Genomic DNA, 56797 nt, shown 5'->3' with positions numbered 1-56797 from the left:
CGGCCCCACCCGCCGCGACGTGCTGTGCACCGAGCAGATCATGACGCTGATCCGCACCCGCGTCGGCAATATCGCGCCGTCGGCGGTCAAACACCTCTGGCTCATCGAGCGCGCGCAGCGCGCGGGGTGGATTGCCTCCAACGCCAATCCCCGGTCCCTGTGCGCGGCGCGGCGTTTCTACGCGGCGCAGTACGGCAACCGGGTGTCGTTGCGTCCCGTGAACACCATCGGCACCGCGATCGCGACGTATCTGGCGGACTACCAGGCAGAGCACGGCCGCCCGCCGCGCTGGTCGGTGGTCGCGCAAGAACTGCGCGACGACCGGGGCCGCCGGATCTTCCACAACACGGCCGATGCCCGCGCGCAGCAACTGTGGCTGACCACCGCGGAATGGGTGGAAATGTGCGACGACCTTCCCGTGCCCGGCCGAAGGGGCTTGCGGGCCATCCGTAAGTCCCGCGGTTGACCTCGGGCGCGTCGTGCGAGTTCGACAGCATAGGTTAACGGCGTTACTCTAACGCCGTTAACCTAGCGAGCGGAGCCGCGATGCTGACCCGGATGGCCCGATTCATCACTCGATCTCCGCGTACCGTGCTGGCCGCGGCGCTCGCGGTCGCCGTGCTGTGCGGCGTGTTCGGCGCCACCGCGCCTGCGCATTTGAAATCAGGCGGGTTCACCTCCGACAATGCCGAATCCGCTCGCGTCGCCCAGCTGATCGCGGACAACTTCGCCGGGGCGGCGCCCAATTTCGTCCTGCTGGTCAGCTCGGGCGGGGGCGCGGACGATCCGGCCACCAAGGCGGCGGGCACAGTGCTGGCCGACTCGCTCAAATCCCGCACGGATGTCCAGGGCGTCCAGTCCTACTGGACCACGCCGCAGCCGCTCGGGAACGCCTTACGCAGCACCGACGGCAAGAGCGCCTTGGTGGTCGCCTACATCGAAGGCGACGAGACCCAGGTGCAGCAGACCGCGAGCGACCTGGAACGGCAGTTCGCGGGGGTCTCCAACGGCATCACGGTGCGCCAAGGCGGCATCGCCGCGATCTATCACGACGTCACCGAGCAGACCACCCGCGACCTCGCGCTGGCCGAGGGCGTCGCGGTGCCGCTGTCGATGATCGTGCTCGTCCTGGTGTTCGGCAGCCTCGTCGCCGCGTCCCTCCCGTTGGCCATCGGGGTGTTCGCCATTCTGGCGACGCTGGCACTGCTGCGCATGTTCACGCTGTTCACCGATGTCTCCATCTACGCGCTGAACATGACGACGGCGATGGGGCTGGCGCTGGCCATCGACTCCAGCCTGTTCATCGTCAGCCGTTTCCGGGAAGAACTCGCCAACGGCTTGGATCCAGCCGCGGCCACCATCCGGTCCGTGCAGACCGCGGGGCGCACCGTGCTGTTCTCCGCACTCACCGTCGCACTCTCGATGGCCGTCCTGAGCGTGTTCGACCTGTACTTCCTGAAAAGCTTCGCGTACGCGGGCGTCGCGGTGGTCGCCGCCGCGGCGATCGCGTCGATCGTGGTGTTGCCCGCGGCGCTGGTGCTGCTCGGCCATCGGGTGAACTCCCTCGACCTGCGGGCTCCGCTGCGCCGCCTGTTCGGTCGCGGCGCGCCCGCACCCGGCCCGCAGGCGCCGGAGGACACCGCCTGGTACCGGCTGGCCGGCGTGGTGATGCGGCACGCCGCGCCGGTCGCGGTCGCGATCATCGCGCTGCTGCTCGCGCTCGGCGCGCCGTTCCTGTCGGTCAAGTTCGGTTATCCCGACGACCGGGTGCTGCCGGACTCCGCCGCCAGCCGTCAGGTCGGCGACGCCCTGCGCACCGAATTCCCCCAGGCCGATCCGGTCGCCGGCACCACGATCGTGCTGGACGGCTATCGCGGCGACAACGCGGCGCTCGGCGGATACGCCGCGCAACTGTCCAAGGTGGACGGCGTACCGGCGGTGCTGTCGGCCGCGGGCATCTACGTGACCGGCGCGCGAGTCGCGCCGCCGCCGCCCGGAATGATCAACGACACCGGAACCTACTTGAGCGTCGCGACCAAACTCGACCCCTTCTCGCCCGCCGGTGACCGTCAGCTGAAAGCGATCCGGGCCGTCCCCGCACCGGGTGACGCGCTCTACGGCGGCGCCGCGGCGGCCAACGCCGACTCGCTGCAGGCATTGGCCGCCCGGCTCCCGCTCGCCGCCGCCCTGATCGCGCTGACCACGTTCGTCGTGTTGTTCCTGTTCACCGGCAGCGTCGTGCTGCCGATCAAAGCGCTCGTGCTGAACACTTTGTCGCTGGCGGCCGCGTTCGGCGCGATGGTGTGGGTGTTCCAGGAAGGCCACCTGTCGGGCCTGCTCGGTTTCACCGCGGTCGGATACTTGGTGCCGACCATGCCGATCCTGATGTTCTGCCTGGCCTTCGGCCTGTCCATGGATTACGAGGTGTTCCTGCTGTCGCGGGTGCGCGAGGAATGGCTGGCCACGCACGACAACACCCGAGCGGTCGCGATCGGCCTGGCGCGCACGGGCCGGATCTTCACCGCCGCCGCCGTGCTGATGGCCATCGTGCTCGGTGCCCTGGTGACCGCGAAGGTGTCGTTCATGCAGTTGCTCGGGCTCGGCCTCACGCTGACCGTGCTCGCCGACGCCACGCTCATCCGCGGCTTGCTCGCGCCCGCGCTCATGCGCCTGCTCGGTCCGGCCAACTGGTGGGCGCCCGCACCCCTGGCCCGCCTGCACGCCAAGATCGGGCTGACCGAGGGCGAGGAGGACACCGCCGCACGCCCGCTGGAAACCGCGGGACGCGCATGATCGGTGGGAGGCGTCCGCGGTCGCCGCGCGGTTCCGGAGCCCAGTTGCGCGAGGAGATCCTGCGGGCCACGGCAGAGCTGCTCACCAGCACCGGGCACGCCGACGCCGTCTCGATCCGGGCGGTGAGCAAGCTGGTCGGGGTAAGCGCGCCGTCGATCTACCGGCACTTCGCCGACAAGGACGAGCTCCTCGAGGCGGTCGTCGCCAAGGTCTTCGAAGACCTCGCCGACGCGATCCGGGCCGCCACCGACCCCGCGACCTCTCCGTTGACCCAGCTGCACGACCAAGGCATGGCCTACGTCCGTTTCGCCCTCGAGCATCCCGAGCAGTACCGGCTGGCGACCGCGCCCACCGAGATCGGAGGCGCGGTGGATCAGGTCCTCACCAGCGGGGCCTTCCAGCATTTCGCGGCCACCGTGCGCAAGTGCATGGACGAGGGGACGATCGCGCCGCGTGACCCGCTGCCGATCGTGCTGGAGCTGTGGTCGGTGGGTCATGGCATCGCTTCCCTCCTGCTCGCCAAACCCTTCCTGCCCTGGGGTGACGCGGAAGCGACCGCCTCGCGCGTGATGGGCGCGGCATGCATCGGCTACACCGTGCTCGACCTGGTCGGCGCGGACCCGCCCACGCCGGACGCGGTCGCCGCGTGGCTGCGCGGTGTCCGGAAGGATCAGCCCTCCGCCTGACTCGGGAGCCACATTTTCCGGTCTGTTGTCGGCCCGCGAGCGACCATTCGGTAACTTCCTCGCAGCGCATTCGCGCGGAAGGAGTAACCCGTGTCCCCGACCATCGACCCCGCGGCCACCGCTTGGCTGCTGATCAGCACGGCCCTGGTCTTGCTGATGACCCCCGGCCTGGCCATTTTCTACGGCGGGATGGTGCGCTCGACCGGCGTGCTCAACATGCTGATGATGAACTTCATCGCGATCCCACTGGTGACCGTGGCCTGGCTACTTTTCGGCTACAGTCTGGCGTTCGGCGCGGACGCGGGCGGCGGCCTGATCGGCGGCCTCGATCACCTGGGCATGGCGGGCATCGATCCGGGTTCGGTGCACGGCTCGGTGCCGGAGTTGTTGTTCGTCACGTTCCAGCTCGCCTTCGCCGTCCTGACCGCAGCGCTGATCAGCGGCGCCATCGCCGACCGCGCCAAATTCTCCGCGTGGATGATCTTCGTGCCGGTGTGGGCGCTGGCGGTGTACGCGCCGATCGCCCACTGGGTGTGGGGCCCGGACGGCTGGCTCGCGCGGTTCGGCGCGCTGGACTACGCGGGCGGACTGGTGGTGGAGATCGCCTCCGGCGCGTCGGCCTTGGCCCTCGCGCTGGTGCTCGGCCCCCGCATCGGATTCCGGACCGACGCGATGCGCCCGCACAATCTGCCCTTCGTGCTGCTCGGCGTCGGCCTGCTGTGGTTCGGCTGGTTCGGCTTCAACGCCGGTTCGGCGCTGGGAGCCAACGGCCTCGCCGCGGCCGTCTTCCTGAACACGCTGGTGGCGGGCTGCCTCGGCATGCTCGGCTGGCTGGCGGTCGAACAGATCCGCGACGGCAGGCCGACCACCTTCGGCGCCGCCTCCGGCGTGGTGGCGGGCCTGGTCGCCATCACGCCCTCGTGCGGGTCGGTCAACACCCTGGGCGCGGTGCTGGTCGGGCTGGCCGCGGGCGTGGTGTGCTCGTTCGCGGTGGGCTGGAAGTTCAAGGCCGGTTACGACGATTCGCTCGACGTGGTCGGCGTGCACTTCGCCGGTGGAGTCGTCGGCACCGTGCTGATCGGCTTGTTCGCCACCGCGGTGATGACCGGCGGCGCCGATGGGCTGTTCTTCGGCGGTGGACTCGCCCAGCTCGGCAAGCAGCTGGTGGCGGTGCTGGTCGTCGCGGCCTACGCCTTCGGCGTCTCCTTCGCGCTCGGCAAGGGCATCGACCGGCTCGTCGGCTTCCGCGTCAGCAAGGAGGACGAGACCGCCGGGATCGACTTCGCCCTGCACGCCGAAACGGCATATGCGGAAGGGGTGCATGGACACGCGCCCCGCCGCCTCGGCGAGGGGCATTTCGGACGTCCGCATCCCGATCGCACGCTCGACGACGATCCGAAGCTCTGATCGATGCCACTCCCCCTAATCGGCACCGGGCTCGGGGCGGTATCGCGGACTACCTCACCGGAGAGCGCCGCCGCCCTTCGCCCGGCCTGAGCCGGACCGGATGACCACCGCGGGGCCCGTGCCCGCTCGGCGCGTCAGCTGACCGAGCCCGCCGACGCGGTGAACGTATTGCACTGGGCCGCACGGTTCTTGTTCAGCCCGGTCTCGAACCACTCACCGCCGTTCTCGGCGGACCCGTGGTCGCGCATGTCCCCGGCTTGGTCGCCGCGCCCATAGGCGTCCTTGCGGGCCACGGTTATCTGCGGATCGGTGAGCGAGCCGCCCTTCGACGACGAGGAGAGGTACATGCCGTCGAAACAATTGGCCTGCAATTCGACTCGCCGGGACAGTTCCAAACCCTTGGCGGTGCGCGGCCCGGCGTCGGCCCGATCGCTGTTGGCCTTGCGCAGGATGCCGGACATCGCCTGCACATGGTGTCCGTACTCGTGCGCGAAGACCGAGAGGTAGACCACCCAGTTGTCCTTGAAGTAGTCCGTCTGCAACTGGCTGATCGGCATGTAGATGGTCTTGTTCGCCGGGCAGTAGAACGCCGCGAAATTGCTGGTCGAGCCGGTGCACGGCGTCGTTATGCCCGACGTGGTCGCGCTGACGTTCAGCGACGGCGGCTGGAACGGCAGATTCGCCTCGCGCAATACGGGTTTCCACGCCGACTCCAGGCACGACGCGGCGCTTTCGAAGAACTTGCGGGCGGCGTCGACCTGGGTGCCCCACGGCGAGTAGTCGCATCGCGCCGGAACGAGTGTGGTGCTCGGATCGGTCAGCAACGGGTTGGTTCCGGTTTCCGACGGTCCGGTCGACCCGTCCGGCTGGGCGTCGAACGTGAAACTCGGTCGCGGGCCGGACGCGTCGTTGTCGCCGCGTCCCACCGAGATCGCGTTGCGCACCAGCCCCGCCGCGACCAGGAACACGATGACGATCAGCAGCACCACCCATCCACCGCCACCGCGTTTGCGCCGCGGCGGGTAAGGAGGCCGCCCAGGCGGACCGTAGGGCATCGGCGGAGGGACCGGAGAGCCGTATCCCGGCGGCGGTCCGTAACCGGGCTGGGCATACCCCGGCGGCTGGCCGTAGCCGGGTGGCGGGCCGTATCCAGGTGGCGGACCGTAACCGGGGCGTGGTCCATAGGGCGCACCGTAGCCGGGCGGCGGAGGAACCGGACGCCCCCTGTGCGGGACCGGTCCGTGTCCGTACGGTGGTTGGGTCACGCCCCCGTACCCCCTCGTCTCAGTGATCGCCGACAGCCGCTGACGCAGAATAGCAAGCTGTCTAAAGTAGGCAGCCATGCTGACTTTTCGGGGGGCCGCCCTAGGCGCGCTGCTTCTCGCCATCGCGGCAATGTTCGCGGCGGCCCCGGTCGCCCAAGCCCAGCCCGCACCCGACGGCGTGACCATCACCGCCGATCTGAAGCTGAATCGCGAGGGCGTCCTCGAAGTCGTCGAACAGATCGCGGTGCCGACGGACGGATCGTTCCGGATGTCGCTTCCACTGCGGCTGAAGGTGAACGACGACGCCGAGCGCGTCTTCCGAGTCACCGATGTGAACACCGAAGGCCCTGGCACCGCGACGGTCGCGAACGACCAGTTCACCATCGAGGCGCGGCCGGGCAAGTCCACCTTCCAGTACTCCGTGCAGAACACCGTCAGTGACGCGCCGGGCACCCAGGTGTTCCATTGGCTCGGCGTGATGGGCGCCGACATCGCGTCCATCAGCGCCTCGCTGATCAGCCCGAGCTTCGAAATGGGCATCGTGGACTGCAAACTCGGCCCGCCCGGCAACACCCGCCCGTGCGCCGACGTCAAGATCGAGTCCGACGGCGTCCTCTTTCTCGAGCAAACCGACCTGCACAAGGGCGACGCGATCGACCTGACGCTGCAATTGCCGCCCGGCACCGTGCCGAGCAACGCCGACGTGCGCGGCGGCGGCGACGCGGGCCCCTTCGCGATCACCGCCCCGGTGCTCGTGGCGTTCGGCGTCCTGCTGCTCGCGCTGGCGATCCTGGCCGTCTTCGTGCTGCGCGCCCGCCGCCAGGACGCGACGGTGGGCGGCGGCACGGAGACGATCGACCCGCTGCTGCGCGAAGGCGATCGAGTGCAGTTCAGCTCACCCGAGGGCGCGCTGCCCGGCGAGGCCGGCCTGCTGCTTGACGGGTATGTCGATCCGGTCGACATCGCCGCCACGGTGGTGGATCTCGCGGTGCGCCGCTACATCCGGATCACGCCGCTCAGCGACAGCGACTGGCGGATCACCCGGGTCAATACGCCCGACGATCAACTGCGCGACTACGAGAAGGCCGTCTACCAGGCATTGCTGCCCGGTGGCGCCGACGCCGTGACACTGGGTGAGCTGCGCGCGCCGGGGCGGATGACCTCCGGCCCGGTTCGCGCCGCACTGATCGCCGACGCCGTCGCCCGCGGCAACTTCCTCGATCGCCGCCGTCCCGGCATCGCGGTGTGGTTCGGTGGGGCGCTGGTGGTCGCGGGTGTCGCGGTGACCGTAGCGCTCGCGCTCACCTCGGGGCACGCCTTGGTCGGTGTCGCCATCGCGCTCGGCGGTGTCGCGACCCTGCTCTTCCCGAAGTACCTGCCGGTGCGGACGAGCCGGGGCCTGGAACTCGCCCGGCAGATCCGCGCGCTCCAGCGCGGCCTGGAGACCACCCGGCGCGAACATATCCCGCCGATCGACCAGGAGACCGTGTTCTCTCGCGCCCTTCCGTTCACGGTGATCGGTGCGCGTGCCGACAATTGGATCCGCGCCTTCCGCGACCTCGATCCGTCGGCCGACGCGCAACCCGGCCTCTACTGGTTCGGCGGCTTCGAACGCGACCGCAACTTGCAACGCTTCGCAAGCCACTTCCCGTTCTTCATCACAGCGTTGGAAGGCTTGTTCGCGACCGCGGGCGACCCGCATCGGTAAACTTCCCGCACGCACGAAAAGGGCGACCGGACAGCGTGTCCGGTCGCCCTTTGGTCGTATTGCTCAGTCGGTCAACGCGGTTCGCCGGACGGCGGCCAGCGGATCGGCGTAGAGGACGCTCAGCGAGGTCACCACGGCGGCGTATTCCTGTACCTTGCCGCCGAATCCGCTGATGCGGATATCGGTGGGCGGCAGCGTCGAACCCTGGTTGAACGCCCGCGCCACATGCGCTACCGCCGGGCGATAGCCGGTGAAGGCCTGGCCGCCGAGGATCACCCGATCAGGGTTGAGCATGTCGCGCACCATCGCCACGGTGTGGCCGAGGATGGTGGCCCGCTCGGCGAGCAGCTCGCGCGCGGATTCCGAACCCGCCTCCGCCGCGCGATACAGATCCGCGATGGTCGAGCCCGCGGTTCCGTTGTGCGCCGGGATGATGCCGCGGCCGACGGCCCTGGAGTGCAGCGACCGATCACCGACGGTCACCTCCAAGCAGCCACGCCGTCCGCAGGTGCATTCGACGTCCGAACCGGTGGGCAGGTGCGCGATCGATCCTGGACCGTTGCTCGGCGTGTGCACGCGACCGTCCAAAGTCACCGCGATACCGGCGGTTTCACGCACGTAGAAATACAGGCTACTGCCCCGCTCGACGCGGGCCTGATCTTTGGGCTCACCGGTGGGCAGCAACAGCTCCGAGCCTGCCATCGCCTCGACGTGCGGCGCGACCGAGACGGGCAACTCCAGCACCTCGCCGAGCACCGAACCTACCTGCGCGCCACGCCATTCCAGCTTCGGGTGGTCGACGACACCGGTCAGCGGGTCGACTCGGCCACCGATCGCGACACCGGCCCACAGCGCTTTGCGCCGGTGCCAGCGCTGCAGGAACGCCTTGGCGCTGCGGGCGACGGTGGTGGTGGCGAACTCCTGGCCGGTCTGCGGCGTGGCGATGGCCAAGCCGCCGAGGATGCGGCCGCGCAGATCGGCGGCGACGATCTTGGTGACCGCGGCGCCGATGTGGATACCGATCGTCAGGTAGGCGTCGTGATCGATTTCGAAGGGGACGCGGGGGCGTCCGACCGCACCCGACGCCGTCAGATCGGGACGTTCCCGCAGCAGGCCGGCCGCGAGTAGTGCGGAGACCTGGCGGTTGACCGTGGCGATGCTCAAACCCGTTGTGCGCGCGGCATTGTCGCGGGAGACGGGACCGCCGGTCGCGGAGCGCAGCACCGCGGCCGCCGGATTGTCGCCGATGCGGAGTTCAGGGGCGACAACCGGGCGCTGGACGCGGGCACGGCTGCCCGCAACCCTGGAGACGGATCGTTCGAGGGTGGGAAGGGACATTGTGCAGATCCTTGCTGAAGTCCCGTAATCGAACGGGACATGCCTACATGGGCGGCGAGGCAGCAAACGAGCAGGAAAAACAGCTCAGCTGCAGCAAGAGAGGCGACACAGTTCGCGTGTCAACGGCAGCCGCAGACCCAACGCGGCGGTCACGTAAGTGACGCGCAGGAGGTTCCATCGGCCGGCAGACATGTCATTAAAATTAACACCGATTTGCGCGACGCACCAACCCTCGACGCGCCGCTGTGTGCACACGCACATTGTTTCCCCAGGTCGCGAGCACGCGAAAAAGACCCCGCTCGCCCGGAAGCCGGGCACAGCGGAGTCTTTTCACGCGGAAGGATTACTTCGGGGCGACGAACGGCTGATTGATCGTCGTGAAGTACTGGATCGCGGCAGCGACCGCCACCGGACCGGTGATCAGGATCTGACCCACGAGCGTGCCGAGCGCGCCGACGGCGATGATGCCGCCGAGGCAGCCGATGGCGGCGGCCGGGATGAACGCGCCGAACAGGCCGACGATCGCGGCGGAGGCGACGGTCGCGCCGGCGATGCCGCCGAGCACGCAACCGATGGCGCCGCCCGCCAGTCCGCCGACGAGCGTGCCGATGGTGGCACCGGCGGAGATAGTGCTGGTCAGACGGGTCCAAGCGGCGACCTCACGGTCGTACTCGGTCTTCCACGGCGCCTTGTCCTCGTACGGCAGAGCGACCGGCTTGTAGACCGCGTGTTCCCGGTCGAACACCGGCGTCAGCGTCGCGGTGCGGCCGGAAACCGCTGCGGCGATCGGGAATTCGAAGTCGTCGAGCTGAAACCGCAGCGGCTGCGCGGCGAGCACGGTACCGTTGGAGGCCTTCACCTCGAGCACCTCGTTCTCCACCACCAGCGAGCCCGCGTCGATTTCGATGATCGACTGGGTATCGGTCGCGTGCGCGGTGAAATTGATTGCGCTTTCCGCGTTTTCTTCTGCCGGGGCGGCACCGGATGTACCAGCGGCCACTCCGGTCGCAATGGTCACCAGCGCCGCCACCACGGCGAGCTTCCTCATCCTCATGTCCTGCAATCCCTCATCTCAGGTCGAGCCGTACCAGCCAAAAGCATCGGGCACCGACTCTGCGATAACGAGGAAAAAACGCAGGGCGATTTCAAATAGGCAACCGGGGAGTTACGGTCACCGGACTACTTCGCTTTGGCTGCCGCTTTCGCCTGCTTCTTGAATTCCCTTACCTGCGCGAGGGATTCGGCGTCGGTCACGTCGGCAACCGAACGGCGCGAGCCCTCGTCGCCGTACGCGCCCGCCGCCGCGCGCCAGCCTTCCGGCCGCACGCCACGTTGCTTGCCGAGGAGGGCCAGGAAGATTTTCGCCTTCTGCTCGCCGTAGCCGGGGAGGTCCCGCAGGCGGCGCAGCACCTCCTTGCCGTCCGGGTCTCCCGCGGTCCAGATGTTCTCGGCCTTGCCGTCGTAGTGCTCGATGACATAGCGAGCCAGCTCCTGGGCGCGCCGGGCCATGGACCGCCCGTAGCGGTGGATCGCGGGCGGGGTAGCGGCGAGGTCCTCGAATTCCTGCGGATCGGCCTCGGCGATGCGCTGGATGTCGAACCCGCCCATCCGGTCGGCGATCTTCTTCGGGCCGCGGAAGGCGTGCTCCATCGGGTACTGCTGGTCCAGCAGCATGCCCAGCAGCGTGGCGAAATGGTCCTCGGTCAGTAGCTGGTCCGCCTCGGCGTCCTGCGCCAGGCACAGCGTGCGCGTCACTGTCCCGCCTCTCCGTCTATTGGGCAGTACCAGACTAGTCGTCAGCGATAGTGACCCACCTCACATCCCCTACGCGCGGGTAGATGACCTGCCGCGTAGGCTCCAGGCCATGCCTCAGACGACGGCGACACCGACCAAGACGACGGCAACGGCCAGGGATGGACACGGGCCCATGAACACCTACGCATTGCGCCCCGATCGGTTCGACCGAGCAGGCCATGACCAGCTCGTCGACGTGCGCGACCTACAGGCCGCGCTGCCCGGTATCCGCCGCTTGCGCACCTGGGCGCACGAAGCGCTCGCGCTGCGGCCGGGCGAACACGCCGTGGACATCGGCTCCGGCACGGGGTCGGAGGTCATCACCTTCGCCGAGGCGGTCGGTCCGAACGGCAGCGCGGTCGGCGTCGAGCCGGACCCGCAGCTGCTCGCCTCCGCCGAGCGCCGTGCCGCCCAGGCCGGCTCGACGGCGAAATTCCACTCCGGGGACGCCTACGGCGTGCCGTTCGGCGCGGACTGCTTCGACGCCGTTCTGTGCGAGCGCGTCTTCCAGCACCTCACCGCCCCCGCCCGCGCGGCCAACGAGATCGCGCGCGTGCTGCGTCCTGGCGGCCGCGTGGTCGTGGTGGACAGCGATTGGGGCACGGCGATCGTGCATCCCGGTGACCGGCGGGTCGTCCGCGAAGTGATCGACACGCTCGTGTCGGCGACCACCAATCCGCTGTCGGGCCGTCGCCTGCCCGGTCTGCTCGCCAAGGCCGGCCTGGTCGTCGACGACATCGGCTCGGAGGCACTGGTGCAGGACCGCAGCGTGGGCGCAGGCTCGCTGATCACCAGGATCTCGGCGATGGCGGTCGCGCGCGGCGCGATCACCGAGGCGGAGCGCGATCAACTGCTCGCCGACCTCGACGCGGGCGCCGCCAACGGCGACATCCATCTCTCGGTGACCATGTTCGCCGTCCTCGCGCACAAACCGCGCTGATCCGGCCGATGGCCGTCGACGTGCTGACCGACGTCGTGATCGACCGATCGCGCGAGCTGGTCGCCGCGTACTCGGCCGATCCGGGGCACGCTCCGGCCTGGTACTCGCGCATCCACAGCGTCACGTGGGAAACGGAGCCGCCGCTGTGCGTGGGCTCGCGGATGACGTTCGTCGCCCACTTTCTCGGCGGCAGGCTTACCTATACCTACGAGGTGGCCGACTACGCGCCCGGCCTGCGGCTGGTGATGCGTGCCGTGACAGGTCCGTTTCCGATGGAGACCACCTACACCTGGGCCGATACGCCCGAAGGCGGTACCCGCATGACGCTGCGCAACCGAGGCGAGCCGAGGGGTCTACGGAAGCTGACCGCGCCCGTGCTGGAAGCAGCGATCCGGCGGGCGAATCGCGCCGACTTGGCGCGGCTGAAGGAACTGCTGGAGACCGGGTAAGCGTCGGGCCTCGGTTAGGTCCCGTTCGCGGCACGGTTTCCGCTAGTGCTGCCAGCTGTGCGGCGCCCAGCGGTGCACGCGTCGCAGCACGGCTCGAAGCGGACTCCCGGCAGCGCGGCCAGCCGTCCAGCTCGTTCGGCCGCGCCTCCGGCGTTCGATACAGACGGGAACGCCCGGCACGAAATCCGTGCCGGGCGTTGTCCGCTCCGCGGCCGCTCCTACTTGCCGAGCAGCTTCTCGGTGGCCGCCAGCAGCACGCACGTGGCCAGCCCGTCCATCGCCTTCTCCAGCTCGGGCAGCTTCGGGAAGCTCGGCGCGATCCGGATGTTCTTGTCCTCCGGATCGTTCCGGTACGGGAATGCCGAACCGGCCGCGGTGAGTGCGATGCCCGCATCCTTGGCGAGGGCGATCACCCGCGCCGCGGTGCCCTCGAGCACGTCGAGGCTGATGAAGTAGCCGCCCTTGGGCTCGGTCCAGGAGGCCACCTTGGAGGCGCCGAGGCGGTCCTCGAGGATCTTCAGCACCAGGGCGAACTTCGGCTCCAGGATGGCGCGGTGCTTCTGCATGTGCGCGCGCACGCCGTCGGCATCGCGGAAGAAGCGCAGGTGGCGCAGCTGATTGATCTTGTCCGGGCCGATGCTCTTCTTCGAGGCGTGGCTCAGGTACCAGTCCAGGTTCGCGGTGGAACCGCCGATGAAGCTCACGCCCGCGCCCGCGAAGGTGATCTTCGAGGTGGAAGCGAACACCAACGGGCGGTTCGGATTTCCGGCGGCGGCGGCCAGCCCGAGCACGTCGATCACCGGGGCCGCGGTGTCGGTGAGCGGGTGCACCGCATACGCGTTGTCCCAGAACAACCGGAAGTCGGACGCTGCGGCGGGCATCGAGACAAGTTCGCGGACAACCTCTTCGGAGAAGACGACGCCGGTCGGGTTGGAGTAGTTCGGCACCGCCCACAGACCCTTGATCTGCGGGTCGCTCGCCAGTAGCTCGGCGATGGCGTGGGTGTCGGGGCCGTCGTGGCGCATCGGGATCGGGATCATTTCGAAGCCGAGCGCCTCGGTGATCGCGAAGTGCCGGTCGTAACCGGGGGCGGGGCACAGGAACTTCAGCGTGTCCTCGGCGGCCCAGCGGCGTTCGGAATCATTCGTGCCGTACAGCATCGCGTAAGTGATCACGTCGTGCATCAGCTCGAGGCTGGCGTTGTTGCCCGCGAGCAGGTTGTCCACCGGGATGCCGAGCAGCTCGCCGAAGATGGCGCGTAGCTCCGGGAGACCGTGCAGGCCACCGTAGTTACGGCAGTCGGTGCCGGTGCCGTCACGGAAATCGCCGTCGCCGGGCAGGTGCAGCAGTTCGGCGGACAGGTCGAGTTGCTCCGGCGAAGGTTTTCCCCGGGTCAGGTCCAGCGTGAGCTTCTCGGTCTTGAGCGTCGCGTAGTTCGCGGTCTGGGTGTCGTGCTCGAGCACGAGCTCCTCATGGCTCATCAAACCGATCTGCGTTTGCCGGGGCATCCTGGGCAGCCTTTCAAGCAGCGAAGGGACGGTGGTTTGGCCGGACCGATATGCGGCGGCGACCGAACAGTTGTCCGCGCAGACGCACGTGCATCCGCGGACGATGTTCACGTTACCCGTGTGGTGCCCGGAATTGGAGGCGTTATCCGAGGGCGGATCGAGAGGCGAAACCGGCCTGGGTCCGTCCGCGGTCCGCACTGGCCGGGCACCCGCGCGGGGCCTTTGAAAGGGGACCCCGCGCACCCGGCAGAGCCCGTTGACCCTTGCTGCCTTCCGGCCCTGGGGGGGTTCACAGGATGCGCGCCGCGCGGGATCCGTCGGCCAGTGTAGCGCCTCCGGCCCGCAAACCCATCTTCCGGGTCCACCACCCCCGACCGACCAGGCACTTCCCCCACGTCACCCCACCTATTTGGCGACCGGCCGGGGGCTACCGGTATGCTGCTCCACGGAGGATTCGCCTAGTGGCCTATGGCGCTCGCCTGGAACGCGGGTTGGGTTAACGCCCTCAGGGGTTCAAATCCCCTATCCTCCGCTGAAGAAGGGCCTGGTCAGGACGGTTTTACCTGTTCCGGCCAGGTCTTTTCTCATTAGTGGCCGAACGCATCGCTGAGATGCCGGCGGAACCCAGTTCTGATGGTCGTGGCACCGCTGGACGGCGACCCACCCGGGGGCAGGCGCCCACTCCATGCCCTGCGTCGGCCTGTCCGACGAATAACGCACCCCGCCTCCGTCAATTCGGAGACGGGGTGGGGTTCGTTGTGTCCGGTGCGCCGGTCTACTTCTCCAGCTTCTCCAACATCCAACTGCCGACGGCGTACATGTCGTCAGCGGGGATGGCGCGCGTGTAGTGCAGCGGTGGGGTTACCCAGCGGATCCGACGCCATCCGATGGATGGACGGATGACCCATCCGCCGTATTCGCGGCGAGAATTCCACTGGAGTTTCCTGGTGTAGCCGGGCGGGCGGGAGAGACCCCGGAACCGGAGGTACAAGGTTTGGCGCAACCAGAGCCAGCGAGTCGACCATGTGACAGGGCCGCTACTGATATAGAGCAGCTTCACGGCGTCAACCTAGCACGGGATGATGGTGGGCGTGGTCTCCTTGCGGACCTCGTTCGACCCGGTGTCCCAGGTAGCCCGCATGACGATCTTGCCCTGCCACATGCCGGGTACGCAGTCCAACGCCATCGTCGCGACGTGGAGGTTCGGGTTGGGGATCTGGGTGACCACGACGTGGTCACCCTTCGGCTTCGGGTTGCTGGTGCCCGACCGGTGCCATAGCTGCAACTCGATGCGGAACTCGAGCGGGGCGGGGTCGCATTTCACTGTTCCGCCGACGACGACGGCGTTGTGCAGCAGGTAGGGCTCCTTGTTGAAGGCGAACGTGCAGGCACGGTCAGCGGTGGCCTGGTATCCGGGGTCGGCGTGCGCGGCGATGGGGACGACCCCGGTGAGCACCGCCGCTGCGGCATACCCTGCGAGCACGTCGCGGCCGATTCGTAACTTCATGTTCTTCTCCTTCTAGGGTGGGCATGCCGACCGCCTCGCCGAGCCGGGGCCGTCGATGTAGCGTCGAGAGGTGGCGCGACTCCGGCCGCGCGCAATATCCGCTGGATCTCCCGCTTGCGGGCACAGCAGCCGAGCCGACAGCCGAGATGCCGGGCCCACTGCTGGCGCGCCTGCTCGACCGTCAGCGGCCGGGGCGGCGGTTCGTGGCTGAGGCGTTCGTCGATCTCGGTGAACCGCAGCCCGGTCGCCGGTGCGCCGGTCAGCAGCCAGGCGGCAACGAATATGCAGGCGATGACGGCGGCGTCCATGGCGGCGATGATCAGCACCGGCCCGGAGGGCATTGCTGTCCGTCCACCACTGCGGCGACGAGGTCGGTCCACTGGGTGGCGAGGTAACCCACATGAGACCACGCTGAATGCAAAGCCTCCTTGGCCAATTCGTCCTGCGCCATCAGAAGCGACTCGGCGTCGATATAAGCGGCGACGAGCGCGTCAGCCACAGGCCCGACCGCATCGGCGTAGACACGGGGCGGTGCAAGGTGCGTGGCGACCCACTGGTTGATCGATGTCACGAGTTCGGCTCGGCGCCGGTCTATCTCGCTGACACATTCAGGACTGACGCGACGGGTGCGATGCAGCTGCGCGAGCGCACGCATCCACCGAGTGACCAGGTGATCGCCCGGCTTATCGCCGGTGAAGTAGCGGATTGCCGCGCTGACCTCATGCCAGTCCGGCAGACCGTGCCGGAATCGGTAGCCCCCGACCACAAGGATGAACCGGGCACGCTCCAGATCGAGATCTGTTGGTTCGGTGCCGCACTCGCCGCAGTGCGACTCCCACAGGTCCCGGGTGTCTCGCGAAATACGCATGGCTGCCTCCGTGACAGATGGTTCGGGCGCACCGGCGCCGGAGTCGTCCGCCTTGATCCGAACGAGATCCGGTCTCCGCGGGGCCGGGTGCGGATCCACGGCGTGATGAGGAGAAAACCCCTGCGGTCCAGCACCGGTGTGCTCTCGTACCATCTCGCGTAATCGTCACGGCGGGAATGGCATTGCGGGCTACCCTGGTCCAATTCGCGGTCTACTCCGGTCTACTTCGGGTTCATTCGGCGAGTTCGGGGGGTCACAGTTGGATATGCAGGTCGCATGGACCGGCACGCGGGCGACAGCGCTGCGCGATGCTCTTGGGCTCACACAACGACGGTTCGCGCAGAAGTCGGGCGTTGGGCTGTCCACCGTGAAGAAGTGGCGAGCAGAAGGCGATACCGTGCTCAACACGAACTCTGCGGGCATCATGAACACGCTGCTCGCACGAGCCACCTCCGAACAGCGTGCACGGTTCACCGAGAGCATCAACCCCGTCGGGACGGATACGGTGGTTACGCAGTGGCCTCCCGATATGTGGACGGCTGAAGCTACTGTGGTCGCCGCCGATCTGACCCGGGAGGACCTGATGATTGATCGCCGCAAGGTCGGCCGCGCGCTACTCGGCATAGTCGCCGGTGCACCGCTGCTCGAACCGCTCGAGCGGTGGCTACGTACCGCACCGGAGACGCTGAAGGTGCCGGGGCGCGCTCGTCCCGGTATCGGTCTACAAGAGGTCGAGGAGCTGCGCACCACGGCTCACATATTCCGGGCATGGGATGACCAGCACGGGGGCGGCCTGCGCCGCAAAGCGGTTGTCGGGCAGCTGGCCGAGGTGAATGAACTGCTCACCGAGTCGCATCCGGCGGAGATCCGCCGCGAACTCGCGGCCACTATGGCAGAACTGGCGGAAACCGCGGCGATGATGTCGTGGGACTCCGGGCATCAGCGGCTGGCGCAGCGCTATTACGCGCTGGCGGTCCGGGCCGCGCGGGAAGCCGACGACCGTGCGTTCGCGGCGGTGGTGTTGGCCGGGATGGCGCGTCAGCTGCTGTCGCTGAAGCAGCCGGGGGACGCCCTCGAACTGGTCCGCCTGGCGCAGGACTACGCGGCCGGGCATCTCACCCCGACGACCGAGGCGATGCTATTCACGCGGGAGGCATGGGCGTACGGGCAACTCGGCCGCCGAACCGCGTTCCGGCGCTCCTGCGACAAGGCGCACGCGACGTTCGCCGACTCCGACCATTCGATGGATCCCGACTGGATTCGCTACTTCGACAGCGCCGAACTGGCGGGCACGATCGGCGGCCGACTGCTGGATATCGCGCGCCGCGATGGCGACCGTGCGGCCGCGTCCGAAGCCGCGGACTGCATCGGGCGGGCGATCGAGTCACGAAAGCCAGGTCGGCGGCGCAGCGCGGCCCTGGACCAATTGGGCATGGTCGAGGCCCGAATCATCGAGGGCGAGCTCGAGGAAGCATGCCGCGTCGGTCATACTGCCTTGCAGGCGGTCGAACAGACCGCATCCGACCGTGTCGCGAAGAAGCTGGCGCGGGTGTACAACCGCACCGGGCAGTTCGTGACGGTGGGACCGGTGGTCGAGTTGCGGGAGCGGATGCGGCCAATGGTTGCCGCGACAGCATAGGAGCACATCTGCATGGTGCGGATCGGCGTCACCGGGCACATGAACATCACCGAGGCTACGGCGTCGTTGGTGTACGACGCGGTGCGTGCGCTGCTCGACGAGCACGATGCGCGCGATCTGGTCGGAGTGAGTTGTATTGCGCGCGGGTCCGATTCGGTGTTCGCGCGGGCGGTGCTCGATGCGGGTGGTCGGCTCGAGGTGGTGTTGCCGTCCCGGAATTACCGCGAGCGCAAGGTGAAACCGGATCACGCCGAGCTGTTCGATGAGCTCGTGAAACGCGCGACCGCCTTGCGTGTGATGGATTTCGACGACGCGGGCCGGGAAGCGTACGAGGCGGCCAACGATGTCGTGGTCGGGTCGGTCGATCGACTTGTCGCCGTGTGGGATGGCGATGCCGGGCAGAGGGCAGGCACCGGGGCGGTGGTCGGGCTCGCGCGTGAACGTGGTGTGCCGGTCGATGTCGTGTGGCCGAACGGCGCCGCACGGGACTGATGCCGGTCGAGCTTCCAGATTCCCTCGGAGTAGCCGGACGATTCTGGTTCGTCCGATCTGGGCTGTGCGACTGCCCATTCCGATGGAATGATCTTCTCCGTGACTCAGTGGCTCCCGCTCTTCGGTTCTCTCATCGTTGCCATTGCGGCATTGGTCGGCGTGCTGGTCAACAACCGCACCAACCGTGCGGCGCTCACCGCCGCGGACGAGCGGAACCGGGTCACCTTGGACGCGGCGCAGCGCAATGTGGAGTCGACCAACGCGGCGGCCGAGCGGCGCGAGCACGACAAGTGGCGGCGGGAATCGGTGCTGACCGCGGTCTCGTCCGTGCTGTCCATCTCGAGCGACGTTCGCCAGCAGTTGTTGCATTGCGAACTCTGGGAGGCCGACGAGCTGGATGAGGTCGATGCGGAGATCCGGCAGATCATCACCGGCTCGCGAGGCTACATCAGCAACCTGCGCGTCATGTCGCATCGCAAGATCCCCAATCGCTGCGAGGACCTGATGCGCACGCTCACCGCGGCGCTCAACATCAGTTTGCAGCGCCGCCGGATCGAATTCGACGGCGAGGCCACCGCCGAAGAGATCGCCGAGATCCAGGCGCTGTGGTCGCGGGCGATCGAGAACACCGTCGAGGAGGAGCGCTCGGTCATCAACGCCACCCGGCTCGAACTGGATATCAAGATATCCGCCGAAGTGCACCAGGCCGCGCCGCAGCCGGCCCTCGCCCGTTCTTGACCGGCGGCCTCGTCACACCGACGGCGACGCCGGAGCGGAGTCGACCCCGCGTGAGGTGCGCTTCGAGCAGCGCGGCACGCAGGTGGGCGGCGTAGGCGTCGAGGTCGGGCAGCACCGCCGGGTCGGCGTGCAGCGAGATGGTGACGGTGTCGCCGAGTCCGTGCACGCCGTGGGTGAGATGCATGACGGAACCGAGGGCCGGGAACCCGGCCGTGAACCGTACCGCGCCGCCACCGAACGAAAGATCGGCTGGACCACGGTCGACACTCGAGACGACGGTGTGACCCTCGATCGAGTCGGGCACGGCGTCGAGGGGGTAGCGATCCACGTCCCGGCGCAGCAGCGGGGCCGGCATGGCCGCGGTGACCCGGTCCTGCGCGGACAGCAGCGGGTGTTGTGCGCGGACGCGCCGGTCGGCGAGCGCCGCGGCGATCTTGTCGGCGCGCAGGCGCAGATCGGGCTCGTCGATGAACAGGTCGACGCCGAGACCGCGATAATTGTTGCGTGCGCGGCCTGCTTCGGGAAGCGCCATCGGCACCTGCGCACCGAGCCGCTCCACCGGCTCGCCCAGCTCGGCCAGGTAGCGGGCGAGCGCCAGCGACACCGCGGTCAAGACGACCACCGTGACGGTGCGGCCGGGCACCCGCAAGTCGGCGGAGGGGAATACCAGCATTCGAGCTTCGTGCCGCGAGATACCTTGCGGTGAAGACCGATTCAGCACACTCGGCGGAAAACCGGCTGCGGGTGGCGGCACGTCACCCGACTCGGTCAGTTCCGCGAGCCGCCGCTGCGCCCGAAATGCCTGGTAACCGCGCACCGCGGTCGCGGCCACCCGGACCGGCATGCGCAGCACACCAACCGCTGAGCCGACCAGCACCCCGACCGCCGATACCCTTGCCGACATCGCGTCACCGATCGTCCGCACCCGTGCGGTGACCTCCGGCCACCGCACCTGGGTCTCCAGCCGCGACCCGGGCGCGGTCCTGGCGTCATCCGCCGAACCCGCCGCTTCGGGCGCCGCCGACTCCGTCCGGCTTCCGTCTTCGACCGCGGGAGTCTCCGAGAACAACGCACGCGCGATCGCCGAGGACCGCCGCCCATCGGCCAGGGCATGGGACATCTGGAGCACCGCCACCAGCGCGGGCTCGCCTTCCAGCCCCGGCGCGTCGGCGATGGCACGGAACACGTGCAGCCGCCACGGGTGCGCGGCGGCATCGACTCCGGTACCGAGCAGATCGCCGAGGACCTCCAGCAAGCACGACCAACTGCGCTCCGGCAGTTGATGTTCCACGAATTGCTCGGCGCCGAATTCGCATCGGGTCCACATCGGGTAATCGATGTCCGCGGGCAGTTCGCGCAGCCGGACCCGAAGGTCGTCGATCCCCGCGCTCCGTTCGGCCACGGCGGCGCGCAGTTCCACCGTGGGCAGTCCACGATCGGCGAAGCAATACAACAGAAAAAGGTCGTTGCGCGTACGTTCGGACAACCAATACATCGTCGCGTCCTGCGGTGCCATCGCGCTCACAGGTAAACGATATCGACTCGGACCGGATCACCTCCGGCGGGCCGGAGCAATGTGAATGATCTTGTTCCACAATTCCGTCCGGAAAATCCCATCGATTCCGCCACGCGGCTCTGCTACCGTCTGTAGTAGGAACGGATACCACTCACCCAGGCGGGGTGTCGGCCATGGCTATAGATCTAGCTCGCAGAATCGCCAAACAAGCCGATGAGGCGGACCAGCGATATAAGGCCGCCGCGTTCGTCAAGCGGTCGATCAACAAGGTGTTCCCGACGCATTGGTCGTTCCTGCTCGGCGAGATCGCGCTCTACAGCTTCATCATCCTGCTGCTGTCGGGCGTCTACCTGACACTGTTCTTCGACCCGTCCATGACGGAGGTGGTCTACAACGGCGCCTACCAGCCGCTGCGCGGCGTGACCATGTCCCGGGCGTACGAGACGGCGCTGAATCTGTCCTTCGAGGTTCGTGGCGGCCTGTTCGTGCGGCAGGTGCATCACTGGGCAGCGCTGCTGTTCGCGACCTCGATCATCGTGCACCTGTTCCGTATCTTCTTCACCGGCGCGTTCCGCAAGCCGCGTGAGGCGAACTGGGTGCTCGGCTCGCTGCTGCTGATCCTGGCGATGTTCGAGGGCTTCTTCGGTTACTCGCTGCCCGACGACCTGCTCTCCGGCACCGGCCTGCGGGCCGCGTTCTCCGGTATCACGATCTCGATCCCGATCATCGGCACCTGGCTGCACTGGCTGATGTTCGGCGGCGACTTTCCCGGCGAGATCATCATTCCCCGGCTCTACATCGCGCACGTGCTGCTGTTCCCCGGCATCATCCTGGCGTTGATCGCCGCGCACGTGGCGCTGGTGTGGTACCAGAAGCACACCCAGTTCCCCGGGCCAGGCCGCACGGAGAACAATGTGGTGGGCGCGCGGATCGTGCCGGTGTTCGCCGCCGACCAGGGCGCGTTCTTCGCCTTCACCCTCGGCATCGTTGGCATCATGGGTGGCGTGTTCCAGATCAACCCGATCTGGAACCTGGGTCCGTACAACCCGTCGCAGGTGTCGGCGGGTTCGCAGCCGGACTTCTACATGATGTGGACCGACGGCATGGCGCGATTGATGCCGCCGTGGGAGCTGTACCTGGGCCGCTACACCGTGCCCGCCGTCTTCTGGGTCGCCGTGATCATGGGTCTGGTGTTCACGGTGCTGATCGCCTACCCGTGGATCGAGAAGCGGCTCACCGGCGATGTCAGCGCGCACCACAACCTGCTGCAACGCCCCCGCGACGTGCCCGTTCGCACGGCCATCGGCGCGATGGCCATCGCGTTCTATACGGTGCTCACGCTGTCGTGCGTCAACGACATCATCGCGTACAAGTTCCACATCTCGCTCAACGCGACGACCTGGGCCGGACGCATCGGCCTGCTGCTCGTGCCCCCGATCGCCTACTTCCTGGCCTACCGCATTTGCCTCGGCATACAGCGCAGCGACCGGGCCGTGCTCGACCACGGGGTGGAGACCGGCGTGCTCGTGCGCCTGCCGCACGGCGAGTACATCGAGGTGCACCAGCCGCTCGGCCCGGTGGACAAGCACGGCCACCCGGTTCCGCTGGAGTACCAGGGCGCGCCCGTGCCGAAGAAGATGAGCAAGCTGGGCGCGGCGGGCAAGCCGGGCACCGGCAGCTTCCTGCGCGCGGATCCGCGGGACGAGAGCGCGAAGCACTTCGAGATCGAGCACGAAGAGGAACGCAAGCAACTCGCGGTGCTGCGCAAGGTTCAGGAACGGGCGAACGGCGACGGAAACGGTTCCGCCCACTGAGCATTCGGCACCCGACCCGCCCGGAAAACCGCGAAGGCCCCGAGTCCGATACGACCCGGGGCCCGCTTTGCCTTGTTCAGGCGATTCCGGAACAGTTCATCCGCACCGGAACGCTCCCGTCGAGACCCCCACTAGGAATGCATCCCACTCACCCGGCGCAAACGCCAAGACCGGACCGCGTCCACTGGCTTTGGTGTCACGAACCGCGACACGGCCGTCGACGAGAAAAGCAACTTCCACACACGCTCCATCCGGGCCGCTGTATGTGCTCTTGCGCCATACAGCGCCCGTCCAACCAACCTCCACGGTACTAGCTCCTTTGCTGCGTCGAGAGCGAGATTTCTCCTGACATCGTTCCAGCTAGCAGCGGTATCCGACTGGAAAGCCGAATCCCGTGGTGCACCCTTTGCCGGAGCCCACTTTCCCGGTGCGTCGATATCGCACATCGAGTTCGAGAGGAAATTAACCTCGCACGGGGCCCGTCCCCGCGCGGTAACACTAGCAGGTCTTTCGAAAGTTTGCCCGGCTCTTGCCTATTCAATCATCGCAACCACACACGTTTGCGAAGCAACGGGGTTGCGGGAACATTGCCGATCCTAGGTATTCATTCCAAACACCGGCGTACCACAATGTTTTTAACGGATGTGATTGCTCTGTTATCGGCCGACAATTCCCATCCGGCCGAGGGCCGCGTCGACGGCGGCACAGCGGCCGTGCATGATGGAACCTATGGTCGAACGCGAGCGAGACGACGCAGGTCGCGCCCGTAATGCCCGTCCGCGCGACCGCCTCGGGCGTCCGCTGCCTCCCGGCAGTACCGGAGTTGCCCGAATTCCGGACGATCTCGATCTTCCACCCCAGCAAACCTTGACCTTCGCCCAGCAACTGCTGGACGAGGGACTCGCATTCAATGCACACGAGGTTTTAGAGGCCGCATGGAAGAACGGATCGTTCGCCGAGCGGATGCTGTGGCAGGCGCTCGCGCAGTTCGCTGTCGGTCTGACGCACATACAGCGCGGAAATCCCAAAGGGGCGCGTACACTGCTCGCCCGCGCGGTGTCGCGGATGACGGCATACCGACCGGAGAGCGGGCAGGTGCCCTACGATATCGACCTCCCGGGATTGGTCGCCCACGCCGAAGCTCTGCTCGCGACGCTGGAAGCCGGCGGCGAACCGGCGGACGCCGACCTGCGGCCGCGTCTGCGCGGCTGATCGCCTCGCTCCTACCATGGCCGAGGTGCGCTTCTCATCGTCCATCAGACGAGCCCGTGACTGAGCCGGGTGCGGGCCGGTATGCGCCGAGCCCGTCCGGGGACCTGCACCTGGGCAATCTCCGCACCGCACTGCTGGCATGGGCATTCGCTCGTTCCACCGGCCGCCGCTTCCTGCTCCGGATCGATGACCTGGATCGAGTGCGGCCCGGTGCGGAGCAGCGGCAGCTCGACGATCTCGCCGCGATCGGCGTGGATTGGGACGGGCCCGTGGTACGACAGTCCGATCGGTTGCCGCAGTACGCGGCGGCCATCGAACGCCTCACCGCCGCCGGGCTCACCTACGAATGCTTCTGCACGCGAAGGGAAATACAGAAAGCCGCGACGGCGCCGCACGGACCGATGGGCGCCTATCCCGGTACTTGCCGCACCCTGATTCCCTTGGAGCGCGAGCGGTTGCGCGCGCGGGGCCGCCCGGCCGCACTCCGCCTGCGCGCCACGGCCACCGAGTTCGAGGTGCACGACGAGTTGCACGGTCGCTACCGGGGCCCGGTCGACGACGTGGTGCTGCGGCGCGGTGACGGCATCCCCGCCTACAACCTCGCCGTCGTGGTGGACGACGCGGCGCAGGGCGTCGACCAAGTGGTTCGCGGCGACGACCTGCTGCCATCGACCCCGCGACAGGCATATCTCGCGATGCTGCTCGATCTGCCGGTGCCGCACTATGCCCACGTGCCGCTGGTGCTCAATTCGGAGGGGCGGCGGCTGGCGAAACGGGATGGGGCGGTGACACTCCGCGAACGATTGGCGCTCGGCAACACGCCGGAGGAAGTAGTCTCGGCACTGGCCGCTTCGCTCGGCTTCACCGCGACATCGTCGTCCGAGCTACTCGAGCGTTTCGACACCCGGCGGCTACCCCGTGAACCGTCGGTATTCGACGTGGACGGGTTGTTGCGAAGCAGCCCATGTCCGTAACGTACGCATCGTCCAACTACTGATCAATCGACGAGGACAAACAACTATGACAAGCGGTGGGTACGACCCCAACCAGTATCCGCAGGGCGGGCAGCCGTACGGCCAGCCGTACCCCCAGGGGGGCGACCAGTACGGCCAGCAGCCGCAATACGGGCAGCAGCCCCAGTACGGCCAGCAGCAGCCGCAATACGGGCAACAGCCTCAGTACGGGCAGCAGCAGCCGCAATACGGCCAGCAGCCGCAGTACGGACAGCAGCAGCAATACGGACAGCAGCCCCAGTACGGACAGGAACCGCTCGGCCAGTACCCGCAGCAGCCCGGTTTCAACAACTACGGCGGTCAGCCGGGCGACCTCGGCACCCGTATCGGCGCGCGCGTCATCGACGCGCTCATCCTCTACATCCCCTACATCATCCTGTACACCCTGGTCAACAACTCGCTGGGCCTGACCATCGGTCTCAGCGTGGTGTGGACCTTGGTCCAGCTCGGCTACTTCGTCGGCATGGAGACCTCGCAGGGCACCACGCTCGGTAAGAAGATCCTCGGTCTGAAGGTGCTCGCTCCGGGCGGCGCCGCGAAGATCGACCCGGCTACCTCGCTGAAGCGCAACATCTTCGTCGCGGCCAACATCATCCCGTGCGTCGGCGGCCTCGTCTCGCTCGTTTTGGCGATCTACATCATGGTCACCATCTCGCAGGACCCGAACAAGCAGGGCTGGCACGACAAGTTCGCCGGCGGCACCCAGGTCGTGAAGGCCTGATCCGCTGCGGTTGGCTCGAACACACAGGGGCGCACCCGATCGGGTGCGCCCCTGTTGCTTTCGGCCACCCGCGCCGCTACGAGCTGGTCGTCCCCGCGATGATCACGACGACGAACCACAGGATGGCGAGCACGATGGCGCCGACGCCGATCCAGATGCCCGCGAGCGCCATACCGCGGCCCTCCTGGCCGTTCTGCTTGATCTGGTTCAACGCGATCACGCCGAGGATGATGCCGACGATCGAGCCGAGCCCGCAGGTGACGAACCCGACCAGCGACGAGATCAGCGCACCGATCGCCATGCCGTTGGTGCCCTGCGCCGGGACTCCGTAGGGCTGGTACGGAGCCTGGTAGCCGTATTGCGGCTGCGGGTACGGCTGCGCGGGCTGCTGGTAGGAGGGGTACTGCGGCTGCGGAGGCGGCGTCATCGGCTGCGAGGGCGGCTGTACCGGGTACTGCGGCGCCGACGGGTAGCCCGACGGCTGCTGCTCCGGGCTCGGGTATTGCGGGACCGAATTCTGTCCCCCGGACTCCGGCGACACGCCTTGGCCACCGTACTGCTTCCACCACTCGTCGGAGTCCCCGGGATTCGTCATTGCTACAGCGTATTCCACAACCTGGTTGGATGATGCGGGTGAGTGAGTCGAAAACCACACAAGAGCACGGCGGGCCTGGACGCCCCGCGGACCACGCGGCATTTGCCCAGGTAGCGCGGGGGTACTACGCACCGATCGTGGCCCTTTTCACGGCAACCCTGATCATTTCCAATATCTGCGCCACCAAGGGGGTGGAGTTCTTCGGCGACCGGTCGGTGTCGCTGGGGCCGCTGCAAATCCTCCCGATCGCCACCGACGGCGCATTCTTCCTGTTCCCGCTGGCCTACATCCTCGGCGATGTGCTGAGCGAGGTGTACGGCTTCCGCGCCACCCGGCGGGCCATCTACTACGGCTTCGCCGCCCTGCTGCTGACGGTCGTGTGCTTCGCCATCGCGATCCGGCTGCCCGCCGCGAGCTTCTACGACAACCAAGAGGCGTTCCGCACCGTCCTCGGGACGACGCCTCGGCTCGTCATCGCGGGCCTGGCCGGGTACTTCGTCGGCCAGCTGTTGAATTCCGCGACGTTGGTGCTGATCAAGGAGCGGACGAAGGAAAAGTACCTGTGGGCCAGGCTGATCGGATCGACCATCGTCGGCGAGTTCGCCGACACGCTGATCTTCTGCTCGATCGCCGCGGGCGCCATCGGCATCGATACCTGGCAGCAGTTCATCAACTATGTGATCGTCGGCTTCATCTGGAAGACCCTCTGCGAGGTGTTCGTGCTCCCGATCACCTACCGAGTGATCGCGTTGCTCAAGAAGCACGAACCGAGCTACGCGCCGACCGAAGTGGATCCGCTGCGCACCTGACGAAATTCCCGGCAACGCCCCGAGGGCGATTCCGCCATCCGCTCCAGCAGGCTGGCGCCGGCCTCGCCGAGATGGGCGAGGCCGGCGTGCCGTGCTCAGCGCGGGCGCACCACGTTCTGAGGGAACTGTCCTTGCACGTTGCCGGGTGGGTTGTAGAGCGCGACGACGACGCTGTTGTGGTCCGAGGCGAACCCGATACCGAGTCGCGTACTGGCCTTCCACACCACCTGCGTGAAATGCCCAGTTCGAATGCTGAATCCGGGATCGTTGTAGTCGTAGTCCTTGACCTCGTCGTACCACATCTGCGTGGCCATCTCGACACTGCGCGAGGCGTCGGCGACGCCGCCCGTTGAGAGCCAGAGGTTCTCCCCGGCGCCGTTCTTGTAAGGGCAGCTGTGATCGATCTCGCCCTTGTCGACGTAGTACTGCGCGCATTTCTGGGCCGAATTGATCAGGTTCTGGTCCAGGGTCATGGCCGGGGAACCGTGCCGGGCCCGGAACTTGTTGTGCGCGGTGAGCCCGGCCTGCGGGAAATCGCCCTGTCCGGCGGCGGGGCCTCCGCCAGCGGCGAGCGCGGCGACCATCACCGCGGCAATGACCGATACCAACCTTCCGACACGCACGACAACCTCCTCGAGGAAGAGCACGACACAATAGAAGACGAATCAGAGAGCCACCGGAAACCACACGGGCAGTGAAGGTTTCGGGAGCGGTGAGCATACCGCAGGCATTCGCTCGTCTCCGCTTCGACGGGCCTCAGCGCCGACTTGGTCGGCGTGGGTCGCCGTAGTACTCGCCGAAAATCGGACGGATGTCGGAGTAACCGCAGCCGAGGATGCTGTCGGTAGTGACGCAGGACCCAGAGATAGGCCGAACTTCGTTGATCCTCGGTGATTGTTACCGGAGCCCCTCACCTCTCCAGCGGCCCAGTGTCTCCGCCTTGTGCTCATCGAAGTACCCGCCCTCGATGCTCTCGCGGATCCGGTCGACCAGGCGAATCGTGAACCGCTCGTTGTGAATCGTGCACAGCGTCGCGGCGAGCATCTCCTTGGCCTTGAACAGGTGATGGAGGTAGGCGCACGTGTAGTTGGCGCAGGTGTAGCAGTCGCAACTCTCGTCGATCGGGGTGAAGTCGCGACGAAAGCGGCTGGTGTTGATGTTGAACCGGCCGGTGTCGACGTAGATCGCGGCGTTGCGGGCGACCCGGGACGGGTTCACGCAGTCGAAGGTGTCTGCGCCGTTCTCGATGGCGGTGAAGATGTCCTCCGGCTCGCTGATGCCGAGCATGTGGCGCGGTTTGTCCTCGGGCAACTCGTCGCAGCACCACCCGACGATGGCGCCCAGATTGTGCTTCTCCAGCGCGCCGCCGATGCCGTAACCGTCGAATCCCGTTCCCGCGTTTCCGCGAATCGACTCGAGTCCGCGGCATGCCTTTCGGCGCAGGTCCTCGTACTGCGCGCCTTGGATGACGGCGAACAGCGCTTGGTACGGACGGTGCGTGCGCGCGGCGGTAAGCCGCTCGTGCTCATCGATGCAGCGCTGCGCCCACTCGTGGGTGCGCTGCACCGATCGCTCCTGATAGGCGCGGGTGTTCAGCAACGTGGTGAGTTCGTCGAACGCGAACATGATGTCGGCGCCGAGCTGGTGCTGGATGTTCATCGACACCTCGGGCGTGAAGCGATGCACCGAACCGTCGAGGTGGGAGCGGAACGTGACACCGTCGTCGTCCACGGTGGCCAGCCGCTCCTTGCCGGGTGCGATCACGTCGTCGCTGCGTACATCGACCGCTTCCATCGCGAGCACCTTCTTGAACCCGACGCCCAGTGACATCACCTGGAACCCGCCGCTGTCGGTGAAGGTCGGCCCCGGCCAGTTCATGAACGCGCCGAGCCCGCCCGCCTCGTCCACGATGTCGGCGCCCGGCTGCAAGTAGAGGTGGTAGGCGTTCGCCAGCAGCGCTTGGGCGCCGAGTTCCCGCATGGTCTCCGGCAGGACCGCCTTGACCGTCGCCTTGGTGCCCACCGGGATGAAGGCGGGCGTGGCGATCGGCCCGTGCGGCGTGGCGATCAGACCGGACCGGCCGTGCCGCCCGTCCAGGCGCGTACCGACGGTGAAGGAGAAGGATTCGGGACCGGACACCCCGCTATCCTCGCAGTTCGGCAGACGCCGCCCGAACCAGGCCACCGCTCCCCCGGCCCTGGGCTCCGGTCAGTCGGATTCGCCGAGGCGCGACACTCGCTCGTCTGCTCCTGGTGCACGCGCAGTGCCGCCTCGGTCTCGGCCCCGAGGCGCGGCCAGACTACACAGCGCCCGCGAACTGGGCGTTGTACAGGCGGTAGTACGCCCCGCGCTCGTCGAGCAAGCGTTCGTGCGAGCCGTGCTCCACGATCCGGCCCGCTTCCATGACGACGATCAGGTCGGCGTCGCGGATGGTGGACAGGCGGTGGGCGATGACGAAACTGGTCCGGTCCCGGCGCAGGGCGGCGGTGGCGTGCTGCACGAGCAATTCGGTGCGGGTGTCCACCGAGCTGGTCGCCTCGTCCAGGATGAGGATGGACGGTTTGGCGAGGAACGCGCGCGCGATGGTGATCAGCTGTTTCTCGCCGGCGCTGACGCCGGAGCCCTCCTCGTCGATGATCGTGTCGTAGCCGTCGGGCAGCGCGTGCACGAAGCGGTCGACATAGGCGGCGCGCGCCGCGGCGAGAATCTCCTCTTCGCTCGCGTTCGGGTTGCCGTAGGCGATGTTCTCCCGGATGGTGCCCTTGAACAGCCAGGTGTCCTGCAACACCATGCCGATGCGCGAGCGCAGGTTGTCGCGGGTGATCTGGGTGATGTCGACGTCGTCGATGGTGATCGTGCCGGCGTCCAATTCATAGAACCGCATGAGCAGGTTCACCAGCGTGGTCTTGCCCGCGCCGGTGGGGCCGACGATCGCGACCACGTGTCCGGGCTCCGCCACCAGCGACAGCCGCTCGATCACCGGCTTGTCCGGTTCGTACCGGAACGAGACGGCCTCGAACTCCACCCGGCCGCGGTCGACCGGGCGCGCGTCGGCCATCACCGGGTCCGGGCTCTGCTCCTCGGCGTCCAGGATCTCGAAGATCCGCTCGGCCGAGGCGACGCCGGACTGCAGCAGGTTGGCCATCGCACCGAGCTGGGTCAGCGGCTGGCTGAACTGGCGGGAGTACTGGATGAACGCCTGTACCTCGCCGAGCGAGAGGCTGCCCGTGGCCACCTTCAACCCGCCGACGAGCGCGACCAGCACGAAGTTCACGTTCCCCAGGAACATGATCGCGGGCATGATCAGGCCCGAGATGAATTGCGCTTTGAAGCTCGCCTGATACAGCTGCTCGTTGCGCTCATCGAATGCCTTGCCCACCTCGCGGTTGCGGCCGAACGCGGTGACCACCTCGTGCCCGGTGTACGCCTCCTCGACCTGGGCGTTGACCAGGCCGGTGTACTTCCACTGGTCGACGAAGTGCGGCTTGGACCGTTTCGCGATCTGCGCGGTGACCACGATGGCGGCGGGCACGGTGAGCAAGGCGATCACCGCGAGCTGCCAGGAGATCCAGAACATCATGACCAGGATGCCGAGCACCGAGAACACCGAGATGAGCAGCTGGCTCATGGTCTGTTGCAGGCTCTGCGAGACGTTGTCGACGTCGTTGGTCACCCGGCTGAGCACGTCACCGCGCGGCGCGGAGTCGAAGTAGCGCAACGGAAGTCGATGGATCTTGTCCTCGACCTCGCTGCGCAGCCGCTTCACGGTCCGGTTGATCACGATATTGAGCAGGTACCCCTGCAACCACCCGAAGACGGCCGCACCGATGTACAGCGCCAGCACCACGGCGAGGACCCGCCCGACCGCGCCGAAGTCGACCCCCACCCCTGGCACCACGTTCATGGCGCTGAGCATGTCGGCGAAAGTGTTGTCGCCCTTGGCTCGCAGGGCTTCGATCGCCTGGTCCTTGGACACACCGGGCGGCAGCTGTTTGCCGACCACGCCGTCGAACACCAGGTTGGTCGCCTTGCCGAGGATGTACGGGCCGATGGTGTTCAGCACCACCGAGACGATGACGAGCGCGACGATCAGCGCGACCTGTAACCGCTCCGGCGCGAGCCTGCGCAGCAGTCGTTTCAGCGAGGGCACGAAGGATTTCGCCTTGGTGCCCGGCGCACCGGGCGTGGGCATTCCGGGTCTCATCGCGCCTCCTCGGCACTCAGTTGCGACTCGACGATCTCCCGGTACTCCGAGCACGCCCGCAGGAGCTGCTCGTGCGTGCCGATGCCCGCTATCGCGCCGTCTTCGAGCACCACGATCTGATCCGCGTCCCGGATGGTCGCGATGCGCTGCGCGACGATGACAACCGAGGCGTCCGCGGTCTCCGGCTTCAGCGCCTCCCGCAGCCTGGCGTCGGTCGCCACGTCCAGCGCGGAGAACGAGTCGTCGAACAGATACACCCTGGGCTTCTTCACCAGCGCTCGGGCGATGGCCAACCGTTGACGCTGGCCTCCGGAAACGGTGGTGCCGCCCTGCGCGACGGGCGTCTGCAGACCCTCCGGCATCTCGCGGACGAAGTCGGCGGCCTGCGCGATCTCCAGCGCGCGCCACAGCTCCTCGTCGGTGGCGTGCGGATTGCCGTAGCGCAGGTTGCTCGCGACCGTGCCGGAGAAGAGGTACGCCTTCTGCGGCACCAGGCCGATCTGCGAGCGCAACACCTCCAGGTCGATGTGGCGCACGTCGGTGCCACCGATATAGACCGCGCCGTCGGTGACATCCATCAGCCGGGGTATGAGGTTGATCAGCGTGGTCTTCCCCGCGCCGGTGGACCCGACGATCGCGGTGGTGGTGCCGGGGCGCACCTCGAATCGGATAGCTTTCAGCACCGGCTTCTCCGCGCCGGGGAAGGCGAACTCGGCGAACCGGAAATCCACCACAGCCGGGTCGTCGGTGAACGGCTGCGGCAGGCCCGGCGGGTGCACCGAGGACTCGGTGTCGAGCACTTCACCGATCCGGTCGGCCGACACCGCGGCGCGGGGCGCCATCATGGCCAGGAACGAGGCCATCATCACGGCCATCAGGATCTGCATGATGTAGGACAGCATCGCGGTGAGCGAACCGATCTGCATGTGCCCGGCGTCGATCGCGCGCCCGCCGAACCAGATCACCGCGACCGCGGTGACGTTGCTGATCAGCATGACCGTGGGGAACATCAGCGCCATCAACCGGCCGACCCGCAGCGCGGTGTCGGTGAGTTCGGTGTTGGCCAGGCCGAACCGCCAGGTCTCCTGCCGCTCCCGGACGAAGGCCCGCACCACGCGAATACCGGTGATCTGCTCGCGCAGTACCCGATTCACCTCATCGATCCTGGCCTGCATGTCGCGGAAGCCGGGCACCATCTTGGAGATCAGCACGGCCATGGACAGGCCGAGCGCGGGCACCGCGATCAGCAGCAGCCAGGACAGGCCGAGATCCTCGCGCAACGCCATGATGATGCCGCCGACGCACATGATCGGCGCCATCACCAGGATGGTCGCCGACATCACGATGAGCAGCTGAACCTGCTGAATGTCGTTGGTGTTGCGGGTGATCAGCGAGGGCGCGCCGAACATGCCCACTTCGCGCGCGGAGAATGTGCCGACGCGGTGCAGCAGCGCGCCGCGCAGATCGCGGCCCGCGCCCATGGCCGCCTGCGCGCCGAGATAGACCGAAGCGGCCGACGCGACGATCTGCACGCCCGTGACCGCGAGCATCCACAAGCCGGTGCTCCAGATGTAGCCGAGATCACCTTTGGTGACGCCGTTGTCGATCAGGTCCGCGTTGAGGCTCGGCAGATACAGCATCGCGATCACGGAAATCAGCTGAAGCGCAACGACCCCCGCGAGCTGGCTGCGGTAGGGGTACAGATGCGTGCGGAGCAGTTGGATCAGCATGATGAATCGCAGGCTACCGGCTGTCGGCGCGATACGCCGTGAAGATTTCTGACCTGCATGAATGCACTCCCGTCGGGGTCTGCGGGGCTAGCGGCGCGCCCAGGCGCCTGGGTCTTCGGTGAGCGTTTCGACGGATCCGGGCAGCCGGTTGCTCGCGATATCGGCGATGGTGACGTTCTCCAGCACCGCGCGAATGTTGACCCGCAGCGCGATCCACACCCGCTGCAACGGCTCGGCCGCACCGGCATAGCGGACGTCCTCCGGCCGCGCGCCGCGCACCGACGCGAGCGGGCCCTCGATCGCGCGAATCACGTCGGCGATGGAGATGTCGGCGGCCGGCCTGGCCAGCCAGTAGCCGCCGTCCGGGCCGCGCCTGCTGATCACGAGTTCCGCGCGGCGCAGTTCGCCGAGCACGGACTCGAGCACCTTGGGCGGAATCCGCTGGGCGGTGGCGATCGCCTCGGCCTTGACCACCGGCGCGGCCTGCACAAGGGGTGCGCCGAGTCCGACCGCCGACTGGTCCAGCCGCGGCGCACTGGCGATCTCGAGCAGCGTTCGCACCGCGTAATCGACCTTCGCGGTGATGTGCACAGCAGCGACTCCTGGCGTCGGGGGATGGCTCGAATCTACGCGGCGCCGCCGCCCGCGAGCACACAGGTCGCGGCGTCCAGCAGTGACGATTCCACCAGCGAGTCGTCCGCACCAGGCACGAGTTCCTTGGACACCAGCGCAACACCGATCACCTCGAGCGCGGCGCAGGCGCGCAGGTGCGCCTCCTCGGTTGCGTCCGGTCCGGCCAGCCACTCGCGCAGCGCCTTGCTGGTGTTCATCAGATCGGGGTAGCGGTCGGCCATGGCGTTGATGATCGCGACCGTGTCGCGCACGACCAGCGCCCCAGCGTCACGGTGATGGATCAGACCGCGCAGATACGTCCGCAGCACCTGGCGGATGCCTTCGGCGTCGTGCGGCACCCGGTCGAGGTCGTCCACCACCGAACGCATGAGATCGACGATCGGATCGATGATCGCCAATAGCAGATCGAGCTTCGAGGCGTAGTGATAGTAGAGCGACGCCTTTGTGATTCCTACCGCATCCGCGACCTCGCGCAGGCTCGTCTGCTCGAATCCTTTGGCTCCGAACAGCTTCACCGCGGCGTCCCGAATCGCGATTTTAGTGCTTCCACCTGCGGCGACAGCGCCGGGTGCGTCACGCACGGCCATTCGACGATCCTCTCATCACCTTCGCATCGAGCGAAGATCACCCGTAAAATTGAGGTTGTACCTCCGCTTAGCTCCTGGGTAGTCTACCTACCGCACGGTAGGCAGAAAGCGTCAGTGGAGGCGGAGGCAGGCAGGGCACCTCCGCGAGTGCTGTCTACACGCAGAACCAGCACGATCCCAGTCATCGCTAGGAGTAACCAGTCGTGTCCGTTTACCTGTACAGATGGGGGAAGTTCGCCTTCCGCCGGAAATGGATAGTGCTTCCCGTCTGGCTCGTCTTGTTCGTGCTCCTCGGTGGCCTGGGCGCGCAGCTCAGCAAGCCGATGAGCAACGACTTCAGCATGCCCAACCTGCCCTCGGAGCGTGCCAACGAAATCCTCGACAAACACTTCCCCGGCGCCTCCGCCGCGTACAAGTTCGACGCGGTCACCGGCACCTACGTCGCCGCCGCGCCGGAGGGCCAGACGCTGACCGATCCGGCGAACCGTGCGGCGCTGGACGCGTTCATCGCCAAACTCGGCCGGCTCGACATCGTCGACCACGGCAAACCCATCACCAACCCGGTCGAGGCGACCGAGAAGATGGGCTGCCTGAGCAATCCCGATCCCGCGCAGTGCAGCGCCGCCCCGCTGAACGTGCTCAGCAAGACCGCGCCCGCGACCGTGGCTGTGATCAATGTCCCCTTCACGATCGCGAAGGTCACCGACGTGACCGACGCCCAGCGCGAAGCGGCCTACGAAGTCGCCGCCGACGCGCGCAACGCCGGGCTGACGGTCGAGATGAGCGGCTCGATCGCGCAGAAGCAGGAAGCGCCGAGCGGCAAGTCCGAGATGATCGGCATGGCCGTCGCGCTGGTCGTGATGGTCGTGGCGTTCGGCGCCATCGTCGCGGCGTTCGTGCCGATCGTCACCGCGATCATCGGCCTCGGCGCGGCCACCTCGCTGATCATGCTCGGCACCTCGGTGATCGAGATCCCCAGCTTCACCACCTTCCTCGCCTCGATGATCGGCATCGCGCTGTCCATCGACTACGCGCTGTTCATCGTGTCCAGGTACAAGCACGAACTCGCGGTGCAGGATTCGCCGGAAGAGGCCGCGGGCACCGCGCTCGGTACGGCCGGTTCCGCCGTCGTGTTCGCCGGTCTGACCGTCATCATCGCGCTGGCGGGCCTGAGCATCGTCGGTGTCCAGTTCATGACGTTCATGGGTCTGGGCGGGGCCATCGCCGCCGGTTTCGCGGTGCTCACGGCGATCACGCTGATGCCCGCGCTGCTCGGCGCGTTCGGCCGGTTCCTGTTCAAGCCGAAGCTGCCGGTGGTCGCCCAGCACGATCCCGAGGACGAGAACTCGGTCACCAACGGCATGCGTTTCGGCCGCCTGCTCGGCCGCGCGCCGTGGGTCGCGCTGATCCTGAGCGTCGTGGTGCTCGGCGCGCTCGCCGCCCCCGCGGCCGGCTTGAACCTGGGCCTGCCCGGCGAGGACAGCATGCCGAAGACCTCCACCATCCGGAAGGCCTACGAGCTGCGGACCGAAGGCTTCGGCGAGGGCAGCAACGGCGTGCTGAACGTGGCCGCCGACCTGAGCGCCGTCCCCGCCGAGAACCGGGACGCCGCGGTGAAGGCGCTGCGCGACAAGCTCGCGTCCTACCCCGACATGGACTACGTGACCGAGCCGCAGTGGAGCCAGGACCAGCAGGGCGCGCTGCTGAACGGCGTGCCCAAGTCCGGGCCCAACAACCAGGCCACCAAGGATCTGGTGCGCGACGCCAGGCAGGCCGAGGGCCAGCTGAAGGCCGAGTACGGCATCGAGTACGGCATCACCGGCACCACGGCGATCTACGCCGACGTGGACCACGTGCTGCTCAGCAAGATCGTGCCCTACCTGGCGATCGTGGCGGGCGCGGCGTTCGTCCTGCTGATCCTGGTGTTCCGGTCGATCCTGGTGCCGCTCACGGCGGCGCTCGGGTTCCTCCTGTCGATGGCCGCGACCTTCGGCGCGACCGTGCTGATCTTCCAGGAGGGCAAGCTCGGCCTGATCGAGGACCCGCATCCGCTGATCAGCTTCATGCCGATCATGCTGATCGGCTTGGTGTTCGGCCTCGCGATGGACTACCAGGTCTTCCTGGTGACCCGGATGCGCGAGGAGTTCGTGCACGGCAGGTCGGCCAAGGACGCGGTGGTCGCCGGCTACCACCACGGCGCGCGCGTGGTGACCTCGGCGGCGATCATCATGATCTCGGTGTTCGGCTCGTTCCTGCTGGAGACCGACGTGACCGCGAAGTCGTTCGGTTTCGCCCTGGCGGTCGGCGTGCTGCTGGACGCGTTCGTCGTCCGCATGGTGCTGATTCCGTCGCTGCTGGTGCTGATGGGCAAGTGGTCGTGGTGGATGCCGAAGTGGCTCGACCGCATCCTGCCCGATATCGACGTCGAGGGCACGAAGCTGCGTGAGCTGCAGCGGCGTTCCGCCGAGACGGCGAAGGTGCCGGTCGGCGTCAGCTGATCCGAAGGCCATGGCTCGGCCCCGCATCCGAACTTCGGATGCGGGGCCGAGTGCGCTTCACCGGCTCGGTTGCGGCAGTTCGCAGTCGCCGACCTTCGGATCGACGCCGACATAGTTCAGCGGGCCCGCGAGGGCGGTGAGACCGATCGTGCCCCAACCGGCGCAGTTCAACGGGGGCCCGCTGTCGAAATGGTGCCGCTGACCGGCCGCGAGCAGGCCGATCGCCAGCCAGGCCAGCAGCAGGAACCCGAGCACCCGGGAGCCTATGCCCGGGCCGCGTCCGGCACGCGCACGACGTTCGTAATCACGCTCACGACGTCCGTAATCACGCATCTCCTCGGTTCCTTCCGTGCTCCCCGTCGAGGGGGGATACCCGGCCACACCGACAGTTACCCAATCAGTCCGAGGTAGTGCGGATTGAATCGCGCCGTAGCAAATATTTGGTTCACGGCCCGCGCAGGTGAAAAGCGGACGGCCGGGCGGCATACTCACCCGGCCGTCCGCGGTTACTCGATCGAACTACGGGCTCGGTTGCGGGACATTGCAGTCCGCGATCTTCGGGTTGACGCCCATGTAGTTGAGCGGTCCAGCGATCACCGTGACGGCGACGGTGCCGAAACCGGCGCAGTTGACCGGCCCGCTGTCGAAATAGTGCCGTTGTGCTGCGGCGACCACGCCGATCAGCAACCAGATCAAGACGATTACACTTCCGATTCTCATGTTTCTCTCGCGCATCGTTCCCGCGCGGATTGTCCGACGGCGCATCTGGCATCGCGTCCTTCCCCGCACTTGCGTATCGGGCGTATACCCGCGATCGCGGCGGTTACCCGTCATGAAAAGGACAATTTTCACTCAGGTTCGCCGGGACTGTCGGCTGGTAGCTTCGATGGCATGGCGGCGCTGTTCCAGTGGACGATTCCAGGCTGGGTGATCCTGCTCGTGCTGGTGGCCGTCTACGAGCTGACCGTGAACAAACGCCGCAGGCGCCGCCGCACACCGATCTCCGGCACGTTCACCGACGAATTCACCGCGCTGTTCTACTCGACCAAGCGCATGGAACTCGACCATCGCGAATCGGTGTCGATGTTGCGCGACGAGCAGGACCAGGGGGCACCGCCGCTGATCGGTGTCGACCTGGCCGGTCGCACGGTCGTATTGCGCAGGGACGGTAACGAGTAGCGCTGCGCGCCCGCGATTCTCAGCGAAGGTGACCGTCGTCGGACAGAATGAGGCCCATGCGCGGCTCGATGAGTGAGAAATGGCAGCTGTTCGGCGAGCATCTCGAGTCCGCCCCGGGGCGGCTGTCGAGCCGGGTCCGCCGGGCGCTGAGAGCCGGAGCCGCCGGGACAGCCGACTCCGGCCAGGACGTTCCTGCTGAGCTCGCCGCGTTCGCAGACCTGGTGGCCGACCGCTCCTATCGGGTCACCGAGCAGGTGATCACGGCGCTCAAAGCGGCCGGGCACACCGACGACGAGATCTTCGAGCGACCGCGGTCGCGGCCTACGGCGCGGCCGACCGGCGCCTGCGCGCCGCGCACCTGGCTTGGGAGGGGCACTGAGATGTGGCTGGAGGCAGTGCGTTCCGGTCACGACCGGCCGACCAAACTCGTGTTGTGGACCATGCGGCGGTTCAGCGGCGTGGAGGTTCCCGCCGTGCTGAAAGTGTTGTTCTACCGGCACAGGTTCTTCGGGTCGCCGCTGTCGGAGTTGATCCAGGACATCATGCGCGGACCGTCGTACTGGACCGTCGCCGAACGGGAGATCTTCGCGACGCATACCTCGCAGGCCAACGAGTGCCCGTTCTGCGCCACCTCGCACGAGGCGATCGCGGGCGCCTACATCGACGCCGACGTGGTGACCCGCGCCTTGGCCGACGACGCGGACTCCCCGCTGCGTCCCGAGGCGCGCGCAATGCTGGCCTTCCTCGCGAAGATGGCTCGTGACCCGGGCGGGTTGACCGCCGAGGACGCCGCGCTGGTCCGGCTGGCGGGTGTTTCCCGGGAAGCGTTCGACGAGGCCGTCTGGGTCGGCACCTGCTTCAACGTGATCAACCGGATGATGAACACGGTCGGAGCGGGCCCGCTGGAGGACGCGCAGCGCGGCGTGAGCGCCCGATTCATCAAACTGGCCGGCTACCGTATGCCGCCTCCGGTGACATTGTTCTCGCGCGGCGTCTGACCGCATTTCGCCCGATCCGCTCGCATGCCGGATCGATGTGTGTTTTCCTCGAATGGTGAGCCAAGTCCACTTGGGGCACATTTTCCACATCGCCGGAAGTCCCGCCGTCGGCGATGCGGCCCACGCGTTGGCCGACCTGCCGGACGGTGCTCTGATAATCGGGGAAAGCGGCCGGATAGTATTCTGCGGACCGCGCTCCGATATCCCGGCCGAGCACCGCGCCGGAGAAGTGTTCGATCACCGTCCAGGATTCCTGCTTCCCGGATTCGTCGACACGCATATCCACTTCCCACAGACCTTCGCGGGAGACGCCTACGGCGGCGGCCAACTGCTGGAGTGGCTCGAATTATGTATGTACCCCGCAGAATCCCGTTATGCCGATCCAGAATTCGCGCAATCGGCGGCCACCGAGTTCTGCGCACGGCGCATCGCAGCGGGGACCACGGCGGCGATGGTCTTCGGCTCGGCGTTCCCGCACGCGCAGGACGCCCTGTTCACCGAGACCCGGCGGCGTGGACTGCGGATTGTCGCCGGCCGGGGAATCCAAACGACCGGAACGGATGCGGCGGCGCCGCTGATCACCACCGAAGACGACGCCATCCGATTGACGAGCGAAGAGATCGACAAATGGCATGCCGCCGACACCGGTGACGTGGACACGGCGCTGCTGCACGTGGCGGTCGTCCCGCGATTCTCGCTGGCGGTCACTCGCGCGACGCTGAAAAACCTGGGCGACCTCTATGATTCGGTACGCGAACGCGGCGTCTATTTCCACAGTCACCTCAACGAGAACAACCGCCCCGGCACCGGCGAAGTCGACGCCACCAAGCAGGCGTACGACGTGGCGACCTATCTGGACACCTACGACGGGAAGTTCCTGCCCGGGTCGGCGGTGGGCGGCAAGAGCATGCTCGGCAAGCGCACCATTCTCGCCCACTGCGTGCACTGCCAGGATGACGAACTGCGGCGGATGGCCGAAACCGGCACGTCGGTCGCGCACTGCCCGGTGTCGCAGCAGTTCCTCGGTTCCGGCACGATGCCGTGGAAGCGGACGCTCGCCTCCGGCGTCACGGTGGCCGCGGGCACCGATTACGGCGGTGGCGACGAATGGCTTATCCCACAGGTACTTTCCGCCGCGTTCAAAGTGCACATCTCCGAGCCGGGCGACCAGGGCGTGTCGATGCATCCCGCGGAAATGCTGTTCACCGGCACGCTGGCCGGTGCACGTGCCTTGGATATGGAGAACCGCTTCGGGAATTTCGACGTCGGTAAGGAAGCCGATTTCATCGTGGTGGAACCGGCGCGTGTTCCAGCGCTGGAAAGCACGCTGGCATACGGCGTTCGCTCCGACGACCCCGTATTGGCCCGGGATCAGACACTGTTCGCCTTGCTGATGGGTATCCGAGAGCCCGCGATCACCGAGGTCTACGTGCGGGGCCGTCGCGTCGACGTCGTGTAGCCCCGATGAATGCCGCGGCGACCGTCGTAACGGTCTTTCACCGACCGGCGAACGACGCGGCCTTCCGGGACTGGCTGGCGCGGCTGACCGAAATCGCCCGCGCGATGCCCGGGTTCACGCATTCCTCCGTCGCGGTGACCGCGAGCCCGATGCTCGAACCGGGATTCAGCGTCACATTCCGATCCGAGTCATTGCTGCACGAATTCCTGGACTCGGCCGAACGGGCAGCCACTGTCGCCGACGGTGAAGCGCGCGGCTTCCATTGCAAGAGCGCCGATCTGATCATGCTCGAGGGAGAATCGCCGCCGGGGGTCTGCGTGTTCCGGCACAGTGTCGCACACGACAAGGAATTCGAATTCGAGGCGACCGAGGCGCAGCTCGTCGCGGCGAGTTCGAGATTTCCGGGATTCGAAGGCGCCGCCCTTTTCCCGGCGGACGGCGGCCGCTGGTTCTCGGTGCTCCGATTCCGGACACAACGGCAGTTGACGGAATGGCTGAGCTCGGACGAACGCGCCGCCGCGCTACCGGAATTGCGTTCGAAGCTGACCGAGGACTTCACCGTGGACGCGCACACCACGCCGTTCGGATCGACCGTCCGCACGGTCGACGGCGAGACCAGGATGACGCCGACCTGGAAGACCGCCATGCTGGTGTTGCTGGTGTTGTATCCGACGGTGATGGTGCTGTCCCGATTCCTCGGTCCGGTGCTCGACCGGCTCGGCGTGCAGCCGTGGCTGGCGTTGTGGCTCAGCCAGATCGTGAGCGTGGGCGTGATGAGCTATTTCCTCTCCCCCGCGGTCGCGCGCCGGTTCCGCCGATGGCTGGACCCGGTCGACGGCGCGAGCCCGCGGATCAGCACCGTCGGGGCCGCGGTGGTCGTCGTCCTCTACGCGCTGACACTGCTGCTGTTCGCGTCGGTGCGCTGGCTGCAGTACTGGGACTACGACTGAAGACTCAGGACAGGTCGAGGTGCCGGTTCATCGACATCGCCGCCTCGGCGAGATCGGCGAGCTCGACCACCGTGACACCCGCCTGCCGCAGTTTCTCCACGCCCACGCAGTTCGCCACGAATGTCGACGGCTCACGCCACGCGATCACCACGACCGGAATACCGGCCCGCAGTATCCGGTCCGTACACGGCAGCCGATCCTTCGACCCCCGCTCCGAGCAGGGCTCCAGCGTGCTGTAGATCGTGGCACGCGCCAGCCGGGGATCGGCCGGGTCCACCTTGCGGAGCGCGGCCTCCTCGGCGTGCTCCTTGGGATCGGACTCGCGCGAATAGCCGGTGGCGATCTCCGCACCATCGGCGACGATCACCGCACCCACCGAGAACGCGCCCTCCGCCACCGGGCACAAGCGCGCGAGTTCGATGGCCCGGTTCATCCAGTAATGATGGTCGGGCTCGGTCACCGGAATCAATCTCCTTCGACTCGTCCTGTGGAAGATGAAAAAGCCCCTCACCTGTGCGAACGTCACCCCCCTGGCGCAATCAGGGCATATCTCGCAAGTATCGAGCTAGACCCGTCTTCTCTTCCACTCACATCCCCGGTCAAAGATCGTCTTTGACCGGGGTTTCTTGTCAAATTCTTGTCGCGTTCAACCTCCCCGCCAGGGCGGAACGCCGTACATGCGAACCCTGGCAGTACTCCAAGCCGCTCGGCGGCTGCACTGGGTCGATTCCATTCTTCGGCTCAGGAGGCGTAGACGAGCACACACGAGTGTAGGTCACAGGATGGCTTGACGGTTTCCATGTGCGTCGCCTGCTCCGTCGACATCGGAACATCTGCGGCTACTCGTCGGGGTAAGCGATCGGGACCGTTCGAACTGGCTCAGCAAGTTTCATGGTCTGAGCCCAGGCGTGCTCTCCCGCGACCGATGTCAAACGGAGTCGAATACTCGAAGCTGGATGCTCACCAATCGGCCCCAGTTCCACTCGCCAGGCAGCCTCATCGCCGTCAGTCAGCGGGCCGAACTCCGCCCGTTGGAGATTCGACGGGTGGACGCCAGGAGTGCTGACCGCGAACGCAGGCCAACTTTGGTCGATCTCGACAGTGACGGAGTGCACGTCACCTTTCTTCAGGACTAAGACAAGTTCATACACACGCGCATAACCGTCACGCGTGAGGATTGCCGACCGCCCCTCGTCCCACTCAGGTTTTAGCTCATCTCGACGACGGTCCCGGTTGATCGCTTCGTTCCGCTCGGACACCCGCATATTCCGCCACGTAAAGGAGGCACTAGCGCCAGCCACACAGATGCCGATGATGGAGAGGACAAACGACGCCACGATCATGTGAGGAAACTACTCGCATCCACCCGCGATCGCGGGCAAGATGTCGATGGTTGCCGCCCGATCAACACCATGGACTCCGCGCGCATCGCGCCTCGACCGCAGACGCCCGTTCTAACGGCCAATATGTCGAAGGAAGTTGGTGTCCAGGGCGCGGATCTGGCGCAGACGATTCACCGGCCGCGCTCGATTCCCCGGCTGCGTTCTTGGCTGTGCCAGTAACCACGCTGCACCTGCGGCGACGTGCCCGGAGGTTCCTTCACCGCCGCCGACGGCGGTTGCGCCTGACCGAGTCCTAGAAGCTGTACCACCTCCGGCGGGATCCCCCGCGCCTGCAACCGCGCCAGTTCTTCCGCGCGCTCCTTCTCCGCCGCCTCGCATGCCTTGAACGCGGCCTCTCGATCCTTCTCGGCTGCCACGCGCTCGACGCTGGCAGCCTCCGCCCTTTCTCGCGCCGACTGTTGCCCAGTGTCAACAGCTTCGCGTCCCTGGTACAGGTTGGGCATTGGGAATTCCTGCGCTACCCGTTCGGCAGCCGCCCGTTCAACCCGTGCACCCGGTGTTTCGCGTGCCCGCCTGGCTAACTTGTCTAGTTCGTGCGCTTGTCGCTCGCGCTCGACCCGCTGTGGTGCATCGGCCCGGCCGCGTGTAGCACCGTCGCGAAATCGCAGCATATTCCGGAACTTCTTGTCTCGCCCCCGTGCCCGCACCAGCTCCGCAATTTTGTCCCGCCGCTTTTGTAGCTCCTGCGCTTTCTGCTCTCGCGCCTTCTCCGCTACGCCTGGTAGCTCAAGCTGCTTACCCTGCTGTGGCGGTGCAAGCTGTTTACTTAGCTCCAAATCCACGCCCAACGCCCAAATTGTCCGGGCTTCAGCGCGCGAGATTTCTAGGTGGGTGAATCTGTCGCGGAAGTCTCGCTTCAAACCGTTGATAAGTACCTGACAGTCTTTCGATACCGTCTCGCCTTCTACTGACCGAAGCGTATGTTCCTGCACGACGCCTGTCTCAAGAAGGACCCGCAATGCCTTGAGCTGCTTTTCGTCTTTGGGTCCTTCGATTCTGCCGGATTTATCCTCGATGGAGAAAGTTTTGCCTTGCTTCTCTCTGACGTGGTCGAACTGAATCCGACCTTCCGGGGTCTTGTATATACGGGAACTGGGGAGATATCCACGCTCGCGGTCCTTGAAGTACGCCTCGATACCGTTCTCGAAGATCCTTCCACGCTCGTGAGGCTTGTAGTTCTCTCGGTCTCTTTCGTATTCGTCCAACCGACCCCCCCGAAGCGTCAATCAATATCGATAGATTCTTGACCGTAGCCATTAGGACGCAATTAAGGCAGCTCAGCGACTGCGAAATTCCTCGTGAAGCGACGCATACTCGCGAATGGCGGCAGCCATTTTGGAGAACATCCCCTCGTGCTCCTCGGGGCTATATTCGGTCATGCGTCCGATTAATCCCCATATGGTCTCGACGTCTTCTTCGCCGCCCGTGTCCATCTCTAATGCGGGATTCACGTCGTCGTAAAACGAATATTCGCGGCCGAACCATTCTTCATCGATGAATCTAGCCCCTGCGAATCTTTCGAAGCACCCGCCGATGAAACAAACGAACGCGTCAATCATGTCGGCGTCATCGGGTGACGCCGCAGCGGCAGCCCTGGTCGGGAACAGTTCGGCGACAATGGGGTCAAGCCGTTTGACCTCCGGCGAGTCTTCCGGCCACGGCTCCGAAGGGAGACCGCTTATGCCAGCATGGTCCATGAACTTTTGGGCCTGCGCCTTGCGGCGGTCGGGATCGACCCACTTGCCCCACGCTGTCTGCTCGACAGGCACCCCCAGATCCATAGTCAATTGCTCGTCGTTCCCCACACCTAGCTCCTTCTCGTCATGGTCCGAACAGGTCAGTGTCGCGCGCGCACGGCCACCGGGCAAGGGAACATCATCGCTCCACATATAGCCGTTCACACGGCAATCTGGGCCAGCCCTCAGCACTATCAGCCAGCACGTTCACGGCGTCGACGTAGTGCCGATTCCCATGCTCTTGCACGAACAGCACAGCGGCGGTGAGGCAGGCCGCGAAGTCGAACCGGGCTCCGTGCAGGAACACCGACAGATGCACGTCCGGATCATTCGGCAGCGGCGAAGTCATCACATGCCCCTATCCCGAAACCACCGGTAGTCATCGCGAATCACGATTACCGCCGCGACCCGAGTCGAACACTGCAACGGGTCGCAACCCCCGTTCGCGTCCAGTGCCTTGTCCGCAGCGTCGCGGCTCATCAACGGCAAGGTCGGATTGCTGTGCGAAGCCAACCGGGCATGCAACCGCGCTAACGCTGCCTCGATATCGAACCTGCGCGGCTTGCCGCCCTGAAGAAGTTGCAGCCCGGGATGCTCGGGCTCGTCACTGTCCGGCATAAGCCAGTGCCCGCCGACGATAGGCCCGCTTTGCCGCCGCAATGTCCCGTATCGCCTGCACTATCAACCACCCCGAAGGGCGAACGTGGCTGTCGGGGCGCACAATCCACGCACGAAACGCGGTCCCACGATCGGCTGGACTCGGCAACCCGATCGTTCCGCCGTCGCGCACGATGGCCACGTTGAAACGGAACATCTCAGCGAACAACGGCACATCATCCGGCACATCCGGCCGAATGATGAACGTCCAACGTTGCGACCGTGGGTGCGACAGGATTGGACCCAACTTGTAACCCTGGTTCTGCATCCAGACTTTCACGTCGTGCCCCAATACGGCGGGCATGGTGATCGCCCACACCGAGCCGCAGCGGGCCACGATCCGGCCCACATGCGGAGGGTCAACTCTCGCTGGTATATCGCACACGTTCCGGTAGTAGTGGCATCGAGACATCGGTGTGTCCCCGAACGCTTCCCGGCGCATCCTGCTCCCCTGCTCACACTCGTCGGAATTGGCGCGCCCGGCCCCGGCAACCCCCTGATCGGTACCCGGGAAAGGAGCGGACTGCGGTAAGGGGCTCGCGGTTCCGTACTCCTGCCGGACGCATATTCAGATGACCACGGAACATGCATCGAAGAACGCGGATCGGCGTCCACAGCGCATCCACAACTAGCTACACGCGGGTCCGTGACCGGCTAGATTCGGCGGTATGGACGGTCACGCCGCTATCGTCGGTGCGCAGCTCCGGGCGGCCCGCGAAGCCGCTGGAGTGTCCCTGGCCTCACTGTCTGCTCGGATCCACTACAGCAAGTCGGTGCTTGCCTACTACGAGACCGGAGAACGCACACCGACGCCCGATGTCATAGCTTGTTACGAGAAGCATTTCGGGCGCATCCAAGACCCGGTAGCGAGCTTGCTCAACCTCGGAAAGGCTGACGTGGAACGGCGCTCTTTCCTACGTGTCGGATACTCCACAGCACTCAGCGCATCCGTCCTGCTGCCCGGCTGGCTCGATAACGCGGCCGCCCTCGCGTGCAAGGAATCCCGAGTTCGCCACGTGGAGGAAGCCGATGTAGCCGCTGTACGAGACGTGATGCTCCTCTTCTCGCAGATAGATCAGCGGCTCGGTGGCGGACATGGGCGAACAGCCGTCGTCCAATATCTGACCAACGAGGTAACCGGCTACCTGAAGGGGTCCTTCGCCAGCGAGACCGTGCGTCGCCAAATGTTCTCCGCAGCGGCGGAGATGGCCTATCTCGTCGGGTGGATGGCTTTCGATAACGACGAGCATGCAGCCGCACAACGCTATTTCGCCACATCGACCCAGCTCGCCGCCGAGGCGGAAGACGCTCCGCTGACCGGGCACGTGATGCGCGCCATGGCCCACCAGGCCGTCGACCTAGGACACCCCGAGCAGGGCCTACAGTTGGCCGAAGCATCCGTCAGCGGCACCCGCTACCGGACGGCCTGCCCCCGCGAGCGCGCACTACTGAAGGTTGTGCACGCGAAAGCATTGAGCGCGGCTGGTCGGTCCGGCGAGTCAGCGAAAGCTCTCCTCCAGGCCGAGCAGGATCTCGCGGCAGCCGACGACTCCGATCCCGAACCCACGCGGGTGTTCTTTTTCTCCGAAGCGAGTCTCGCCCACGAAACTGCGTGCGCACTGCGGGACGCGGGCAACCTCACCGGGGCCGCTGACCAATTCCAGCTCAGCGTCCGCAAGCGCAAGGCCACCGCGTTCACACGAACCCATGCGGTGACTCTTGGCTACCTCGGCACGGTGCAGGCCCGCAGCGGCGAAATCGAGCAGGCTTGCGCCACCTGGCGTTCCGCGCTCGACGCGATGGGCGGGGTGCATTCCGGGCGCACCCGGAACGTGGCCCGCGACATACGCTCAACGCTGGCACCGTACCGCGGCCAGTCCATTCCCGGTCTCCGCGAGACTGACGAGCAGGCAGCCGAGTATCTAGCAGCAAACAAGAGGTAGGACAGGGGTCGCATGGCTGATGAAGTGTTCGAGGTAGCGCCGGTCGCCCACGTCGTAGGTGGCCGACGTGAACCAACCGATGATCACTGGGGCGGCACCGAGGCGATCATTCGCGTCGACGACCCCCGGTTCCCCGAAGAGTCGGTACAGGGGTTGGAGGAGTTCAGCCATCTGGAGATCGTGTTCCGGTTTCACCTCACCGACCCGACGGACCTACATTTCGGTGCGCGTAGCGCACGCGACAATCCCGACTGGCCGAAGGTCGGCATCTTCGGGCACAGGAACATGCGCCGCATCAACTGGCTCGGCGTCTCGCGCTGTCGCCTGCTCCGAGTGGACGGCCTGGACCTGCATGTCGCCGAGCTGGACGCCGTCGACGGCACGCCCGTGCTGGACATCAAACCCTGGTTCGCGGAGTTCGGTCCACGCGGAGACGTCCGGCAAGCTGTGTGGTCCACGGAAATGCTCAAAGACTACTTCTAGTGACCCGGCCGCTGTCTGAGCAAAAAAAATAGCCCTTTACCTGCGCTAGCAGGTAAAGGGCTGTGGCGGTGGCGGAGGGATTTGAACCCTCGGAGGGGGGTTACCCCTCACACGCTTTCGAGGCGTGCTCCTTAGGCCGCTCGGACACGCCACCGCCGACAACCATACCGGACCGGTGCCGGATCACTAAATCGCCTGTAGACCCGGGGTGTGGGTGGGCTCAGCGCTGGGTGCGGAAGAACTCGTCGAGCAACGCCGCGCATTCGTCCGCGAGCACTCCGCCGCGTACCTGCGGCCGGTGGTTGAGACGGCGGTCACGCACCACGTCCCACAGCGACCCGACGGCGCCGGTCTTCGGCTCCCACGCACCGAAGATCAGACGGCCCACCCGCGCGAGCACCAGGGCACCAGCGCACATAGTGCACGGCTCCAGCGTCACAGCGAGCGTGGCGCCCTCCAGCCGCCACCCGTCACCGTGGACCGCGGCGGCACGACGCAGCGCCAAGATCTCCGCGTGCGCGGTCGGATCGCCCAGCGACTCCCGCGCGTTCGCGGCTCGGGCGAGTTCCGTTCCGGCGGAGTCGAACACGACAGCGCCGACGGGTACGTCACGCTCCCCGGCGGCCGCCGCGGCGGCGATGGCCGCCCGCACCATATCGGCGTCAGCGGAAAACGGGTCGTCCGTGAGAACGCGCACGTCAGCGCGGTAGTTTATCCAGCACCGCGGCGAATTCACCGGCGAAGCCGAGGCGCTCGGCGATCATGCCGAGCTGCTCATCCGGATAGAGATCGGTCTCGGCGAGGATGACGCTCAGCACCGGTTCGGGCAGTCCGAGATCGGCGAGCACACCGAGGTCGCCCTCCTCCCACGGCTCCACGTCGTCCAGTTCATCCGGATCGATATCGGGGATTTCCACGTTCAGGGCCTCCAGGACGTCCGCGGCGATGTCGTAATCGATCGCGGCCGTGGCGTCCGAGACGAGCATCCGGGTTCCGCTCGGCGCGGGACGGAGCACGATGAAGAACTCGTCGTCGATGTCGAGCAATCCGAACACCGCTCCGGAGCTGCGCAAAGCCTTCAGTTCGTTTTCCGCGGCGGACAAATCGGTGAGCGCGTCCCGGCTCAGCGGACTGCACCGCCATTTGCCTTCTTCGCGGACAACCGCCACTGCGAACCCTTCCACGTCGTCGTAATCGTCCGACGCCGCCCTGTTCGTGCCCGAGCGCTGTGCTGCCATGGCCGCAACGGTAGTCTGCTCGAGCGGAAATGTTGAAGTCGTATGCCAATCTGTTCGGGTGACTTCGGCGAAGAAAGCACCCGTGTGCGTCCTGGGGACCGGTTTGATCGGTGGGTCGCTGTTGCGTGCGGCCGTCGGCGCGGGCTACGACGGCTGGGGATACAACCGCTCCGCGGTGGGTGCGCAGGCCGCCCGTGCCGACGGATTCGACGTCACCGAAGACCTACCTGCCGCGCTGCGGCGCGCCGCGGAGACCGACGCGCTGATCGTCGTCGCGGTGCCGATGCCCGCGGTAAACCACATGCTCTCGGCGATCGCCGACTACGCGCCGGAATGCGCGCTCACCGATGTGGTGAGCGTGAAAGGGCCGGTCGCGGCGGCCGTACGCGAACACGGACTCGCCGAGCGGTACGTCGGCGGCCATCCGATGGCCGGTACGTCCGAATCCGGCTGGGCCGCCACCGATCCAACGTTGTTCCGCGACGCGGTGTGGGCGGTCGGCGTCGACCAGGGCACGCGGGTCGACCCGTGGAGCCGGGTAGTGCGGCTGGCGCTGGACTGCGGCTCGGTGGTGGTACCGGTCGTGGCCGCGGAACACGATCGCGCCGTGGCCCGCATCTCCCACCTGCCGCATGTGCTCGCCGAGGCACTGGCCCTGGCGGGCGCCACCGGTGGTGAGCTCGCGCTGGGCCTCGCGGCCGGGTCGTTCCGGGACGGCACCCGCGTCGCCGGCACGGCGCCCGACCTGGTTCGCGCGATCTGCGAACCGAATTCCGCGGCGCTACTGGAAGTTCTGGACGAGACACTCACCGTGCTCGGCGCGGCGCGCGACAGCCTGCGCGACAAGCAATCCCTGACGGACCTGGTCGAAGCCGGGCACGACGCGCGACAGCGCTATGAATCCGCGCGCCGCTGGGAGATCACAGACATTCGTCCCGGCGACCGCGACTGGCTGGAAGACCTGCGGGCGGCAGGCGAGCGCGGTGGGGTCATCACCCGGCTGAACTGACCGCGCGAGAACCGTCCCCTCCCCGACATTCCAGAGCCGGTCCTGCCGCTGCTGGCCGCGGGTGAACACCTCGCGACGTTTTCTCCGGCGCAGGTCCATCCGCGTCGAGCTGCGCGAGTCTGGGCAACGCCGACGGCACTGCCTCCCGTCCAGTAGTTGCGGCGCCGAGAGACCGGCCGCGGGTGTCGACCCGGCGCGGCCTTCGGTGGCAGGCGCGTTCCCGGAGCGCCGGTGGCGATCACCGGAACTTCGGGGCTCGACCACCCGGTCCTCGGCACGAAAGCCGCGACTCGCGCATGCCAGGTCGTGGGCCGTCGCGCGGCGCCGCGTCAGATCCGTTCGGCCAGACCCGGGTAGTCCAGCAGGAAGCCATCGGCGTCCACCGTGACCGTCGCGCTGGAGACCGGCGACAGCACGCTGATGCCGTCGGCGGCGCTGCTGTAGATCAGCGTCGCCTCTTGGACGAGCAGGTCGGGCAGGCGGACGTAGACCACCGGGACCTGGACGTCCTCGACCGCGTGCTGCAGGTCGTAGCGGCGGATCGGCAGGGTGTTGAAGAACGGGCTGAGCACCACGTCCACGTCGAGTGCTCCGGCGAAGGTGGAGCGCACGTGGTTGCCGCCCGCGTCGACGAGCCAATAGTTCTCCTCGTCGCGGGCGATGGAGGCGTGCCGCTCCCCGCCGGCCGTCGTGGTGCGCAGCGACAGCCGCTTCGTCACGCCGTTCTCGTCGGTGACCAGGTCGTACGACGCGCTGAACGCGGGGTGCTCGGCACCGGCGCCGCCGATCATCCGCCCGGTGGCGCGGATGCGGTTGCCATTGAGTTGTACCCGCACCGACTCCATCCGGGTCGCGTCGTGGGCGCGCCAGGTGAGGATCGCCGGCCACCGCGATTCCTGCGTGCTCGCGGCGGGGCTCTCGGGGTCGGAGGCTGGGGTCGTCACGTATCTACCGTAAGCGACATCCGGCCTCGTCCCGTAGAACCGCCGCTCATCACACGAGCGACTCCCGCCACGCCGCGTGCAGGTCGGCGAACCGGCCGGTCCCCGCGATCAGGGCGTCCGGCGCGCCGTCCTCGACGATCCGGCCGGACTCGAGCACCAGCACCCGGTCCGCGATCGCCACCGTGGACAGCCGGTGCGCGATGATCACGGCCGTGCGGCCACGCAGCACGGTCTCCAGCGCCCGCTGCACCAGCCGTTCGCTGGGGATGTCCAGGCTCGACGTGGCCTCGTCCAGCACGATCACGGCGGGATCGGCCAGGAACACCCGCGCGAACGCGACCAGCTGCCGCTGCCCCGCCGAGAGCCTGCCGCCGCGTTTGCGCACGTCGGTGCCGAAGCCCTCGGGCAACGCCTGCACGAAGTCGTACAGGCCGACCGCGCGGGCCGCCGCGAACACCTCCGCGTCGGTGGCCTCCGGCCTGCCCAACCGGATGTTGTCGGCCACCGAACCGGAGAACAGGTAGGACTCCTGGGTGACCATCACCACGTTGCGGCGCAAATCGGCGTCGGACAGCAGGCGCAAGTCGATGCCATCCAGGGTGACCACGCCGCCGGACGGGTCGTAGAACCGCGTCAGGAGCTTCGCCAGCGTCGACTTGCCCGCACCGGTCGCACCGACCAAGGCGATGATCTGCCCGGCCGGGATGTCCAAGGTGAACTCCGGCAGCACCGGTCGCGTCCGGCGATCCGACCGCACCGGCGAATCCGCGGACGGTACCGGCAGGGCGTCGGCAGGCGCGTTCGACTCCGCCGCGACGGCGCTGCTCGGCGAGCGCCCGCCGACACTCGTGGACGCACCGGGCGGGACGTGCGAACCGGCCAACGGCTTGCCGGTCGCGGCCAGGCCTCGCACATCCGACGGGCTGTCCGGTTCGTCACCGGTCGGCCGGACCGCCGAATCACCCACCGCGCCGGCATGACGGCCGCCGTCGTCCAGCCGGACGGCATCCGACTTCTCGGATGCGCCGCTGTCGGCCGTCGAACCGGCCGCGTAGCCGAACCACACCTTCTCCATCCGTACCGCGCCGGACGCCTTCGCCAGGGCGATCGGCCGCGCCGGCTCCGGCACGGACGGCTCCTCCTCGAGCACGCCCGAGATCTTCTCCAGCGCGGCCGCCGCGGACTGGTAGGCGTTGAACACCTGCGCCAGCTCGTCCAGCGGCCCGTAGAACTCGTTGAGGTACAGCAGGTAGGCCGCGAGCACGCCGACCGCGAGATCGCCCTCGATCACGCGCCAGGCGCCGACCACGATGATGGTCACCGTGGTGAGGTTGCCGAGCAGTTTGGTCAAACCCGCGTAGTCGCCCATGCCGCGCATGGCCGCGGTGGTCGCCTGGCGGTATTCGGAGTCCTCCACCGCGAGCACCGACTCGTTGCGCTGCTCCCGGCGGAACGCCTGCACCGCCCGCATGCCGCCCATCGACTCGACGAACTGCACGACCACCTTGGCGATCGCGGCGCGCGTGCGCCGGTAGCCCGCTCGCTGCCTGCGCTGCGCCCAGCGGGTGACCAGCGCCAGGGGAACGAATCCGATCAGCACGATCGCGGCGAGCGCCTGGTCCAGGTAGATCAGCAGCGCCGCGATGGTCAGCACCGACAGGATCGCGCTCAGCGCCTGGTTGAGCGCACTCTCCAGCAGCTCCTGCAGCGTCTCGATGTCGCCGGTGAGCCGCGCCACCACCTTGCCGGAGGTGTACTTCTCGTGGAAGGCGACGCTGAGCCGCTGCACATGGGTGAACGCGCGCACGCGCAGGTCGAACAACACGCTCTGGCTGAGCTTGCCGGTCACCCGCAGGAAGGAGTACGTACAGATCGAGCCGAGCAGGATCGAGCCGACGTAGCCGCCCACGGTTCTGGCCAGCGGCGCCCAGTCGCCCGCGACGCCGCGCGCGATGCCGGTGTCCAGCGCGTGCGCGACGAACAGCGGCGCGGACACCTTCGCGATGTTGTCCAGCACGATGAGCACCAGCGCGAGGCCGGTGAGCTTGCGGTAGGGCCGGACCAGGTCGAGCAGCAGCCGCCGGGAGCGTCCGGCCAGCACCAGGTTCCCGGTCTCGGTGACCTCCTTGTCCTCGCCCGCGATGCCGCGCCAGTCGGCCGCGCCTTCCGCAGGGGTCGGATCACTCTTTGGCGCTTCGTCTTCCGAGACAGTCGTAGTACTCACAGCTACTCACCTCCCATCAGTTCGCGGTAGCTCTTGCTGGTGCGCAGCAATTGATCGTGGGTGCCCTCCGCGACGACCCGGCCGTCGGCGAGCACCGCCACCCGGTCGGCCAGCGCGGCCGTGGACGGACGGTGCGCGACGAGCAGCGTGGTCGCGTCGGCCAGCACGGTGCGCAGGCGTTCCTGCACTCGCTCCTCGGTCTCCACGTCGAGCGCGGACAGCGGGTCGTCGAGCACCATGATCCGGCTGCGCCTGCCTCCGCCCGCGCCGGTGAGCACCGCCCGAGCCAGCGCGAGGCGCTGCCGCTGGCCACCGGACAGGCTCAAGCCCTGTTCACCGATCCTGGTGTCCAGACCCCAGGGCAGGTCGTCGACGAACGCGGTGGCCTGCGCGACCTCCAGGGCGCGGCGCACATCGGCGTCCGTGGCGGACGGGTCGCCGAGCGCGACGTTCTCCCGCACACTCGCCGAGAACAACACCGGTTCCTCGAAGGCGACCGACACCAGCGATCGCAAGTCGGCGACCCGCATCGCCGCGATGTCGATGCCGTCGATGGTGATCGCACCGCCCGTCACGTCGTACAAGCGCGGGATCAAGTTGAGCAGCGCCGTCTTGCCGCTTCCCGTCGCGCCGACCAGCGCCACCGTCTCGCCGGGGCGCACCCGCAACGACACCTCGCGCAGCACCTCGTTCTCCGCGTCGGGAAAAGCGAAACGCACAGCCTCCAATCGCAATTCACCACGGATGCGGTCCGGCAAGCGCACCGGATCGGCCGGATCGGTGATGTCGACCGCGGTGTCGATGATCTCCCAGTATCGGTCGGCAGCGGTGCGCGCGTCGTTCAGTTCCGCGAGCAGGAAGCCGGTCCAGATGATCGGCCACTGCAGGAAGGTCGCCAGCGTGATGGCCGCGATCAAGGTGCCGAGCGTCATCGTGCCGTGCGCCACCGCGTACCCGCCGTAGCCGAGCGCGAACGCGATGGCCAGTTGCGGAATGCTCAGCATGCTCGACCACAACGTCGCGTCCAGGCGCGCTTTCAGCAGCTCGGTCTGCCGCAATTCCTGCGCCTGGGCGGTGAAGCGACGGCCGAAGAACACGCCTCGCCCGAACGCCTTGAGCACCCGCACGCCCTGCGCGGACTCCTCGGCCGTGGTGGCCAGGTCCCCGGACTGATCCTGCGAACGCCGCGAGGCCACCGCGTACCTGCGCTCGAAACGAATGCAGATGAACACCAGCGGAATGGCGATCACCGCGAAGATCAGCCCGATCTGCGGGCTCAGTCCGATCAGCACGAGCAGGCCTACCGGAATGATCACGCAGTGGATGAGCAGGAACGGTCCCGCGAACGAGACGAACCGGCGCATGGTGGCCAGGTCGTCGATCGCGCGGGACAGCAGCTGACCCGACTCCCACGCGTCGTGCCTGCCGATCGACAACGCTTGCAGCTTCCGAAAGATCTTGGCGCGCAGCGTGATCTCGATACGCGTCGCGGGGGCGGCGATCAGCCAGCGGCGTCCCCACACGCCACCGGCCTCGACCAGGCCGAGCGCCAGGACCACGGCCACCGGCCCGAGCGCGCCCGCGAGATCGCGGTGGGCGACCGGGCCGTCGACGATCCGCGCGATCATCAGCGGGATGACGACGGCCGTCAGGCCGGACAGCAGCGCCAGTCCGCTGGCGGCGAGCAGAATGCGGACGTGCGGACGCAGGTACGGCCAGAATCGGCGCAGGGAATGCGAGCGGCCCGTGGCGGCGGGCCGCTCCGTTCTGTCGGCCTCCGATTCGGCCGACGAAACGTCCAGCGTGACAGACAAGACTCCCCCTGTAGGTATGCGACTGGCGGCGGAGAACGAGACCCACGGTGATGTTCGCAGCAGGGTCCGACATCTCAGGGTCGCACCGGAACGCGCGTCGACCAACCGATTTTCCGGCCGCCGCCAGACATCCACGGCTCGTCGCGGCGACGGATTCGGCACTCATTAGCCCAGTTCACAACCTCTATCGAACTCGAGGTCAAGTCGCGCGGATCCAGGCTCCCGGCTGCTCGTCGCCGGATATCCGCGGGTCACCGATCGCGACCGCTGCCTCGAGACCGAGCTCTAACCGACGCCCGCGGTCTCCGACTCCCAGTCCTGCGGCGCGTCCGGGAAAGCCTGCTGCTGGTGGCCGCCGCGCAGCGTGCCCTCCAGATAAGCCGCCCGGCAGGCGCGGCGGGCGATCTTGCCGCTGGAGGTGCGCGGGATCGACCCCGCGGGCACCAGCAGCACGTCACGGACCATGACGCCGTGGCGGCGCGCGATCGCGGCACGCACCGTGTCGGCGACCGGCTCCGGCTCGAGCTTGCCCGCGCGGGCATTGCGCTCCGCGACGATCACCAGCTGCTCGGAGGTGTCCTCGGCGTCGAACCTCAGGCCGGACTGGCTGCCCTGCTCGAAGACCAGCGCGGGCAGTTCGTTGGCGGGTACCGAGAACGCCGCGACGAAGCCGGGGCGCAACGCCGTGCTCGATTCCTGGGCCGAGAACTCCAGATCTTGCGGATAGTGGTTGCGGCCGTCCACGATGACCAGGTCCTTGACCCGTCCGGTGATGTACAGCTCGCCGTCGAGGTACGCGCCGAAGTCGCCGGTGCGCATCCAATTGGCGTCCTGCGGCGTGCCCTCCGCGTGACTGCCCTCGGGCAACCGAGCGGTCAGCTCGGCACGGAAGGTGGCGGCGGTTTCCTCGGGACGGCCCCAATACCCGGTGCCCATGTTCTCGCCGTGCAACCAGATCTCGCCGACCTCGCCGTCACGTCTCTCTGTGCCGTGTTCCGGGTCCACGATCACCGCCCACTGCGACCGCGCGACGTATCCGCAGGACACCTGTGCGATCGCGTTGACGGCGTCCGCCGCGACCTCGACCATCCGCCCGGCGTTCAGCTCGGCCCGATCGACATAGACCACCTTCGCCTTGTCCTCGGCCCTGGTGGCGGAGACGAACACCGTCGCCTCGGCCATGCCGTAGCACGGTTTGATCGCCGTCTCCGGCAACCCGTACGGCGCGAACGCCTCGTTGAACTTCTTCATCGACGACACCGACACCGGCTCGCTGCCGTTGATCAGCCCGATCACATTCGAGAGGTCCAATTCCTCGCCGGGCTTGGGTTTGCCGCGCGCCGCGGCGTGCTCGAACGCGAAGTTGGGTGCGGCGGCGAAGGTTCCGGCGCCGTCCGACGCGGCGGCCAGTTCCTTGATCCAGCGATAAGGACGGCGCACGAACGCGCTCGGCGACATGATGGTGATGAACCCGCCGCCGACGGTCGGCAGGATCACGGCCAGCAGACCCATGTCGTGGAACAACGGCAACCAGGTGACCCCGCGCGAATTCTCGGTGACGCCGATGGCGTCGATCATCTGCAGCAGATTCGTGCCCACGGCGCGGTGGGTGATCTCCACGCCCGCGGGCGTCCGGGTGGAACCCGAGGTGTACTGCAGGTAGGCGACGCTGTCGATGTTGATGTCCGGGCGCACCCACGAAGCGCCGACACTGTCCGGGATGGCCTCCACCGCGATGATCCGCGGACGCTCCTGCGGCGGCAGGTGCCGGAAGAACTTCCGCACGCCGCTCGCCGCCGAGCCCACCGTGAGGATCGCGGCAGGCTTGCAGTCGCCGAGCACCGCGTGCAGCCGGTCGGTGTGGCCCTGCTCCTCCGGGTCGAACAGCGGAACCGCGATATTTCCCGAGTACACCGCGGCGAAGAGCGAAACGACGTAGTCGAGCCCTTGCGGAGCGAGGATCGCCACCCGGTCGCCCGGGCATGTGACCTGTTGCAGCCGGGCCGCCACCGCGCGCAGGCGCACACCGAACTGCCGCCAGGTGAGCTCCAGGTATTCGCCGTCCCGCTCCCGGGAGTAGTCGATGAAGCGGTAGGCGAGGTCGTCGCCGTTCTCCACGCTGTGCTTGTCGACGAAGTCGATCAGGGTCTTGTCCCCGCGAATCTCGATATTGCCCTGATCGTCCAGATAGTCGTCGAAAGTTTCGTCGATCATCGCCTTATCCTTTTCCAGCGCACAGACACTCGGGCCGTGCAATGACACCGAACACAGGTCGATAACGAAGCGTCGGGAAGGC

The 56797-nt window shown here is 67.1% G+C and carries 54 protein-coding genes, 2 tRNA genes and 1 other RNA gene (1 of these 57 running past the window's edge); 24 read left to right on the top strand and 33 right to left on the bottom strand.

The features are described from left to right. The 4 genes from ACWEH3_RS14310 to ACWEH3_RS14295 all read left to right on the top strand — a co-directional run. On the top strand, positions 1-466 hold the 3' portion of the coding sequence (locus ACWEH3_RS14310; protein ID WP_450017887.1) for a hypothetical protein. It extends 353 nt beyond the left edge of the window; only the last 466 of its 819 coding nucleotides appear in the window; its start codon lies beyond the left edge, outside the window; it ends in the stop codon at positions 464-466. Between the two features lie 80 nt (positions 467-546). Continuing rightward, positions 547-2793: an MMPL family transporter gene (locus tag ACWEH3_RS14305; protein ID WP_450017889.1), complete on the top strand. Its 2247-nt coding sequence runs from the start codon at positions 547-549 to the stop codon at positions 2791-2793. Between the two features lie 44 nt (positions 2794-2837). After that, entirely contained in the window at positions 2838-3479 is a 642-nt protein-coding gene (locus ACWEH3_RS14300; protein ID WP_450017891.1) for a TetR/AcrR family transcriptional regulator, read from the top strand. A 90-nt stretch (positions 3480-3569) separates the two neighbouring features. Continuing rightward, a complete protein-coding gene (locus tag ACWEH3_RS14295; RefSeq protein WP_450017893.1) occupies positions 3570-4886 on the top strand; it encodes an ammonium transporter in 1317 nt (438 codons plus the stop codon). Positions 4887-5020: 134 nt separating this feature from the next. Here the strand turns inward: ACWEH3_RS14295 and ACWEH3_RS14290 are convergent, their stop codons facing one another. Next, a complete protein-coding gene (locus tag ACWEH3_RS14290) occupies positions 5021-5875 on the bottom strand; it encodes a neutral zinc metallopeptidase (RefSeq protein WP_450017895.1) in 855 nt (284 codons plus the stop codon). Between the two features lie 352 nt (positions 5876-6227). Between ACWEH3_RS14290 and ACWEH3_RS14285 the strand changes: the two genes are divergently transcribed. After that, positions 6228-7859 (top strand): DUF2207 family protein, encoded by a 1632-nt coding sequence (locus ACWEH3_RS14285; protein ID WP_450017897.1) that lies wholly within the window; start codon positions 6228-6230, stop codon positions 7857-7859. 63 nt (positions 7860-7922) lie between these two features. Here the strand turns inward: ACWEH3_RS14285 and ACWEH3_RS14280 are convergent, their stop codons facing one another. The 3 genes from ACWEH3_RS14280 to ACWEH3_RS14270 all read right to left on the bottom strand — a co-directional run bounded on the left by ACWEH3_RS14280 (position 7923) and on the right by ACWEH3_RS14270 (position 10952). Continuing rightward, on the bottom strand, positions 7923-9197 hold the full coding sequence (locus ACWEH3_RS14280; RefSeq protein WP_356963410.1) for an ROK family transcriptional regulator: 1275 nt from the start codon (positions 9195-9197) through the stop codon (positions 7923-7925). A 343-nt stretch (positions 9198-9540) separates the two neighbouring features. Further along, positions 9541-10251: a hypothetical protein gene (locus ACWEH3_RS14275; protein ID WP_450017900.1), complete on the bottom strand. Its 711-nt coding sequence runs from the start codon at positions 10249-10251 to the stop codon at positions 9541-9543. A gap of 125 nt (positions 10252-10376) precedes the next feature. Next, the gene (locus ACWEH3_RS14270; RefSeq protein ID WP_450017902.1) at positions 10377-10952 is read right to left on the bottom strand and encodes an HhH-GPD-type base excision DNA repair protein; all 576 of its coding nucleotides are present in this window, start codon (positions 10950-10952) and stop codon (positions 10377-10379) included. Between the two features lie 172 nt (positions 10953-11124). On the opposite strand from ACWEH3_RS14270, the gene ACWEH3_RS14265 reads away from it, so the two are divergent. Both ACWEH3_RS14265 and ACWEH3_RS14260 read left to right on the top strand, forming a co-directional pair. After that, positions 11125-11931 (top strand): methyltransferase domain-containing protein, encoded by an 807-nt coding sequence (locus ACWEH3_RS14265; protein ID WP_450018027.1) that lies wholly within the window; start codon positions 11125-11127, stop codon positions 11929-11931. An 8-nt stretch (positions 11932-11939) separates the two neighbouring features. Further along, positions 11940-12380 carry an SRPBCC family protein gene (locus ACWEH3_RS14260; protein WP_450017904.1) on the top strand — a complete coding sequence of 147 codons (441 nt, stop codon included), beginning with the start codon at positions 11940-11942 and terminating at the stop codon, positions 12378-12380. Between the two features lie 218 nt (positions 12381-12598). On the opposite strand, the gene ACWEH3_RS14255 is transcribed toward ACWEH3_RS14260, so the two are convergent. Beyond that, positions 12599-13888 carry an aminotransferase class I/II-fold pyridoxal phosphate-dependent enzyme gene (locus tag ACWEH3_RS14255; RefSeq protein ID WP_450017906.1) on the bottom strand — a complete coding sequence of 430 codons (1290 nt, stop codon included), beginning with the start codon at positions 13886-13888 and terminating at the stop codon, positions 12599-12601. Positions 13889-14112: 224 nt separating this feature from the next. Further along, positions 14113-14207: signal recognition particle sRNA small type (gene ffs, locus ACWEH3_RS14250), an RNA gene on the bottom strand. A gap of 128 nt (positions 14208-14335) precedes the next feature. Here ffs and ACWEH3_RS14245 point away from each other — a divergent pair. Next, positions 14336-14420 (top strand) — tRNA-Ser (locus ACWEH3_RS14245). Between the two features lie 537 nt (positions 14421-14957). Here ACWEH3_RS14245 and ACWEH3_RS14240 read toward each other — a convergent pair. The 3 genes from ACWEH3_RS14240 to ACWEH3_RS14230 are packed head-to-tail and all read right to left on the bottom strand — an operon-like array spanning position 14958 to position 16263. Further along, positions 14958-15395 (bottom strand): hypothetical protein, encoded by a 438-nt coding sequence (locus ACWEH3_RS14240; RefSeq protein ID WP_450017908.1) that lies wholly within the window; start codon positions 15393-15395, stop codon positions 14958-14960. Beyond that, the gene (locus tag ACWEH3_RS14235; RefSeq protein WP_450017910.1) at positions 15392-15736 is read right to left on the bottom strand and encodes a hypothetical protein; all 345 of its coding nucleotides are present in this window, start codon (positions 15734-15736) and stop codon (positions 15392-15394) included. Before ACWEH3_RS14235 ends, ACWEH3_RS14240 begins: the two co-directional genes overlap by 4 nt. Beyond that, a complete protein-coding gene (locus ACWEH3_RS14230; protein WP_450017912.1) occupies positions 15715-16263 on the bottom strand; it encodes a hypothetical protein in 549 nt (182 codons plus the stop codon). The genes ACWEH3_RS14235 and ACWEH3_RS14230 overlap by 22 nt, the downstream gene beginning before the upstream one ends. A gap of 397 nt (positions 16264-16660) precedes the next feature. On the opposite strand from ACWEH3_RS14230, the gene ACWEH3_RS14225 reads away from it, so the two are divergent. The 3 genes from ACWEH3_RS14225 (at position 16661) to ACWEH3_RS14215 (ending at position 19132) form a co-directional block, all read left to right on the top strand. Further along, positions 16661-17902, top strand: coding sequence for a hypothetical protein (locus ACWEH3_RS14225; RefSeq protein WP_450017914.1), 1242 nt, complete (start codon positions 16661-16663; stop codon positions 17900-17902). Positions 17903-17971: 69 nt separating this feature from the next. Beyond that, complete coding sequence (locus ACWEH3_RS14220; protein ID WP_450017916.1) at positions 17972-18394, top strand: hypothetical protein; 423 nt, start codon at positions 17972-17974, stop codon at positions 18392-18394. Positions 18395-18493: 99 nt separating this feature from the next. After that, positions 18494-19132 carry a hypothetical protein gene (locus ACWEH3_RS14215; RefSeq protein WP_450017918.1) on the top strand — a complete coding sequence of 213 codons (639 nt, stop codon included), beginning with the start codon at positions 18494-18496 and terminating at the stop codon, positions 19130-19132. Here ACWEH3_RS14215 and ACWEH3_RS14210 read toward each other — a convergent pair. Further along, entirely contained in the window at positions 19074-20648 is a 1575-nt protein-coding gene (locus ACWEH3_RS14210) for a wax ester/triacylglycerol synthase domain-containing protein (protein WP_450018029.1), read from the bottom strand. The genes ACWEH3_RS14215 and ACWEH3_RS14210 overlap by 59 nt on opposite strands. Before the next feature lie 173 nt (positions 20649-20821). On the opposite strand from ACWEH3_RS14210, the gene qcrB reads away from it, so the two are divergent. Beyond that, positions 20822-22462, top strand: a complete 1641-nt coding sequence (gene qcrB, locus ACWEH3_RS14205; protein ID WP_450017920.1) for a cytochrome bc1 complex cytochrome b subunit — start codon at positions 20822-20824, stop codon at positions 22460-22462. A gap of 96 nt (positions 22463-22558) precedes the next feature. On the opposite strand, the gene ACWEH3_RS14200 is transcribed toward qcrB, so the two are convergent. Next, positions 22559-22768, bottom strand: a complete 210-nt coding sequence (locus ACWEH3_RS14200) for a DUF397 domain-containing protein (RefSeq protein WP_356963395.1) — start codon at positions 22766-22768, stop codon at positions 22559-22561. Between the two features lie 423 nt (positions 22769-23191). Here ACWEH3_RS14200 and ACWEH3_RS14195 point away from each other — a divergent pair, with 423 nt between their 5' ends. The 3 genes from ACWEH3_RS14195 to ACWEH3_RS14185 are packed head-to-tail and all read left to right on the top strand — an operon-like array spanning position 23192 to position 25408. Then, positions 23192-23674 (top strand): DUF309 domain-containing protein, encoded by a 483-nt coding sequence (locus ACWEH3_RS14195; RefSeq protein WP_450017922.1) that lies wholly within the window; start codon positions 23192-23194, stop codon positions 23672-23674. A 56-nt stretch (positions 23675-23730) separates the two neighbouring features. Beyond that, a complete protein-coding gene (gene gluQRS, locus ACWEH3_RS14190) occupies positions 23731-24648 on the top strand; it encodes a tRNA glutamyl-Q(34) synthetase GluQRS (protein WP_450017924.1) in 918 nt (305 codons plus the stop codon). Between the two features lie 46 nt (positions 24649-24694). Further along, complete coding sequence (locus ACWEH3_RS14185; RefSeq protein WP_450017926.1) at positions 24695-25408, top strand: RDD family protein; 714 nt, start codon at positions 24695-24697, stop codon at positions 25406-25408. A gap of 76 nt (positions 25409-25484) precedes the next feature. On the opposite strand, the gene ACWEH3_RS14180 is transcribed toward ACWEH3_RS14185, so the two are convergent. Then, the gene (locus ACWEH3_RS14180; RefSeq protein ID WP_450017928.1) at positions 25485-26003 is read right to left on the bottom strand and encodes a DUF4190 domain-containing protein; all 519 of its coding nucleotides are present in this window, start codon (positions 26001-26003) and stop codon (positions 25485-25487) included. A 29-nt stretch (positions 26004-26032) separates the two neighbouring features. On the opposite strand from ACWEH3_RS14180, the gene ACWEH3_RS14175 reads away from it, so the two are divergent. Further along, positions 26033-26812, top strand: a complete 780-nt coding sequence (locus ACWEH3_RS14175; protein ID WP_450017930.1) for a queuosine precursor transporter — start codon at positions 26033-26035, stop codon at positions 26810-26812. Between the two features lie 95 nt (positions 26813-26907). Here the strand turns inward: ACWEH3_RS14175 and ACWEH3_RS14170 are convergent, their stop codons facing one another. The 6 genes from ACWEH3_RS14170 to ACWEH3_RS14145 all read right to left on the bottom strand — a co-directional run bounded on the left by ACWEH3_RS14170 (position 26908) and on the right by ACWEH3_RS14145 (position 33966). Continuing rightward, positions 26908-27435, bottom strand: a complete 528-nt coding sequence (locus tag ACWEH3_RS14170; RefSeq protein WP_450017932.1) for a CAP family protein — start codon at positions 27433-27435, stop codon at positions 26908-26910. 274 nt (positions 27436-27709) lie between these two features. Further along, positions 27710-28951 (bottom strand): tRNA guanosine(34) transglycosylase Tgt, encoded by a 1242-nt coding sequence (gene tgt / locus ACWEH3_RS14165; RefSeq protein ID WP_450017934.1) that lies wholly within the window; start codon positions 28949-28951, stop codon positions 27710-27712. A gap of 160 nt (positions 28952-29111) precedes the next feature. Next, positions 29112-31016: an ABC transporter ATP-binding protein gene (locus tag ACWEH3_RS14160; protein WP_450017936.1), complete on the bottom strand. Its 1905-nt coding sequence runs from the start codon at positions 31014-31016 to the stop codon at positions 29112-29114. Beyond that, entirely contained in the window at positions 31013-32746 is a 1734-nt protein-coding gene (locus tag ACWEH3_RS14155; RefSeq protein ID WP_450017938.1) for an ABC transporter ATP-binding protein, read from the bottom strand. The genes ACWEH3_RS14160 and ACWEH3_RS14155 overlap by 4 nt, the downstream gene beginning before the upstream one ends. A gap of 87 nt (positions 32747-32833) precedes the next feature. Continuing rightward, positions 32834-33337 carry an RrF2 family transcriptional regulator gene (locus ACWEH3_RS14150; protein WP_450017940.1) on the bottom strand — a complete coding sequence of 168 codons (504 nt, stop codon included), beginning with the start codon at positions 33335-33337 and terminating at the stop codon, positions 32834-32836. 35 nt (positions 33338-33372) lie between these two features. Next, the gene (locus ACWEH3_RS14145; protein ID WP_355073012.1) at positions 33373-33966 is read right to left on the bottom strand and encodes a TetR/AcrR family transcriptional regulator; all 594 of its coding nucleotides are present in this window, start codon (positions 33964-33966) and stop codon (positions 33373-33375) included. A gap of 203 nt (positions 33967-34169) precedes the next feature. On the opposite strand from ACWEH3_RS14145, the gene ACWEH3_RS14140 reads away from it, so the two are divergent. After that, positions 34170-36464 (top strand): MMPL family transporter, encoded by a 2295-nt coding sequence (locus ACWEH3_RS14140; RefSeq protein WP_450017943.1) that lies wholly within the window; start codon positions 34170-34172, stop codon positions 36462-36464. A gap of 57 nt (positions 36465-36521) precedes the next feature. Here the strand turns inward: ACWEH3_RS14140 and ACWEH3_RS14135 are convergent, their stop codons facing one another. Continuing rightward, positions 36522-36797: a hypothetical protein gene (locus tag ACWEH3_RS14135; protein ID WP_452358327.1), complete on the bottom strand. Its 276-nt coding sequence runs from the start codon at positions 36795-36797 to the stop codon at positions 36522-36524. A 186-nt stretch (positions 36798-36983) separates the two neighbouring features. Beyond that, positions 36984-37184: a hypothetical protein gene (locus ACWEH3_RS14130; protein WP_450017945.1), complete on the bottom strand. Its 201-nt coding sequence runs from the start codon at positions 37182-37184 to the stop codon at positions 36984-36986. Positions 37185-37355: 171 nt separating this feature from the next. Here ACWEH3_RS14130 and ACWEH3_RS14125 point away from each other — a divergent pair, with 171 nt between their 5' ends. The 4 genes from ACWEH3_RS14125 (at position 37356) to ACWEH3_RS14110 (ending at position 41050) form a co-directional block, all read left to right on the top strand. Continuing rightward, positions 37356-37643, top strand: coding sequence for a DUF6191 domain-containing protein (locus ACWEH3_RS14125; RefSeq protein WP_450017947.1), 288 nt, complete (start codon positions 37356-37358; stop codon positions 37641-37643). Between the two features lie 68 nt (positions 37644-37711). Further along, positions 37712-38641 carry a carboxymuconolactone decarboxylase family protein gene (locus ACWEH3_RS14120; RefSeq protein ID WP_450017949.1) on the top strand — a complete coding sequence of 310 codons (930 nt, stop codon included), beginning with the start codon at positions 37712-37714 and terminating at the stop codon, positions 38639-38641. A 52-nt stretch (positions 38642-38693) separates the two neighbouring features. Further along, positions 38694-40100 (top strand): amidohydrolase family protein, encoded by a 1407-nt coding sequence (locus ACWEH3_RS14115; RefSeq protein WP_450017951.1) that lies wholly within the window; start codon positions 38694-38696, stop codon positions 40098-40100. A gap of 5 nt (positions 40101-40105) precedes the next feature. Next, positions 40106-41050: an antibiotic biosynthesis monooxygenase gene (locus ACWEH3_RS14110; RefSeq protein ID WP_450017953.1), complete on the top strand. Its 945-nt coding sequence runs from the start codon at positions 40106-40108 to the stop codon at positions 41048-41050. A gap of 4 nt (positions 41051-41054) precedes the next feature. On the opposite strand, the gene ACWEH3_RS14105 is transcribed toward ACWEH3_RS14110, so the two are convergent. The 6 genes from ACWEH3_RS14105 to ACWEH3_RS14080 form a co-directional block, all read right to left on the bottom strand. Continuing rightward, positions 41055-41510, bottom strand: a complete 456-nt coding sequence (locus ACWEH3_RS14105; RefSeq protein WP_379249945.1) for a deaminase — start codon at positions 41508-41510, stop codon at positions 41055-41057. A 379-nt stretch (positions 41511-41889) separates the two neighbouring features. Next, positions 41890-42393: a hypothetical protein gene (locus tag ACWEH3_RS14100; RefSeq protein WP_450017956.1), complete on the bottom strand. Its 504-nt coding sequence runs from the start codon at positions 42391-42393 to the stop codon at positions 41890-41892. A 170-nt stretch (positions 42394-42563) separates the two neighbouring features. After that, positions 42564-43658, bottom strand: coding sequence for a hypothetical protein (locus tag ACWEH3_RS14095; protein ID WP_450017958.1), 1095 nt, complete (start codon positions 43656-43658; stop codon positions 42564-42566). Positions 43659-43730: 72 nt separating this feature from the next. After that, the gene (locus ACWEH3_RS14090) at positions 43731-44258 is read right to left on the bottom strand and encodes a hypothetical protein (protein WP_450017960.1); all 528 of its coding nucleotides are present in this window, start codon (positions 44256-44258) and stop codon (positions 43731-43733) included. Positions 44259-44328: 70 nt separating this feature from the next. Beyond that, complete coding sequence (locus ACWEH3_RS14085) at positions 44329-44538, bottom strand: hypothetical protein (protein ID WP_450017962.1); 210 nt, start codon at positions 44536-44538, stop codon at positions 44329-44331. 255 nt (positions 44539-44793) lie between these two features. Then, on the bottom strand, positions 44794-45195 hold the full coding sequence (locus tag ACWEH3_RS14080; protein WP_450017964.1) for a DNA-directed RNA polymerase subunit beta: 402 nt from the start codon (positions 45193-45195) through the stop codon (positions 44794-44796). Between the two features lie 319 nt (positions 45196-45514). Between ACWEH3_RS14080 and ACWEH3_RS14075 the strand changes: the two genes are divergently transcribed. After that, positions 45515-46789 (top strand): helix-turn-helix domain-containing protein, encoded by a 1275-nt coding sequence (locus ACWEH3_RS14075; protein WP_450017966.1) that lies wholly within the window; start codon positions 45515-45517, stop codon positions 46787-46789. Positions 46790-46801: 12 nt separating this feature from the next. Then, complete coding sequence (locus ACWEH3_RS14070) at positions 46802-47272, top strand: SAM-dependent methyltransferase (protein WP_450017968.1); 471 nt, start codon at positions 46802-46804, stop codon at positions 47270-47272. Between the two features lie 63 nt (positions 47273-47335). Here ACWEH3_RS14070 and ACWEH3_RS14065 read toward each other — a convergent pair. The 3 genes from ACWEH3_RS14065 to ACWEH3_RS14055 form a co-directional block, all read right to left on the bottom strand. Then, positions 47336-47426: transfer RNA gene (locus ACWEH3_RS14065), tRNA-Ser, on the bottom strand. A 66-nt stretch (positions 47427-47492) separates the two neighbouring features. Then, entirely contained in the window at positions 47493-47927 is a 435-nt protein-coding gene (locus tag ACWEH3_RS14060) for a nucleoside deaminase (protein ID WP_450018033.1), read from the bottom strand. A 43-nt stretch (positions 47928-47970) separates the two neighbouring features. After that, complete coding sequence (locus ACWEH3_RS14055; RefSeq protein ID WP_355073031.1) at positions 47971-48510, bottom strand: tRNA adenosine deaminase-associated protein; 540 nt, start codon at positions 48508-48510, stop codon at positions 47971-47973. Between the two features lie 58 nt (positions 48511-48568). On the opposite strand from ACWEH3_RS14055, the gene ACWEH3_RS14050 reads away from it, so the two are divergent. Then, positions 48569-49519: a prephenate dehydrogenase gene (locus ACWEH3_RS14050; RefSeq protein WP_450017970.1), complete on the top strand. Its 951-nt coding sequence runs from the start codon at positions 48569-48571 to the stop codon at positions 49517-49519. 329 nt (positions 49520-49848) lie between these two features. Here the strand turns inward: ACWEH3_RS14050 and ACWEH3_RS14045 are convergent, their stop codons facing one another. The 4 genes from ACWEH3_RS14045 to fadD32 all read right to left on the bottom strand — a co-directional run bounded on the left by ACWEH3_RS14045 (position 49849) and on the right by fadD32 (position 56715). Beyond that, on the bottom strand, positions 49849-50463 hold the full coding sequence (locus ACWEH3_RS14045; RefSeq protein WP_450017972.1) for a putative glycolipid-binding domain-containing protein: 615 nt from the start codon (positions 50461-50463) through the stop codon (positions 49849-49851). Positions 50464-50512: 49 nt separating this feature from the next. Next, complete coding sequence (locus tag ACWEH3_RS14040; protein WP_450017974.1) at positions 50513-52687, bottom strand: ABC transporter ATP-binding protein; 2175 nt, start codon at positions 52685-52687, stop codon at positions 50513-50515. 2 nt (positions 52688-52689) lie between these two features. Continuing rightward, positions 52690-54501, bottom strand: coding sequence for an ABC transporter ATP-binding protein (locus ACWEH3_RS14035; protein ID WP_450017976.1), 1812 nt, complete (start codon positions 54499-54501; stop codon positions 52690-52692). Between the two features lie 285 nt (positions 54502-54786). Beyond that, positions 54787-56715: a long-chain-fatty-acid--AMP ligase FadD32 gene (gene fadD32, locus ACWEH3_RS14030; RefSeq protein WP_450017978.1), complete on the bottom strand. Its 1929-nt coding sequence runs from the start codon at positions 56713-56715 to the stop codon at positions 54787-54789. Positions 56716-56797: the final 82 nt, after the last annotated feature.

It is taken from the genome of Nocardia sp. NPDC004718 (genome assembly GCF_053601535.1).
This window is presented reverse-complemented; position numbering and strand designations above follow the sequence as displayed.

Coding starts and splice junctions, on each gene's coding strand:
- ACWEH3_RS14305 (WP_450017889.1), top strand. CDS start 547: ATGCTGACCCGGATGGCCCGATTCATCACTCGATCTCCGCGTACCGTG.
- ACWEH3_RS14285 (WP_450017897.1), top strand. CDS start 6,228: ATGCTGACTTTTCGGGGGGCCGCCCTAGGCGCGCTGCTTCTCGCCATC.
- ACWEH3_RS14280 (WP_356963410.1), bottom strand. CDS start 9,197: ATGTCCCTTCCCACCCTCGAACGATCCGTCTCCAGGGTTGCGGGCAGC.
- ACWEH3_RS14275 (WP_450017900.1), bottom strand. CDS start 10,251: ATGAGGATGAGGAAGCTCGCCGTGGTGGCGGCGCTGGTGACCATTGCG.
- ACWEH3_RS14265 (WP_450018027.1), top strand. CDS start 11,125: ATGAACACCTACGCATTGCGCCCCGATCGGTTCGACCGAGCAGGCCAT.
- ACWEH3_RS14260 (WP_450017904.1), top strand. CDS start 11,940: ATGGCCGTCGACGTGCTGACCGACGTCGTGATCGACCGATCGCGCGAG.
- ACWEH3_RS14255 (WP_450017906.1), bottom strand. CDS start 13,888: ATGCCCCGGCAAACGCAGATCGGTTTGATGAGCCATGAGGAGCTCGTG.
- ACWEH3_RS14240 (WP_450017908.1), bottom strand. CDS start 15,395: ATGAAGTTACGAATCGGCCGCGACGTGCTCGCAGGGTATGCCGCAGCG.
- ACWEH3_RS14235 (WP_450017910.1), bottom strand. CDS start 15,736: ATGCCCTCCGGGCCGGTGCTGATCATCGCCGCCATGGACGCCGCCGTC.
- ACWEH3_RS14230 (WP_450017912.1), bottom strand. CDS start 16,263: ATGCGTATTTCGCGAGACACCCGGGACCTGTGGGAGTCGCACTGCGGC.
- ACWEH3_RS14210 (WP_450018029.1), bottom strand. CDS start 20,648: ATGGCACCGCAGGACGCGACGATGTATTGGTTGTCCGAACGTACGCGC.
- qcrB (WP_450017920.1), top strand. CDS start 20,822: ATGGCTATAGATCTAGCTCGCAGAATCGCCAAACAAGCCGATGAGGCG.
- ACWEH3_RS14195 (WP_450017922.1), top strand. CDS start 23,192: ATGGTCGAACGCGAGCGAGACGACGCAGGTCGCGCCCGTAATGCCCGT.
- ACWEH3_RS14185 (WP_450017926.1), top strand. CDS start 24,695: ATGACAAGCGGTGGGTACGACCCCAACCAGTATCCGCAGGGCGGGCAG.
- ACWEH3_RS14180 (WP_450017928.1), bottom strand. CDS start 26,003: ATGACGAATCCCGGGGACTCCGACGAGTGGTGGAAGCAGTACGGTGGC.
- ACWEH3_RS14175 (WP_450017930.1), top strand. CDS start 26,033: ATGATGCGGGTGAGTGAGTCGAAAACCACACAAGAGCACGGCGGGCCT.
- ACWEH3_RS14160 (WP_450017936.1), bottom strand. CDS start 31,016: ATGAGACCCGGAATGCCCACGCCCGGTGCGCCGGGCACCAAGGCGAAA.
- ACWEH3_RS14155 (WP_450017938.1), bottom strand. CDS start 32,746: ATGCTGATCCAACTGCTCCGCACGCATCTGTACCCCTACCGCAGCCAG.
- ACWEH3_RS14145 (WP_355073012.1), bottom strand. CDS start 33,966: ATGGCCGTGCGTGACGCACCCGGCGCTGTCGCCGCAGGTGGAAGCACT.
- ACWEH3_RS14135 (WP_452358327.1), bottom strand. CDS start 36,797: ATGCGTGATTACGGACGTCGTGAGCGTGATTACGAACGTCGTGCGCGT.
- ACWEH3_RS14130 (WP_450017945.1), bottom strand. CDS start 37,184: ATGAGAATCGGAAGTGTAATCGTCTTGATCTGGTTGCTGATCGGCGTG.
- ACWEH3_RS14125 (WP_450017947.1), top strand. CDS start 37,356: ATGGCGGCGCTGTTCCAGTGGACGATTCCAGGCTGGGTGATCCTGCTC.
- ACWEH3_RS14120 (WP_450017949.1), top strand. CDS start 37,712: ATGAGTGAGAAATGGCAGCTGTTCGGCGAGCATCTCGAGTCCGCCCCG.
- ACWEH3_RS14115 (WP_450017951.1), top strand. CDS start 38,694: ATGGTGAGCCAAGTCCACTTGGGGCACATTTTCCACATCGCCGGAAGT.
- ACWEH3_RS14110 (WP_450017953.1), top strand. CDS start 40,106: ATGAATGCCGCGGCGACCGTCGTAACGGTCTTTCACCGACCGGCGAAC.
- ACWEH3_RS14100 (WP_450017956.1), bottom strand. CDS start 42,393: ATGATCGTGGCGTCGTTTGTCCTCTCCATCATCGGCATCTGTGTGGCT.
- ACWEH3_RS14085 (WP_450017962.1), bottom strand. CDS start 44,538: ATGACTTCGCCGCTGCCGAATGATCCGGACGTGCATCTGTCGGTGTTC.
- ACWEH3_RS14075 (WP_450017966.1), top strand. CDS start 45,515: ATGGACGGTCACGCCGCTATCGTCGGTGCGCAGCTCCGGGCGGCCCGC.
- ACWEH3_RS14070 (WP_450017968.1), top strand. CDS start 46,802: ATGGCTGATGAAGTGTTCGAGGTAGCGCCGGTCGCCCACGTCGTAGGT.
- ACWEH3_RS14060 (WP_450018033.1), bottom strand. CDS start 47,927: ATGGTGCGGGCGGCCATCGCCGCCGCGGCGGCCGCCGGGGAGCGTGAC.
- ACWEH3_RS14055 (WP_355073031.1), bottom strand. CDS start 48,510: ATGGCAGCACAGCGCTCGGGCACGAACAGGGCGGCGTCGGACGATTAC.
- fadD32 (WP_450017978.1), bottom strand. CDS start 56,715: ATGATCGACGAAACTTTCGACGACTATCTGGACGATCAGGGCAATATC.